31 protein-coding genes (1 of these 31 running past the window's edge) are annotated in these 57,671 nt (G+C 48.2%); 23 read left to right on the top strand and 8 right to left on the bottom strand.

Features of this window, described 5'->3' with window-relative positions; genetic code table 11:
* A protein-coding gene (locus IM638_20065) for a pseudouridine synthase (GenBank protein ID MCA6365339.1) crosses the window boundary here: on the bottom strand, positions 1-537 show its 5' portion. The gene continues 36 nt to the left of window position 1, outside the view; only the first 537 of its 573 coding nucleotides appear in the window; the start codon lies at positions 535-537; the stop codon falls past the left edge of the window.
* 36 nt (positions 538-573) lie between these two features.
* On the opposite strand from IM638_20065, the gene IM638_20060 reads away from it, so the two are divergent.
* A complete protein-coding gene (locus IM638_20060; protein MCA6365338.1) occupies positions 574-948 on the top strand; it encodes a hypothetical protein in 375 nt (124 codons plus the stop codon).
* A gap of 229 nt (positions 949-1,177) precedes the next feature.
* Positions 1,178-2,674 (top strand): T9SS type A sorting domain-containing protein, encoded by a 1,497-nt coding sequence (locus IM638_20055; GenBank protein ID MCA6365337.1) that lies wholly within the window; start codon positions 1,178-1,180, stop codon positions 2,672-2,674.
* An 81-nt stretch (positions 2,675-2,755) separates the two neighbouring features.
* Here IM638_20055 and IM638_20050 read toward each other — a convergent pair whose 3' ends face one another.
* Positions 2,756-4,030 (bottom strand): tetratricopeptide repeat protein, encoded by a 1,275-nt coding sequence (locus IM638_20050; protein ID MCA6365336.1) that lies wholly within the window; start codon positions 4,028-4,030, stop codon positions 2,756-2,758.
* Between the two features lie 138 nt (positions 4,031-4,168).
* A complete protein-coding gene (gene gyrA / locus IM638_20045; GenBank protein MCA6365335.1) occupies positions 4,169-6,793 on the bottom strand; it encodes a DNA gyrase subunit A in 2,625 nt (874 codons plus the stop codon).
* A 598-nt stretch (positions 6,794-7,391) separates the two neighbouring features.
* On the opposite strand from gyrA, the gene IM638_20040 reads away from it, so the two are divergent.
* From IM638_20040 to IM638_19970, 15 genes are all read left to right on the top strand, one after another.
* On the top strand, positions 7,392-9,947 hold the full coding sequence (locus IM638_20040; protein ID MCA6365334.1) for an ATP-dependent Clp protease ATP-binding subunit: 2,556 nt from the start codon (positions 7,392-7,394) through the stop codon (positions 9,945-9,947).
* A gap of 298 nt (positions 9,948-10,245) precedes the next feature.
* A complete protein-coding gene (locus IM638_20035; protein ID MCA6365333.1) occupies positions 10,246-12,567 on the top strand; it encodes a T9SS type A sorting domain-containing protein in 2,322 nt (773 codons plus the stop codon).
* A 201-nt stretch (positions 12,568-12,768) separates the two neighbouring features.
* Positions 12,769-14,883 (top strand): T9SS type A sorting domain-containing protein, encoded by a 2,115-nt coding sequence (locus IM638_20030; protein MCA6365332.1) that lies wholly within the window; start codon positions 12,769-12,771, stop codon positions 14,881-14,883.
* A gap of 580 nt (positions 14,884-15,463) precedes the next feature.
* Positions 15,464-17,368: an NAD-binding protein gene (locus tag IM638_20025; protein MCA6365331.1), complete on the top strand. Its 1,905-nt coding sequence runs from the start codon at positions 15,464-15,466 to the stop codon at positions 17,366-17,368.
* A 191-nt stretch (positions 17,369-17,559) separates the two neighbouring features.
* The gene (locus IM638_20020; GenBank protein MCA6365330.1) at positions 17,560-20,769 is read left to right on the top strand and encodes a hypothetical protein; all 3,210 of its coding nucleotides are present in this window, start codon (positions 17,560-17,562) and stop codon (positions 20,767-20,769) included.
* A 72-nt stretch (positions 20,770-20,841) separates the two neighbouring features.
* Positions 20,842-21,930, top strand: coding sequence for a hypothetical protein (locus IM638_20015; protein MCA6365329.1), 1,089 nt, complete (start codon positions 20,842-20,844; stop codon positions 21,928-21,930).
* Positions 21,931-22,000: 70 nt separating this feature from the next.
* On the top strand, positions 22,001-22,360 hold the full coding sequence (locus IM638_20010; protein ID MCA6365328.1) for an S-adenosylmethionine decarboxylase: 360 nt from the start codon (positions 22,001-22,003) through the stop codon (positions 22,358-22,360).
* Between the two features lie 3 nt (positions 22,361-22,363).
* Positions 22,364-24,256, top strand: coding sequence for a DUF4178 domain-containing protein (locus tag IM638_20005; protein ID MCA6365327.1), 1,893 nt, complete (start codon positions 22,364-22,366; stop codon positions 24,254-24,256).
* 10 nt (positions 24,257-24,266) lie between these two features.
* Positions 24,267-24,455, top strand: coding sequence for a hypothetical protein (locus IM638_20000; GenBank protein ID MCA6365326.1), 189 nt, complete (start codon positions 24,267-24,269; stop codon positions 24,453-24,455).
* Positions 24,456-24,464: 9 nt separating this feature from the next.
* Positions 24,465-24,686 (top strand): DUF350 domain-containing protein, encoded by a 222-nt coding sequence (locus tag IM638_19995; GenBank protein ID MCA6365325.1) that lies wholly within the window; start codon positions 24,465-24,467, stop codon positions 24,684-24,686.
* Between the two features lie 6 nt (positions 24,687-24,692).
* A complete protein-coding gene (locus IM638_19990) occupies positions 24,693-26,189 on the top strand; it encodes a polyamine aminopropyltransferase (GenBank protein ID MCA6365324.1) in 1,497 nt (498 codons plus the stop codon).
* Between the two features lie 14 nt (positions 26,190-26,203).
* The gene (locus tag IM638_19985) at positions 26,204-27,817 is read left to right on the top strand and encodes an FAD-dependent oxidoreductase (protein ID MCA6365323.1); all 1,614 of its coding nucleotides are present in this window, start codon (positions 26,204-26,206) and stop codon (positions 27,815-27,817) included.
* Positions 27,810-28,877, top strand: a complete 1,068-nt coding sequence (locus tag IM638_19980) for a hypothetical protein (GenBank protein ID MCA6365322.1) — start codon at positions 27,810-27,812, stop codon at positions 28,875-28,877. The genes IM638_19985 and IM638_19980 overlap by 8 nt, the downstream gene beginning before the upstream one ends.
* Positions 28,878-29,037: 160 nt before the next feature.
* The gene (locus IM638_19975) at positions 29,038-32,487 is read left to right on the top strand and encodes a M4 family metallopeptidase (protein MCA6365321.1); all 3,450 of its coding nucleotides are present in this window, start codon (positions 29,038-29,040) and stop codon (positions 32,485-32,487) included.
* A 71-nt stretch (positions 32,488-32,558) separates the two neighbouring features.
* Positions 32,559-34,022: a hypothetical protein gene (locus tag IM638_19970; protein ID MCA6365320.1), complete on the top strand. Its 1,464-nt coding sequence runs from the start codon at positions 32,559-32,561 to the stop codon at positions 34,020-34,022.
* A 56-nt stretch (positions 34,023-34,078) separates the two neighbouring features.
* Here IM638_19970 and IM638_19965 read toward each other — a convergent pair whose 3' ends face one another.
* The gene (locus IM638_19965) at positions 34,079-39,265 is read right to left on the bottom strand and encodes a T9SS type A sorting domain-containing protein (protein MCA6365319.1); all 5,187 of its coding nucleotides are present in this window, start codon (positions 39,263-39,265) and stop codon (positions 34,079-34,081) included.
* A gap of 264 nt (positions 39,266-39,529) precedes the next feature.
* On the opposite strand from IM638_19965, the gene IM638_19960 reads away from it, so the two are divergent.
* Positions 39,530-40,360, top strand: coding sequence for a universal stress protein (locus IM638_19960; protein MCA6365318.1), 831 nt, complete (start codon positions 39,530-39,532; stop codon positions 40,358-40,360).
* Positions 40,361-40,389: 29 nt separating this feature from the next.
* Here the strand turns inward: IM638_19960 and IM638_19955 are convergent, their stop codons facing one another.
* From IM638_19955 to IM638_19940, 4 genes are all read right to left on the bottom strand, one after another.
* The gene (locus IM638_19955) at positions 40,390-41,316 is read right to left on the bottom strand and encodes an energy transducer TonB (protein MCA6365317.1); all 927 of its coding nucleotides are present in this window, start codon (positions 41,314-41,316) and stop codon (positions 40,390-40,392) included.
* Between the two features lie 309 nt (positions 41,317-41,625).
* Positions 41,626-42,555, bottom strand: coding sequence for a TonB family protein (locus IM638_19950; GenBank protein ID MCA6365316.1), 930 nt, complete (start codon positions 42,553-42,555; stop codon positions 41,626-41,628).
* A 65-nt stretch (positions 42,556-42,620) separates the two neighbouring features.
* On the bottom strand, positions 42,621-44,657 hold the full coding sequence (locus tag IM638_19945) for a fibronectin type III domain-containing protein (protein MCA6365315.1): 2,037 nt from the start codon (positions 44,655-44,657) through the stop codon (positions 42,621-42,623).
* A gap of 2 nt (positions 44,658-44,659) precedes the next feature.
* Complete coding sequence (locus tag IM638_19940) at positions 44,660-47,467, bottom strand: hypothetical protein (protein MCA6365314.1); 2,808 nt, start codon at positions 47,465-47,467, stop codon at positions 44,660-44,662.
* Positions 47,468-47,679: 212 nt separating this feature from the next.
* Between IM638_19940 and IM638_19935 the strand changes: the two genes are divergently transcribed.
* The 5 genes from IM638_19935 to IM638_19915 all read left to right on the top strand — a co-directional run.
* Positions 47,680-51,021: a T9SS type A sorting domain-containing protein gene (locus IM638_19935; protein MCA6365313.1), complete on the top strand. Its 3,342-nt coding sequence runs from the start codon at positions 47,680-47,682 to the stop codon at positions 51,019-51,021.
* Between the two features lie 8 nt (positions 51,022-51,029).
* Positions 51,030-52,796, top strand: coding sequence for a hypothetical protein (locus IM638_19930; protein ID MCA6365312.1), 1,767 nt, complete (start codon positions 51,030-51,032; stop codon positions 52,794-52,796).
* Between the two features lie 30 nt (positions 52,797-52,826).
* Positions 52,827-53,468, top strand: coding sequence for a hypothetical protein (locus tag IM638_19925; GenBank protein ID MCA6365311.1), 642 nt, complete (start codon positions 52,827-52,829; stop codon positions 53,466-53,468).
* Positions 53,469-53,481: 13 nt separating this feature from the next.
* Complete coding sequence (locus IM638_19920; protein ID MCA6365310.1) at positions 53,482-55,752, top strand: hypothetical protein; 2,271 nt, start codon at positions 53,482-53,484, stop codon at positions 55,750-55,752.
* Positions 55,749-57,671, top strand: a 1,923-nt coding sequence (locus tag IM638_19915; GenBank protein ID MCA6365309.1) for a hypothetical protein, incomplete at its 3' end; no start/stop codon positions are given. The genes IM638_19920 and IM638_19915, both read left to right, overlap by 4 nt.

Raw genomic sequence — 57,671 nt, 5'->3', positions numbered from 1 at the left:
CTCCCCAACCTTTAAATCACCCAACTCCAGTGCCCCGATTTTGCACCGCACCAGCCGTAAGGTCGGAAATCCAACGGCCGCCGTCATCCGCCGCACCTGCCGGTTTTTGCCTTCGGTGAGTGTAAGCTCAATCCATGAATCGGGCACCGTGAGGCGCATGCGGATGGGCGGATTGCGGGGCGGGAGCGAAGGCGGTTCGATTTTTCGGGCCTGCGCCGGCCGGGTGCGGAACGTTTTGCCATTTATCCGCAATTCAACTCCCGCACACAGTTTTTGCAAGGCCTCTTCAGTAACAATTCCCTCAACCTGAGCCCAATACGTGCGCGGATGGCCGTTTTCAGGATCAAGCAGACGCTGGTTCAGGCGTTTATCGTTGGTAAGCAACAATAAACCTTCACTATCCAGGTCGAGCCGGCCAACCGGGTACACATCCGGAGGTAAACTCAGAACAGTTCCCAAACCGGGATTTTGCCCTTCGTTTGAAAATTGCGACAAAATGCCATACGGTTTATGAAAAATATAGTACTGAAGCGGCATGGTTGTAAAGGTAACAAATGCATATTTTAGTAAACGATGGGATACACAAAGCTGGATGTGCTATACAAGATCCAAATTGAATTTCCGCATGAAGTAAAATGCTGTAAAATAGCTGTTTTTCAGATTTATAAAGATCAGCTGTGTAGTCAGATTTGTGAACGATTTAATTTATTTACCAGTCTGGGCAAGCATCAACAAGCACACGTGCTTTCTGAAATCCTGATTAAACTAAATTCTTTTTCACCAATTGTATTTGTGGCAAATGCTAATCCGGTTAATCTGGATTTATCCGGTTACGTTTTTTATGTGTCGGCTGATTTAAATGAGTTGGTTTTCGAGTCGTGGAAGCCAGAGCAGCACTATATTGATTGGATTCAGCAAACAAGTACAAACAGCCCCGGACTTAGTTAATCATCATGTCGTCAATTTGGATTAACAGATTCAATTTGCCTATAATTAATATTATGTTAAATTGTAAATTACTGATAAAGTACATTTTATGCGAATTTCAAATGGCTGCCTACGAATACAAATTCTTCCCGGACGAATATACATCCTCCCCCTTCTCAGAACACAAGGCTTATACCTTCATCCATGTAATTCAGTATTCAATAATGTTACCCTAAAACAAAATGTACTTATGAAAACAAAAAAACAAGTAGTCATAGCACTCATGCTGGCAGTTTCCGCTACACTGTCGGCTCAGTTTAATCAGTTCAGATTTTACTATGCCAACGTGCCTCAAACACCAGCGGCTACCATTACGGCCAGTTCAATTACCATCCCTTACAAACTTCAGGTTACAAACCAGAATGTGCAGTCGCCTATGATTGCTTCCGGAGGTATTATTGGCGTTCATGTGTTTTTGACCAATGCCAACGGAAATTATCATGTGGGTGAATTCCACCATGCCTACAACTATAATTTCTCGACCTATGGTTTCACTCCTGCGGGTTATCCGTCAACACTTTCATACATTCCTGCGAATACGGCTACATTCCCCAACTCGTATGGAACTACCACCCAAACGGCAACCATTCCCATTAGTACGGCCTGCATTCCCAATGGTACCTACACCGTAAGGCTTGAAATTAACCATATCGGTTTATCCTGTGAAGTGCCCGACGGGGCTACTCCGGTTTCCTTTATTGTGAACGGCTCAACCAGCAATCCTGCAGCAGTTGCTTTTCCTTCAAATCAGTACGATGTGTATGCAGGTAAATTCGGTGGCGGCAACCTGGGAAGTGTAACAATTTCGGGCAGTTCATCAACTTTTGCACCAACCGCAAGCACCACACTCGGTTCATGCACGGCTTTTGGTTCGGTTACTGTAACTGCTGCCGGCGGTACAGCACCGTATGTACTTCAGTACCGAAAGGTTACTTCAAACAACAACCTGGGAGCCATCACTACAGTTAACGCATCAACCTCACCCATAACCGTTAACGGTATTTCCCCGGGCAATTATGACTTTTACCTTACCGATGCCAACGGTTGCAAATGGTATAAGCAGGTTGTTATGGCCGCATCTCCGGCCCCAGCAATCACCATTACACCTGGTGCTCAAACTCTTTCAGTTGGCACGTGTGTAGGCTTTAACGCCACAGCAAGTTCAGGTACAGGTTACACGTATGACTGGAAGAGATCACACGCCACAGAATCGCCCAATACGGTAGCTACTACTGCTTACACCTGCCAGACACTTCCACTGCCCGGTGGATCAACCCGCTATCGTCCTGTAAATTATCAGGTTACAATGACAAATGCCTATTGCAGCGGTTCGGCTACACGCACCATGCAGGTGGATAGCTGGTATATAAACACCTCAGGCAATGGTTGTTGCGCACCCGCTTCGCGCGCGGGCGAATTTGGCCAAAATGAGCAGACAGCTGCAACTGTGAGCGTTTTCCCAAATCCTGCTTCCAACCTGCTAAATGTGACTTTTGACCCTGCCGGACATACAAACATCATTGTTGAAATTATGGATGTAAACGGCAAAGTGGTTCAAAGCCAAGTGGTAACCGACGGCATAAACAAGGCCGAGCTTGATGTTAGCAGCCTGGCTAAAGGTATTTATGTGGTACGCGTAATCAGTACCGAAGGCCTGCTCGACAGCCAGTCGTTTGTTCGCGAATAATTGTATTAACTTACTGAATTACACAAAAAAGTAAAGCCGGGAAAAATTATCCCGGCTTTACTTTTTTGTATTGTGAACGGCTTACTTGCCGCCCATCGCTTTAATCTCGTCGCTGATGGCTTTGTATTTATCATTATCGCCCATCTGGCCGTAGCATGCTTTCAGTGCTTTCAGTGTGTTAAGGTCTTTGGGATTCAGCTCCTTGGCTTTTTCAAGATACTTGGCAGCTTCGGGCAGCGGCTTTTCCCACATGGTGTTGTACTTGGCGGCGTCTTTCAGGTTCGATGTTGAACGTGTATAGTATTCAACCGACTGGTTGTAGTACAGCACGCCGAGGTTGTAATAAGCATCCGTAAGTTTGGGATCAATTTCGATGGCTTTTTTGTAATGCAGGGCCGCATTATCAATCAGTTCTTCGTAATTGGCGGGTTTCGGGAGCGATTTTCCTTCGGCATCTGTGGGATTTGCCATACGGTCGTACACGTTACCCACCACAAACTCAAGCTGAGCATCATTCGGGCGTTGCTTTACGAGGGTATTGAGCTGGTCAATGGCTTCGGCTGATTTGCCGGCCTGCATCTTGATGTTTACACTTTCGGTAAGCAGATCAGGATCTTGCGGATAAATCTTCAGACCTTCTTCAATGGTACGTTTGTAAGCAGTACTGTCTTTCTGCTCAAGGTAAACGCGGCCAAGCATCATCCAGGTATTGCCTTTGCCATATTTTACGTCGGCCAGCTTTTTGTAATAGTTGGCGGCTTCGGTGTACATTTTGGCATTGTAGGCAGATACGGCTGCATTACTCATCATGTTTGAGTCCACCTTATTCATGGCGGCACCCACATTCACCGCACGGTCGAATGCCGGATAGGCATCGGTATAGTTCTTCTGGCCGTACATGGCAATTCCGTAATTCTGCACACGGAAATTGCAATCGCTCAGCCCCTTCATAATTCCGTCGGTATTGGCCTTTTTCACGTCCAGTTTATTAGCCTTGAGGTAAGCGTCGGTAGCAGTATTCAGGTTGGCTACCGGAGTTGTCACATAGGCCATCGACTGTTTTTTACCATTATCGGACACATCTTTAATGCCGGCAAGTGCGGTATTGTACTCACGCTGATAAAGGGCAAGATACACATCGCCCACATATACCCAGGTAGCCGCATCGTCTTTGGTATCAGGGTGTACGCTGGCCTCATCAATATTTTGCTTGGCCTTGTTCAGGTAATCCGGGTCGTTGCTGCGGCGATATTCGTTCATGGCACTCCAGGCTGATGTACGCTTGGATTTCTGAGCCATGAGCGGAAGCCCGGCGCCCATTACTACTGCAACTGTTAGAAGAACGATCTTTTTCATATCGGTTCGTATCGTTTGTTTTGAAATTGCTTTCTGTGTTGTTCCCTTTGGTCTCGGCAAGCTCAACCGCCGGGCTTTGTTATTTTCCTCTGGTTTCAATACCCGTATTGCTGCGGGAATCGATCCATAAGTGTTCAATTATTGTTCGTCGCCTTCCTTTTCAACATCCGTGCCATTTTCCTCGTCGGTTTCCGGCTCGGCTTCATCAGCGTCGTCAGGTACATCAGCCATGGAAGTGTCCACGGTACCGTCAACCTGTGCGTGTTCTTCTTCCGGATCGCTTTCTACCACGGTCACCGCTGCAATATCATCATCGCCCTGCAGGTTGATGAGTCGGACGCCCTGTGTGGCGCGGCCCATTACACGTAAATCGGCAACTGAAAGGCGAATCAAAATGCCGTTTGTGGTAATAATCATCAGGTCGTTTTCGTCGGTTACGGCTTTGATAGCCACCAGATTACCGGTTTTTTCGGTTATGTTGATGGTTTTCACGCCTTTACCGCCACGACTGGTGATGCGATAGATAGCCTCGCCGCTTTCATCATCAACCGACGAACGCTTGCCGTAGCCTTTTTCCGACACCACGAGGATTTGCGGACGATTTTCGCGCGGAATGGCAATCATGCCTACCACTTCGTTGGTATCATTCACCAGATTCATGGCACGTACCCCCGAAGCATTACGCCCCATAGCGCGGAACTTAATTACCTTCTCCCCGTCTTTTTCAACCGACTGCTGGAAGCGAACCACGCGACCTTGCTTTGAGGCTACCATGATCTGGTCCTCGTCGGTTACCAGAATGGCTTCGAGCAGCATATCGCCATCGCGCACCGTAATGGCGTTTATACCGTTGGCACGCGGACGGGAATACGCCTCAAGGCGGGTTTTCTTGATGATACCTTTTCGGGTAACCATCACAATGGAGGTGTTATTAATGTATTCGGCGTCGCTCAGTGTTTTCACATTAATGTAAGCGCGCACTTTGTCGCCCGGAGGCAGGTTAATCATATTCTGAATGGCGCGGCCTTTTGAGGTTTTGTCGCCCTCCGGCACTTCGTAGGCGCGCATCCAGTAGCAACGTCCCTGTTCAGTGAAGAACAGCAGGTAGTTGTGTGTGGTGGCGGTAAAGAGGTGTTCTACATAATCCTCATCACGCTTACCGGATCCGCGCGAACCGCGTCCGCCACGGTTTTGTGCGCGGTACTCGCTCAGCAGCGTGCGCTTGATGTAGCCGAGGCGCGAAATGGTAATTACCACATCCTCATCGGCAATCAGGTCTTCAATGCGTTGCTCGTCGGCAGCGTAAATAATATTGGTGCGGCGCTCATCGCCGTATTTGTCTTTTACCTCATTCAATTCATCCTTAATAATCTGCATACGCATGCCCTCGTCGTTGAGGATATTATTAAGGTGTGTAATGAGGCGCATAAGTTCTTCGTACTCCTCGCGGATCTTCTCGCGTTCCATGCCGGTAAGCACGCGCAAGCGGAGTTCGAGGATAGCCCCGGCCTGAATTTCACTCAGTCCAAAACGGCTCATCAACTCCTGTTTGGCATCGTTCGGAGTTGATGATTCGCGGATAATGCGGATCACCTCATCCAGATTGTCGAGTGCAATGAGGTAGCCGGCCAGAATGTGAGCACGTTTCTCGGCTTGTTCAAGTTCGTATTTGGTGCGGCGCACCACCACTTCGTGACGGAATTCCACAAAATGGCGGATCAGGTCGCGGAGATTGAGCATTTCCGGACGGCCGTTTACCAGTGCAATGTTGTTTACACTGAACGAGGTTTGCAGCGCCGTGTATTTGTAGAGATTGTTGAGGACAACATTCGCAACTGCATCACGCTTAAGCTCATATACAATGCGCATACCGTCGCGGTCACTCTCATCGCGGATGTCGCTTATGCCCTCAAGCTTCTTCTCATTAATCAGATCGGCGGTGGCTTTAATCATCTGCCACTTGTTGATCTGATAGGGGATTTCGTTCACAATAATGCGCTCGCGCCCGCTGTCAACCGTTTCAATATTGGCTTTGGCGCGAATCACCACGCGGCCCCGGCCGGTTTCAAACGCTTCTTTCACGCCTGAGTAGCCGTAAATGGTACCGCCGGTGGGGAAATCGGGCGCTTTTACAAACTTCATCAGGCCTTCCACGTCAATCTGCCGGTTGTCGATGTAGGCAATGGTAGCATCCACCACTTCCGTAAGGTTATGGGGCGGCATATTGGTGGCCATACCCACGGCAATACCGGCGGCGCCGTTTACCAGCAGGTTCGGAATGCGCGAAGGCATTACGGTAGGCTCTTCCAGCGAATCGTCGAAGTTGGGGCGGAAATCAACCGTATTTTTGTCGATATCAGCAATTACTTCTTCAGCTATTTTGCGAAGACGGGCTTCGGTATAACGCATAGCGGCCGGCGGATCACCGTCAACCGAACCAAAATTCCCCTGGCCGTCCACAAGCGGATAGCGCAAGCTCCATTCCTGCGCCATACGCACCATGGTGTCATACACAGAACCATCGCCGTGAGGGTGATATTTACCCAGCACCTCACCCACAATACGGGCCGATTTTTTGTACGGACGGTTTGAAAGTACGCCCAGCTCAAGCATACCGTAAAGCACACGGCGGTGAACCGGTTTAAGACCGTCGCGTACATCGGGCAGTGCGCGCGATACAATTACGGACATCGAATAGTCGATGTACGCGGTCTTCATTTCATCTTCAATGTTGATCGGAATAATTTTTTCGCCTTCAGCCATAGTATGTGTTGGTTGTGCTGCAGTGATTACATGGATTTAACCACCGGTTTACACAGCTCATTTTTAAGGTGCCCGAAATTACTCAAAATACCCCAAACGGCGTGCAGGAAAAAGTGCGACTTATGAACACTTCCGGTGCTTTGGGGGTATTGTTTAAACTGTTGGTTATCAATACTTTTTAAAACGAAATTGTGTATTTGGTTTTCGTTATTCACTATTCAAACTCACCTGCCATCCGGCAGGGCGATTTACTGACAGAACGTCACCCCTGCCCTTTTTCCACAAAAACACTTCAAATGCCCTGTTTTCAGCCGTTTGGGGGCTTGCCGGTGAACAAACGCAGAAATTTAATTCACCCCCATTCTGTCAGTCGGGGCATAGTTGCATGTTATTTGATAAGCTATCTACACCGGCGGCAAGTTGAAAACCGCCGGATGTAAACTGAATTATCAACAAAGTGCGTGTAATAAAAACGAACGGACCATTTGTTGCGTAAATAGCAATGTCTGCTACATTTGGAAAAGTTCCGCTGAGAAACAGTAACTTTATCGTAAACGGACAACAACTACGCGCTATCAACTATTGACGGACGAAACGTATGGATGCAAAATTTTCACCCCGTGTTAAGGATGTAATCACTTTTAGCCGAGAAGAAGCACTTCGGCTTGGGCATGATTATATCGGCACCGAGCATTTGCTGCTTGGCATAATCCGCGAAGGCGAAGGCAGTGCAGTACGCCTGCTGAAAGGCCTGAGTGTTAACCCTGCCGAACTGCGCCGCGAAATTGAAGGGCTCACTGCCGGTGTGGCCCGCAAAAGCAATAACAATCTGGGCAATATTCCGCTGGTGAAACAGGCCGAACGTGCCCTGAAAATCACCTATCTTGAAGCCAAGATTTTTAAAAGCAGCGTAATCGGCACCGAACACCTGCTGCTGTCTATCCTGAAAGACGAAGACAGTGTGGCCACTAAAGCACTGCATAAATTTGGTATTGATTACGACTCCGTGAAAAACGAACTCGAAAACGGAGTGCCTGGTGCTTCCGAAGAAAGCGGAACCAGCTCGCCCCGCTCTGAATTCCCTGGCAGTGCCGGCGACGATGACGGCGACGACGACAGCACCTTTGGCAGCAGTCAGAAAAAGATTTCTGATTCGAAATCCAAAACACCGGTGCTCGATAACTTTGGCCGCGACCTCACCAAGTCGGCCGAAGAAGGCAAACTGGATCCGATTGTGGGACGCGAAAAGGAAATTGAGCGCGTGTCGCAGATCCTATCCCGCCGCAAAAAGAACAACCCGATTCTCATTGGTGAACCCGGCGTAGGTAAATCGGCCATTGCCGAAGGTCTGGCGCTGCGCATCATTCAGAAAAAAGTATCGCGCGTGCTTTTCAACAAACGTGTGGTTGCGCTTGATCTTGCTGCGCTTGTGGCTGGCACCAAATACCGCGGCCAGTTTGAGGAGCGTATGAAAGCGGTAATGAATGAGCTTGAGAAATCGCCCGATGTAATTTTGTTCATCGACGAAATTCACACCATCATTGGTGCCGGCGGTGCAAGCGGTTCGCTTGATGCATCCAACATGTTTAAACCCGCCCTTGCACGTGGCGAAATCCAATGCATCGGCGCCACCACACTCGACGAATACCGTCAATACATTGAAAAGGACGGCGCCCTCGAACGTCGCTTCCAGAAAGTAATGGTTGAGCCCACCTCGATCGACGAAACCATTCAGATATTAAATAATATCAAAGCGAAGTACGAGGATCACCACAACGTAAACTACACCGAAGAAGCCATTAAGGCCTGCGTTACACTTACTTCGCGCTACATCACCGACCGCCATCTGCCCGATAAGGCTATTGATGCTCTTGACGAAGCCGGTTCGCGTGTGCATATTACCAATATCAAAGTACCCCAGCAGATACTTGATATTGAAGGTGAAATTGAGCAGGTGAAGGAAGAAAAAAACCAGGTAGTGCGCAGCCAGCGTTACGAAGAAGCTGCACGCCTGCGCGATAAAGAACGCCAGCTTAACGAACAGCTTGAAGCGGCAAAGAAAAAATGGGAAGACGACAGCAAGAGCCAGCGCGAAACGGTAAACGAGGAAAATGTAGCCGAGGTTGTTTCCATGATGACCGGCATCCCCGTTCAGCGCGTGTCGCAAAACGAAAGCTCGAAGCTGGCTGTAATGTTTGATCAGCTTAAAGGTAAAGTAATCGGTCAGGAAGAAGCCATCAAGAAGGTTGTTAAAGCCATTCAGCGCAACCGTGCCGGCTTAAAAGATCCGAACAAACCAATCGGCTCGTTCATCTTCCTCGGCCCTACCGGTGTGGGTAAAACACAACTTGCCAAAATCCTGGCCAAGTATCTGTTCGACAACGAGGATGCACTCATCCGTATTGATATGAGTGAATACATGGAGAAGTTTGCCGTATCGCGCCTTGTGGGGGCTCCTCCCGGCTACGTGGGATATGAGGAAGGCGGACAGCTCACTGAAAAAGTACGTCGCAAGCCTTACTCGGTTGTGTTGCTCGACGAAATAGAGAAGGCACACCCCGATGTATTTAACCTGCTGCTTCAAACGCTTGACGACGGACAGCTTACCGATAGTTTGGGGCGTAAGGTGGATTTCAAAAACACCATCATCATTATGACCTCCAACATAGGTTCACGCCAGCTGAAGGATTTTGGCCAGGGTGTGGGCTTTGGAACAAGCGCCAAGCAGGAACAGGCCGACGATCATGCAAAAGGTGTTATTGAAAATGCACTCAAAAAAGCTTTTGCGCCCGAATTCCTGAACCGTATCGACGATGTGGTGCTCTTCAACTCACTCGGTCGTGATGAAATACACCGCATTATTGATATTGAACTCGAAAAACTCGATAAGCGCATTGCAGCACTCGGTTATACCATAGAGATTACGGAGAAAGCCAAAGACTACATTGTAGAAAAAGGCTACGACGCAAGTTTCGGTGCCCGCCCGCTCAAACGCGCCATTCAGAAATATATCGAAGATCCGCTGGCCGAAGAAATCATTAAATCAGGCGTTTCAGAAGGTGATTCGGTGATGATTGACCTGAATGACGAGACAAAGGAGATTTCGATTGCGGTAAATAAACCCAAATCGAAAAAGAAACCGAAAGAAGAATAATTTTCAGGTTTTTGAATGAATTGTTTACTGCAGAGGCTGGTCCGGAGAGGATCGGTCTCTGTTGGTTTTTATACCTATTCTAGTTTATCGGGGAAAAGCGGGAAGAGGAGTAATATTCAGATTATAAAGCAAACGTTTTAGCAGTTTCAGAAATAAACCCGTTTTTATTCACATGCCAACACCTTGCTGGTGAGGGTAATTACCCCATAAGTACAATAGAATTAGTTAGGGTCTGCCTTACTTCGTATTCTAAAATATTATACTTTCGGTGCATTAACCACCTTGCCAATTAAACTCCATGAAAAAACAACTACTTAGTATCGGGTTGGCGACCGGGCTTAGTCTTTCGCTTTTTGCGCAGACTTCCTCAACCCAGACCTTCAGCTTCACCGGAGGCATGCAAACCTTTACGGTGCCTTGCGGAGTAACTTCCGTATTTATTCAAACCTGGGGAGCCCAAGGCGGCAGCGGCGCACTTGGCGGCAACAACGTGGCTGGCGGCGCTGGCGGTCTTGGCGGCTATGCCGAAGGCTTCCGCGCGGTGAGTCCCGGCGATGTGCTCAATATTTTTGTGGGCGGACAAGGCACCACCCCCGCAGGCGGCTTTAATGGCGGCGGCAGTGGCGGCGCACAAAATGCCGGCGGCGGCGGCGGCGCATCGGATGTACGCGCAGGCGGAACAGCCGAATCCAACCGTGTTATCACAGCCGGTGGCGGCGGCGGCGGCGGACGTGGCGGCTGTCACGAAGGATCGGCCAACGGCGGAATTGGCGGAAACGGCGGCAGCGGCGGCGGCGGTGTGGGTTTTGACGGCAACGACTCGCCCCAGTCATCGGGCTTCGCCGGTGGTGGCAAAGGCGGCAATTTCGGCAACATACAGGGTGCTGCAGGCCCGGCCGGTGTAGGTTGCAGCGGATTCCTCGGTCAGCCCGGAATAGCTGCTACTACTGGTACAGGCGCTAACGGCGGCGGCGGACAAACCTGCTGCTGCTCCTCATCCAACTCGGTTGTAGGCGGCGGCGGTGGCGGCGGCGGACAACTTGGCGGCGGCGGTGGCGGCGGTGGTTCGGCCGGAACCACAGGCTGTGCAGGCAACTCAAAAGGTGCCGGCGGCGGCGGCGGCGGAGGTTCTTCCTTTATCGGCGGCGTAACCAGCGGTGTGGTGACAAACGGCATCAGAACCGGAAACGGTCAGGTTAGTATTACCTGGAATCTTCCCATCCCTTCTTCACACACCATTACCGGATCAACCACCCTTTGTGTGGGAGCAATAACCACATTTACCTCTTCTATCGATCTAAATTCAAATATCTACAACTGGACTGCACCTGCAGGCCTTACCTTATCGAGCGGTCAGGGAACAAACATAATTACTGTTCAGGCCAATGCTGCCGGAAGTTATTGGGTGGGTGTTCAGGGAATCAACACGGTTTGCTCATTAAGCGGCCCCATCGATTCGGTTCAGATTACTGTGAATGCGTTACCTAACGTAACAGCCTCTGGTACCGATGCCTGTTTGGGCGGAAGCAATTCACTCACCGCAAGCGGCGCAGCTACGTACATCTGGCAACCGGGTAACTTATCGGGCGCAACGGTGAGTGTAACCAATTCCTCCACCACAAGCTATACCGTTACCGGAATCGATGCCAACGCCTGCTCCAATACTGCAATCGTTTCGGCCGTGGTAAATCCCCTGCCCAACGTAACCAGCAATATACCCGCTATTACTATTTGTGCCGGCGATAGCCTGACTCTTGCCGGTCAGGGTGCCTCCACCTATGTGTGGACGGGTAGCATTACCAACAACGTTCCGTTCTTCCCCACAGCTACAACCACATACACAGTTACCGGAACTGATTCTTTGGGCTGTTCAGACACGGCCACTTCAACGGTTATCGTAAACCTGCTGCCGGTTATTACGGCTACCGGGCCTGCTACAATTTGTGCAGGCACTCCGGCTGCGCTTACTGCGGCAGGGGCTGTTTCGTATGTATGGCAACCGGGCAACATAACGGGAGCAACCATAACAGTAACTCCTTCTGCCACCTCCACCTACACAGTTACCGGCACCGATGCCAACGGCTGCACCAACACCTCAAACGTAACCATTAACGTGAATGCGCTCCCGCAGGTAAGCATTTCGGCGCTCACTGCACGTTGTATCGACGACGGTTCATTTACACTCACCAACGGACAGCCCTCAGGCGGCACATACAGCGGCCCCGGTGTGAGCGGCAATGTATTCAGCCCTGGCAGCGCCGGTGTGGGTACACATACCATCACCTACAGCTTTACCGATGCCAATGGTTGCATTAACACGGCTTCTACCAATATTGTGGTGAATGCCTGTGTGGGAATCTATGAGGGCACACCCTTTGCCAGCGTGGTGTATCTGCCCAATCCGGCAACAGAAGTGCTTACCATCCGTTGGGACAACACCCAACTGAATGCCCGAGTAATCGAGGTGTATGACATCAGCGGCCGCATTGTAATGACACAGCGTTTAAACGGCAGCAATTCAGCCGAATTCAACGTGATTGAACTTCCTGCCGGCAACTATAGTTTTTCACTTATTACCGATGCGGGCGAAAAAGCCACGTTTAAATTCGTAAAACAGTAATTCAATCAGAAGTATCTGAAAATGAGGCTGCCAAGTTTGGCAGCCTCATTTGTTTTGTAGCTGCAATACTGGTATTCATCTATATTTTTTGCAGTTTTATAAGAAAGAATTATCACAAAATCAGCATAAACACTTGGCATTCCCGGTCATTTTAATCTATTTTTACGGCGTCAAATTTATCCCCCTATTAATTCTAAAACCATGAGAAAACTAATACTCAGTTTAAGTCTGTTGCTGGGACTCAGCACTTTTGCGCAGGCTCAAACATCAAACTTCAACTTTACGGGAGGCATCCAGACCTTTACGGTGCCCTGCGGTGTTACTTCTGTATTTATCCAAACCTGGGGTGCCCAGGGCGCTGCCGGCGCAAACGGTAATTCTAATCTCGGCCCGGTAGTTGGCGGCGGCGGTGGTTTGGGTGGTTATGCCGAAGGCTGGCTTGCCGTAACACCCGGCGATGTGCTTAATATTTTTGTGGGTGGCCAGGGATCTACTCCCGCAGGCGGATTTAACGGTGGCGCCAACGGCGGTTCGCAGAATGCGGGCGGCGGCGGTGGCGCAACGGATGTGCGCGTAGGTGGTACTGCCGAAGCTAACCGTGTAATCACAGCCGGTGGCGGTGGTGGCGGTGGCCGTGGCGGCTGCGAAGGATCACAAGGTCCTGCCGGTGTAGGTGGTACTGGTGGTGCTGGCGGCGGCGGTCAGGGTGCTAATGGTGTTGCATCACCCACATCTGGAGGTAGTGCCGGTGGTGGTTTTGGAGGCAACTTTGGTGCCGTGCAGGGTGCTTCTGGCGGTGCCGGTGTAGGTTGTTCAGGCTTCCTGGGTTCGCCCGGAGCAACGGCAACCACAGGCTCAGGCGGTACTGGCGGTGCCGGACAAAGCTGCTGCTGCTTTAGCTTTAGTTCTATTCCCGGCGGCGGCGGCGGCGGCGGTGGCCAGCTTGGCGGCGGTGGCGGTGGCGGCGGTTCAGCCGGAACCTCAGGCTGCTCTGGAAATGATAAAGGCGGTGGAGCCGGCGGCGGCGGCGGTTCAAGCTACGTAGGTGGCGTAACCAGCGGCGCGGTTAACCCCGGCATCTGGCTCGGCGATGGTCAGTGCACCATTTCATGGACGGTTCCCATTCCCCCTACACATACTATCACCGGCCCCTCACTTTCTTGCATTGGTGCTTTTGACACACTTACAATTGCTACCGACCCCTTCTCTACATTCTACACCTGGACAGTTCCTGCCGGTTTCAACTTTGTGTCTGGTCAAAACACCAACAGCATTGTAGTAGCGGCAGTATCACCCGGTCTGCACACCATTTATGTATATGGTGTAAACGGCAACTGTAACCTTGTTGGCCCGACCGATTCAATCGTGATCAACGTTCCCGCTCCTCCGCAGGTAACGGCCAGCAACAACGGCCCTGTGTGTCTTGGCGATCAGGCCACACTCAATGCTACTGGATCTATTGGCGGTTCGTTTGAGTGGCTGCCCGGTAACCTGAGTGGTGATTCGGTAGTTGTTTCACCCACATCAACCACCACCTATTCTTGTGTAATTACCGATGCCAACGGTTGTACAAACCTTTCTACAACCACAGTAACCGTAAATACACTGCCCACCATTACCGCTTCCGGCGCCACAATTTGTGCCGGCGATTCAACCACGGTAAATGCTGCAGGCGGATCAACCTATTCATGGCAGCCCGGCAATTTAACAGGTTCATCGGTGCTTATTACACCTGCCACCACCACAACCTACACCGTAACCGGAACAGATGCTAACGGTTGTTCAAGCACCGCACAGGCTACTGTGACCGTGAATCAGCTTCCTGTTGTAACGCTTAGTGCACAAGGGTCACATTGTGTGGATGATGCTTCGTTTACCCTTACCGGTGCTTCACCCGCTGGCGGTGTATTCAACGGCCCCGGTGTGAGCGGCAACCAGTTCTCGCCCGGTACTGCAGGCGTAGGTTCGCATCCCGTAACCTATACCTTTATTGATGTAAACGGCTGCGTGAATTCAGCTACAACCAACGTTGTTGTAAACGGTTGCGTAAGTGTGGGCGAAAACCCTGCATTTGCCAGCGTAAGCTACCTGCCCAACCCGGCTACCGATGTGCTCATGGTACGTTGGGACAACGCCAAAGTAAGTGTAAACACCATTGAAGTGTATGATGTAAATGGTCGTTTAGTACTTACTCAGGCTACCGGCAGCAACAACCAGGCTCAGCTCAGCGTAACCGAGCTGCCTGCCGGCACCTACACCCTTACACTCATCAGCAGTGCAAGCGGTAAGTCGAACTACACCTTTGTAAAACAGTAAGTTTTACCGGTATCCGATTAAAACGGGCAGCCCAACCGGGCTGCCCGTTTTTTTATCACAAAAGAGCCGTGTTGAAAAATCCGGCCTCCTGATTTTGATGTAGTTTTATCACACCAAACCATACCCCCATTTCAAAGAAAAAGATCTTCTCACTCATTTCACTTGGCCTTTGGGCTGTTGGTGGCTACGCGCAAAATCCGGCCACGTTTACGTTTCCCTACACGGGGAGTTTTTCATCGCTCCCGGTTCCCTGCGGCGTTGATTCAGTATTTATCCGGGCCTGGGGCGCGCTGGGCGGCAACGGCGGATATGTAGAAGGCTGGTTGCATGTAACGCCCGGCGATTTACTGTTTGTAAATGTAGGCGGCGCGGGCACAGTGCCTGCCGGTAATTATTCACTTAACGTGAGTGATTTACAAAAACGCAGGGCGGCATACTCATTTGTAAAGAAATAGTTTTTCCAACCTAATATTTAAGAGGCAGCCTGAATACAAGGCTGCCTTTTTATTGATATACTCTGAAAATGTATTGCGTGTACGGCTTGTTTTTCAATATTTGTAATCCTATTCAACCAACGCCTATGCCACGCAAACCCTCTTTCCGCGAGAAACTTCAGTACAAATTCGAGAACACGCTTTCGGCCGGTTCCATTGCCATTATTACGTGGCTGGCCATAATTTCGTTTATTACTGTGGTGCTGGCTGCGGCCGTAATTCTTATTGCAGGCATTGACGCTACGCCCGACAGCGATGAGCATGTTTCTTTTATTGAAGCTGCATGGGGCAGTCTGATGCACGCCATGGATGCCGGCAATCTGGCCGGCGATTCGGGCTGGGCGTTGCGTATTGTGATGCTTTTAGTGACTATTGTAGGTATTTTCATTGTGTCGTCACTAATCGGGGCAATTACCTCCGGGCTTGAATCGCGCATTGAGGAAATGCGGAAAGGGCGTTCGAAAGTATTGGAACAGAATCATACTTTAATTCTCGGCTGGTCGCCTAAAATTTTCACGGTAATACACGAACTGCTTATTGCTAATGAAGAAAAAAGCCGTCCGCGTATTGTGATTCTGGCCGACAAGGACAAGGTGGAGATGGAAGACGAAATTAAAGCCCGTTTTCCGCAAACCGGTAAAACCCGGATCATCTGCCGTTCAGGCAGTCCGCTTGATCTTGACGATCTGGAGGTGGTAGCACCGCATGATGCGCGAGCAATTATTATTGTATCGCCTGATGATGTGGAAGGCCCTGATACGTATGTCATCAAATCAATACTGGCCATTACCAACAATCCCAAACGCCGCAAAGCGCCTTACCACATTGTAGCCGAACTGCGTGAGGAGAAAAACATGGAAGCTGCGCAATTAGTTGGAAACAAAGAGGCCGTGCTGGTGCTTTCGTCTGACCTGATTGCGCGTGTTACGGCGCAAACCTGCCGTCAATCAGGGCTTAGCGTAGTGTACACCGAGCTTCTTGATTTTGAGGGCGCCGAAATATATATGCGCGAGGAGCCGGGGCTTACCGGGAAAACTTACGCCACGGCGCTGCACGCATATCCCAATGCCGCAGTAATGGGCATTTTCCGGAAGGACAATGAGCTGTTGCTCAATCCGCCCGCAGGCACCGAACTTGAAGCGGGTGATTCACTGGTGTACATTGCCGAAAATGCCGCTGCAGCGGTGCTGAGTTCGCCTCCGGGTAAAGTGAACAATGCCGCCATTCAATTGCGCACACCGCAGGCGGCTGGCACCGAACGCACGCTGGTGCTGGGCTGGAACGAAAAGGCACCCTCAATTATCCGCGAGCTGGATACTTATGTAGCACCCGGTTCTGAAGTAACCATAGTGTGTACGGGCGATGAGGCCGAGCACGCCGCCGCAGAACTTGCGCCCAATTTAAACAGGCTCCGGCTCAGTTACCACAATGCCGATACTACGCAGCGCGCAGTGCTCGACAGTCTTCAGGTAGAAAGCTACAACCACATCATTCTGCTTTGCAACAGCCGCATTGATGTGCAGGAAGCCGATGCACAGGTGCTTATTGCCCTGCTCCATCTGCGCAGCATGGCCAGCCAGAAAAAACGCGATTTCAGTATTGTGAGTGAAATGCGCGACATCCGCAACCGCACGCTGGCCGATGTAGCCCGCGCCGATGATTTTATTGTGAGCGATAAGTTAGTGAGCCTGCTCCTTTCTCAGCTCTCAGAAAACAAACGTCTGGAACGCGTATTCAAAGACCTGTTCAGCGCCGAAGGCTCCGAAATATATCTTAAGCCGGTAAGCGACTACATCGAAACCGGCATTCCGGTTAATTTCCATACGCTTATTGATGCCGCACTTTCAAAAGGCGAAACTGCCATTGGCTATCGTATTGCCGCGCTGAGCGATGATGCCGAAAAAGCCTACGGTGTAAAGGTAAACCCTCACAAGGACGATGAAATAACTTATACCGAAGGCGACAAGGTGATTGTACTGGCTGAAAATTAGTAGTTTTTTAATTTATTAAATAATTCAATTGCTCTCAAATACCAAAACGCATCCTGCATTGTTTTTCAGCTCATTTGAATTTGCATTACATGTAATTATCTGAAAAATCGCCTTTCCTTGCATCTGAATCAACCAACATAAGTTTGTCTGGTTTCAGTAGATTTATATGTTCATGCGAATGCATTGTTAGTATGGGGAAAGTCCGTTTTTACACTTCGCGTAAATTCTGGAAGCGGTTGCTGCTTTCAGTGTTTCTTGTTCCTGTGCTTCTTTTTGCGATAGTGCTGGGTGTGGTGTACTGGAAACAGGATGAAATTACGAAGCGCCTTCTTGAAACACTGAATGAAGATATGAACGGCCAGATTACAGTGGCCGGTAGTCATATTGCGCCTTTTGCAAATTTCCCTTACATCTCAGTTGATCTCGAACAGGTAAAACTTTTCGCCACAAAAAACACTGCCGGAAAACCGGTGTGCGATTTGCGTGATGTATATGTGGGTTTTGATATCTGGTCGGTATTGAGCAGCGCGTTTGAAGTAAAGTCAATAAAGCTCAGCAGCGGGCATTTGCATCTTATTCAGCATAAAGACGGGAAATTGAATATCTCCGAGCTTTTTGCTTCGCGGAATGATTCAACCACGGATACGACTTCCATTGTTTCGTCACTTAAACTCAATTCGATTCTTCTCGATTCCATTCACATTACCAAGCTGAATGAAGAAAATGGTGTATTGCTTAGCAACCGTATTGATAAGGCTAAGGTAAAGGCAGAGCTGAATAACGATTTTTTTGATGTGGAACTCGAGTCGGCCATGTTGTTTACCCTTGTGCATAAAGGCGATACAAGCTTTTTGCACGATAAACATATCGAACTGAACGCGGGGTTGCACATTAACCACAAGACCGGAAAAATTACCCTCGATCCTTCGGATGTGAAAATTGAACGGGCGGTATTTTCAATGAAAGGCTCGGTAGATGTAAAAAAGGATATGTTTCTTGATTTGATGTTTTCAGGCAACAAACCCAATTTTGAATTGCTTCTGGCCTTTGCTCCTCCTGAGTTGACTCCTTTTTTTGAGCAGTATGACAACCGCGGACAGATTTATTTCGATTGCTCAATAAAAGGGCCGAGTATTAATGGTTTACAGCCAGCTATAAATGCCACATTTGGTTGTAAGCAGGCGTATTTCAACAATACTGAAACAAAGAAAAAGCTCGATCAGATGCAATTCAGGGGAACGTTTACCAATGGTGCTGCCCGAAATGCTTCTACCATGCAGTTTACCCTTCAGGACTTTTTTGCAAAGCCCGATGCCGGCAAGTTCAGCGGGAACCTAACGGTTACAAACTTCACGGCTCCTGACATTGATTTGAAGCTGAATTCGGATTTCAATCTTGAGTTTTTAGCACGGTTTCTGAATATTAAATCGCTCAGCGAACTGAAAGGTAGAATTGTACTTGATATGAGTTTTCACGATCTCATTGATCCGAATTTTCCAGAGCGCAGTATTGAGCGGTTAAATGAGTCGTATGCCACTACGCTGGAAGTAACAGACCTGAGCTTTCTCAGTTCTAAACTTCCTATTCCGCTGAATGATCTGGATATGAAAGTGCACATGGACGGGCATGCTGCCTTGATAGATTATTGCCGTCTGAAAATGGGTAACAGCGATCTTTCTTTATCAGGAAGTGTAAGCGATTTGCCTGCAATAATTCATCATACTTCGCGGGAAGTGGAATCTAAACTTGAGCTAAAAAGTAATGTACTCGATCTGAAACAGCTTACTAAAAGAGACAGCAGCAAGGGAAATCCGGTGGATGAAACGATTAAGAATCTGAGTATGAATCTACGGTTTGTGAGCTCGGCAAAGGCATTTACAGAATCGCAGCATTTGCCCACAGGCGAGTTTTATATTGAAAATCTTTTTGCCGACCTGCAGCATTTCCCGCATACGCTGCACGATTTTCATGCCGATCTGCTCATTGATACTGTCGATTTTAATGTAATCGACTTCAGCGGAATGATTGATGAAAGCGATTTTCATTTCAATGGTAAACTTTCGCATTACGATAAATGGTTTGTACCAAATCCTGCCGGTGATACCGAAGTAGAGTTTGATCTCACATCGAAATATTTACAACTAAGTGACTTTTTCACTTATAAGGGCAAGAACTATTTGCCCGATGACTGGGCAAAGGAAGAAGTAAAAACGTTCAAGCTTCACGGTCTGACCCGCATGCATTTCGAAAACGGCTGGAAGTTTGTGGATTGCCGGCTTGAGCATTTGCAGGGTGCTTTTTCTGCGCATCCAATTAAACTGAACAATGCTTCAGGACGTTTGCATTGGGAAAAAGATCAGTTTACCATTGAAAACTTTGCAGGTAAAATGGGGAAAACGGATTGGACGGTAAATGCAAGTTATTATTCGGGTAATGACAATTCAAACCGTAAAAGACGTGATAAGTTTTCATTGCAATCGTCGAATCTTGACTTTGATGAGTTGTTCAGCTATTCTGCCGGTAAGGATAAGAAAGATAATGCGAGTAAAGCTGCGCACGATAGCGTTTTTAACATTTATACCCTGCCGTTTCCCGACATGGAGGCTGACCTGCGGATTGGTCAGTTAAATTATCACAAGTATAAACTAAGCGGATTTACAGCCAAATTGCATACTACACCTGATCATAAACTGGAAATAGACACGTTGTACACCGGAATTGCCGGGGGGCAACTTAACCTGAGCGGCCGGTTTGATGGGAGCAATCCCTCACATATTTTGTTTTATCCGGCAATGCGTTTGCAACGGGTAAATCTTGATCAGCTGCTTTTTAAGTTCGATAATTTCGGGCAGGACTACATCCTTTCCGAAAACCTGCATGGCATTGTAAGCTGCCGGATTTCGGGTTATGTGAGGATGCACGCTGACTTAATTCCGATGCTCGAAGAATCGGATCTTAAAATTAATGCCGAAGTAATAAATGGCAGCCTGAATAATTATGCCCCCATGCTGGCACTCAGTAGTTATATGGGCGACAAAAACCTGAATGCCGTTCGGTTTGACACGCTCCGTAATGAATTTACATTCAAAAACGGCCTGCTGAAGATTCCGCAAATGACCATTAACTCTACCCTTGGCTTTCTGCTGCTTGAAGGCGAACAGCAGATAACAGGACAGGAACACATGCAGTTTCATTTCAGAATACCGCTTCAATTAGTTACAGGTGTGGCACGCAATAAACTTTTTGGACGCAGAAACAATACTTCCGGTGATCAGCAGGCGGATGAAATACAGTATATGGATGAAGATAAACAAACCCGTTTCATCCACCTTTCGCTCTCCGGTACTTCAGATAGTTTTACGATTAAACCGGTTAAACCGTCGAAAAAGAAAGTAATATAACTGCATTCAGATTGTTTAACACATTCTGTTTAGGTAAATTGCTTTTCCGATTCAATATCCTGAACTGATTGTATGAAAACGCATTTACTTACTCTACTTGCATTGTTAAATAGTATCGCTGCCTTTGCGGCAAAGCCAGATCCGTTTCCTGTCGGCTGGAGTGAACTTCGCGTAGGCCGTCACTACTCGGCTGTAAGCCATTTACTCCGCAAGTCAACCACCGAAGTCCCTCTGATCACCCAAGTTTCCTGGCATTATTACTACTATACACAGGGGCTTGCAATTGATAATTCAGCGCTTAAAAGACAGCAGTACACACTGAATCCCGATGGCGATTATAAATTTTACCTCGGTGTGCCGGTGCAGATGATTTATGTGGATTTTGATCAGAACGATCGTATTGCGGCAATCAGTTTATTTTTCCCGAACGATTTTTCGTGTAAACTAAATGAAGCCTTTTGTAAGGAAAATAAAGTAAAGGAAATACCTTGCCGAAATCAGCGCAGTGAAGCAAGTTATGTGTTTAACAAAGACAGTTTGCACTATGAGTTCTTTTCCAATCAGCTTATTGATAGTGTGTATATCGGCTACACGATTATTCGTTTTTCGGGCGGCCCGCAAACGATTGCTGATGAAGTGCGGCATGTGAAAAAACTTTCGGCTGGTACTATGCACTATACTTTTGATTTTAACGGATTCGGAGAATTTACAATTGGTAAAAGCCTGGATGAACTCAAGCCATTTCTGGAAAATGAACCCGGTTTCGATTACTACACACTGGCCGGCAATTATTCAACCGATGATTTCAATCGTGAATTGCCTCGTAATTGCTGGCATCCCCGCTACAATTATACGGGTTGGAAAAAATACGATTCGATAGATGTATTGGTGTTGGATTTGTTTTTTGATGGGAATAACAGGCTTAAGCGCATCAATATTGTGATGCGGGACACACCTGAGAATAGAAATTATCTGATGCAGAAAATGACAGATCAGTTTTCATCACCACATTTAGTTCAACGCACTACTGTTTCGGCAGATTACTGGCAAGGATCGTGGAATATTAAACGCCGGCAGATAAACCTGTCAGCCACATACCGAAGACCCGGAGCAAGGCAGGGCCCTCCGGCGGTGATTACGCTTTCCATTACGGAGCATTAGTGGCTGTATTCTTGCGAAATTCCAACTAATTGATGCGCGTAAGAATTCATTTTGTTTACATTTGCTCAGTATGAACACACAGTATAACCCCGGCCTTCATTATCTGGCTACGCTGCAAAGTAAAGACAGCGATTTGCTGAAAGATATGCAGTTGTTCAGGGAATGGCTGGATGCGCAAATTGTAACGCATCACCTTACACAAGTGGGCGATGTATGGCATCGTTTTCCCGATGCCGGTTTTACTGGTGCAGTAGCCTTAACCGAGTCGCATATTTCCATACACACCTGGCCGGAATACAATCTGGCTACGTTTGATGTGTTTTTATCCAACTTCAGCCGCCGGAATGATGCAGTTGTAGTACAGCTGGCGCAGGATATTGCGCGTTACTTTAAGGCTGAATTAAGTAATATTCACCAGATAGCACGCTGAAGAATGGGAGTTGCAATGCTTCAGCAATGTGTATCATGCGGCGTACAGATTAAGATGTATGCCGGCGATGAGGTAATGGTATGCCATGCCTGCAATAATTGTCAGCAATGGGATGCAGCCACATCTTCATACGTTGTTACAGGAAAAATGCCTCCGCTACCCAATGTGCTTGCCCGTTTGTGTGTGGGCAGCCTTGTTAATTATGAAGGCGAGCAGTTTGTAGTAAGTGGCGGAGTATATCAGAAGTATGACGAAGGATACAGTATGTTGTGGGCTGCACACAGCACGAGAGGCATAATCTGGATTGAAGAAGAAACCGGTGGCATCATGGTGTTTCATCCGGCAAAGGATATTTTAACGGACGAGCAGAAAAAGCGGATTGCTGTGGGTAAGCCTATTTTGGTTTTTCCCAACAAGGAATTATTTACGGTAACAGCAATTTTGAATGTGGATTCGCGAATTGTTACCGGAAGTATGCCGCTTGCCGGGCTGGATAAGCTGTTCATTACAATCTGGATGCAGAATGATGTGGGCGCTGTATTTAGAATGGCGGTGAATAAGGAACTTACCGGAGTCGCTTTCATCGGCAAAACGCTCAATGCTGAAAGCCGTGCCGTGTTTCTGAATAAAACACTTGCTGCAAACACAGCGGCGCCGCTGGTGGCCGAATATGCCTGTCCGGTTTGCCGCCACACCATCCCGTCATACACCGCGCAACAGCACTCGCATCTCAGCTGCAGCTCGTGCTTTAGTGTGCTGGCCGCTTCGCCACGCGGGGTTTCGGTAATTAAAAACAGGGGAAAGGCATTTCAAACAAGTGCTACGTTTAAACCTGGCGACAAAGGTATTGTTGAAAATGTGCATTGGACCATTACCGCCATTCACGAGAAACAGGAGGCCGGCACTTCTTATTACTGGCGCGAATACACGCTTTTTCATCCTGAATATCCGATACATTTCCTGAGTGAATTTGACGGACACTGGACTTTTCTTTCTCCTGTAGAAGGAATGCCCGTGAAGAATAATTTTGAACTGACGTATGAAAACCGTCGGTATGATCTTTTTCTGAAAGGAAATGCGGTGCTGCGCACAGCGGTTGGAGAACTTGCCGGCATTCCTAATTTCAAGAACCGGATCAGCACACAGGAATTTGTATCGCCTCCTTACCTGATGAGCAGCGAGTTTGATTTCAGCACGTTTGGCTGGTATAAGGGGCGCTATATATCACGGCAAGAGGTGGCCGCTGCGTTTGGTAAAAAAGAAACGGATATGCCTGTGCAGCATGGCATTGGTTCATCGCAGCCTGCGCCGGAGTGGCTTATTCCGCAGAAAAGATTGCTGGCATCCTTCCTCCTGCCCCTGCTTATTCTTACGTTGCTTCAGTTTGTACCGGGGCATAAAAGTGCTGTGGTGTACAGCAGCCGGCACACATTACCCGACACACTTACCACCTCTTTACCTGTTGTTACACCTCCATTTACGCTTGAAGACGGAAATAAAAACCTGGAGGTTGCCCTGAATAGCGATGTAACCAATAATTGGGCGGAGTCCTCTGTTGTACTTATTAATCAAAGCACATTGGTGGAATATGCCACCAGTGTTGGCTCGGAATTTTACACCGGCTTTGATGACGGAGGACATTGGGAAGAAGGCAGCCGAACCAATGAGGCGCTGCTTACGGCCATTCCCGAAGGGCGATACAGGGCAGAAATAACGTTAAACAGAGGCAAAACCAATGAAACGGGCAAAAACATAGAACTACTGTTTACGCGCGATGTGCCAACCGTGAGCAATTACTGGTGGACGGTGCTTGCAATTGCACTTTTACCGGCTTTACTCCTGCTGCGCCGTCACCTGTTCGAGAAACGCCGCTGGAGCAACAGCGATTATTCGTAATACGAATGCCATGAAAAAAATACCTGCGGGACTTTATATCTATTCGGCGCTTGTGCTGATTGTGCTGGGCACATTTGTGTATGCCCAGCGAAACGGCATATTGTATTACAACAGTTCCGACAATGAAAAATTTGATCCGAAAGGCAATCCTTACGGCTCAGGAAACCGGGGAAACACCTATTACCGTCATCATAAATAAACGAAAGTCATGAATGAGTTTCTTTCAACCAAACCGTTAATCAGTTCGCTGGTTTATTCCGTTATCGGAATAGCTGTGCTGGTATTTGCTTTCTGGGTTATTGACCGGCTAGTGGTACGGCATAACCTGTGGAAAGAAATTGTGGAAAAGCAGAATACGGCATTAGCTATTCTGGCTGCCGGTTTTATGCTTGCGCTGGGCTGGATTATTGCCGCAGCCATTCACGGATAACGGGCCATGCAATTACTGCTGCTGCTTGCCGTTTTTGTGGTAGCCACGTGCGGACTGGTGTATGAACTGGTTGCGGGCACGCTGGCAAGCTATCTGCTTGGCGATTCGGTTACACAATTCTCTACCATTATCGGTGTTTATCTTTTTGCGATGGGCATCGGCTCGTGGCTTTCACGCTATTTCGAGCGCAACCTGCTTGGCTGGTTTATCCAGATTGAAATTCTGGTTGGGTTGATTGGCGGCTTCAGTTCGGCGCTGCTGTTTTATCTTTTTCCGCATATCGAATCGTTCAGGCTGCTGCTTTATTTGCTGGTGGGGATTACCGGCACGCTGGTGGGGCTTGAAATACCGCTGCTGCTGCGCATATTAAAAGACCGCGTAGCGTTCCGCGATCTTGTGTCGAAAGTATTTACGTTTGATTATATCGGGGCGCTGCTGGCTTCGGTAATATTTCCGTTGCTCCTTGTGCCTTATCTCGGGCTCATCCGCACGTCGATGCTGTTTGGCCTTATGAATGCCGGTGTGGGGTTGTATCTTGTTTATGCATTTCGCGCCGAGCTCCCTACCAGACGTTATCTCGCCATATCGGGTATCACGTCAATACTGGCACTGGTGGCAGGCATGGTGTATGCCGACAGGATTATGGAACAAACCGAAGAAACCACCTATCAGGCCAATGTCGTGTATTCGGCTTCCACACCTTACCAGCGCATGGTACTCACCAAAAACGGCGATGAACTTCGTTTGTTTTTAAATGGCAACCTTCAATTCAGTTCAACTGATGAATACCGCTATCACGAAGCATTAGTCCACCCGGGAATGATTCAGGTAAACAATGCACAGCGCGTACTTGTGCTTGGCGGAGGCGATGGTTTGGCGGTGCGGGAATTGCTGAAATACCCGTCGGTAAAACAAATCGTACTGGTTGATCTTGATCCGCACATGACGGGGCTTTTCTCTTCGCACCAGCTGCTTACTTCGCTTAATCAACGCTCATTGCTTTCCAGTAAGGTAAACATTCAAAACACCGATGCCTTCCGCTGGTTGTCTGCAAACCGGCAACTTTTCGATTTTATTGTGGTTGATTTTCCCGACCCGTCCAATTACTCCGTAGGTAAACTCTACACCAAAACATTTTACGATATGCTTCGCCGCACACTTTCGCCCGGCGGCATGGCGGTAATACAATCAACCTCTCCTTTTTATGCTCCGCAATCGTTCTGGTGTATTCACCAAACCATTGAATCGTGCGGACTCACTGTAAAGCCTTATCATGCGCTGGTGCCGTCTTTCGGCGAATGGGGTTTTATGCTTGTTCAGCAGGAAAACAAGCCGTTGCGCACAACCGGTTTCCCACCGGGGCTTCGCTTTCTGGACGAACCCACATTTGCACAACTGTTTCATTTTCCCAAAGATATGGCCCGGCGTGAGGCAGAGGTGAACCGGCTTAACAATCAGGCACTGGTGCATTACTTTGAAAAAGAATGGAGCAGGGTAAATTAAACAAGCCATTCTCTGTGCAGCTCAGTCGCAGTGCGTTTCTACAGCGGCTTGTGCTGGCTGCGGGGGCATCACTCCTGCTTCCGCGTTGCCATACCCCGCACATCAATAAACCTGTACCCGGAAAGCTTACGGGAGCAGGCAGTGATCTGGGACACAAACTGCGTACCGGCAATTTTCCCGCTCATTCGCGCACCGAAAAAATAAGTACGCTTATTATTGGCGGCGGTGTGGCCGGGCTATCTGCCGCACGAAAGCTGAAGCAGGCCGGCATTCCGTTTCTGCTCATTGAACTGGAAACAGAAACCGGTGGTAATGCCAGAGGCGGAAGCAATCCGGTATCGGCATTTCCCTGGGGAGCGCATTACCTGCCCCTTCCCCACCCTTCGCTTACTGAACTGACAGCTCTGCTGCAGGAAAACGGCACGATTACCGGTTTTGATGCAAACGGGAAACCTTTGTACAATGAATTGCATCTGAGCTTTGAGCCACAGGAGCGGTTATTCATCAACAGCCGCTGGCAAAATGATTTAGTGCCGCACTATGGATTAACCGCAGAAACGGCAAAACAGATAACGCGTTTTCTGCAACAGATGGAGGTTTACCGCAAAGCCACCGGCAGCGATGGTAAACAGGCTTTCACCATTCCGCTCAACCGCAGCAGCGCCGACGAACAATATCGCAGTCTCGACAGGTTGTCGATGCAGCAATGGATGACCCGCCAAGGTTATACGGCTTCTGAGCTGCTGGAGTATGTGAATTATTGCTGCCGCGACGACTACGGCACTACACTTGAGGAAACATCGGCGTGGGCGGGCATACATTATTTTGCCTCGCGGCATGCCGAAGACGAACAAAATGAAGGCTCCGTAATTACGTTTCCTGAAGGCAATGCACGGCTGGCGAATACCCTGCGCGAGAAAATTGGTTCACATATCCGCACCCGGCAGGTGGCTTTTGCGGTAATGCCGGGCGAAAACGAATCGCTGGCAGATGTTTGGGATGCCGGAAGCGGCCTGACCACACGCTATGAAGCCCGGCAAATTATTCTTGCCGTACCCCAGTTTGTGGCTGCACGGCTTCTGAAAGGTAGTGCTACACGAAACCTTGCCGGATTCAGCTATTCGCCGTGGATGGTAGCCAATATTACGGCGAAGGAATTTTACAGCAATGGTGCTGTGCCTTTGAGCTGGGACAATGTGATTCACGGAGGCAGATCACTTGGCTATGTGAATGCCTGTCATCAGCAACTGCAAATGCCCGGCGATGAATTTGTATTTACGTTTTATCTGCCGCTCTCACACCTGCCGCCATCCGAAGCAAGAAAGGAAGCTAGCGAACTTACCCACGCGCAGTGGTGCGAACTGATCATTGCCGAACTTGAGCAGGCGCATCCCAATGCCCGCAGCTGCATCAGTAATATTGATGTATGGCTTTGGGGACATGCCATGATAAGACCATTGCCCGGCTTTGTGTGGAGCGAAAGCCGTATGCGCGCAGCTGAATCAATCGGCAACTGTATTCATTTTGCACATTCCGATCTGAGCGGTATTTCTATTTTCGAAGAAGCATTTTATGCGGGAATTGCTGCGGCTGAAAAAGTATGTGCCAATCTTTTGCCGCATGAATAAACAACCGTGGATACATTCGCCGCTGGCCGATGGTTTGTTTATTCTTTTCCCGCCGCTGCTGGGACTGCTGCTCATTATGCTGTTTCCGCAATGGTTTGGCGAACAGCAGCCGGTAAACACAGCGGCATGGATTGTACTTGTGTTGTGCATAGATGTGGCGCATGTGTACAGCACACTTTACCGCACGTATTTCGATAAAAGCCTGATGCGGGAGCGTAAATGGCTGCTGCTGGGAATTCCGGCTATATGTTATGTGGCTGGCGTATTGCTTTGCCTGATTGGTATGCAATGGTTCTGGCGTGTGGTGGCTTATGTGGCTGTGTTTCATTTTGTGCGCCAGCAATATGGCTTCATGCGCATTTACTCGCGCCGCGAGACCAAAAGCTGGAAAAGCCGTATTGATTCGGTGGTCATTTATGCCACCATGCTTTATCCGCTGCTGTGGTGGCATTTGCATCCCGGCCGCGATTTTCACTGGTTTGTAGCCGGCGATTTTGTGCAACCCCGTATTGCGGCTCATGGCATTGCGGTCGTGGCGGGAATTATCTATTTATTGTTGCTCGCCATTTGGTGTGCAAAAGAAATAACACAGTACATACAAACACGCAACTTCAATTTCCCGCGCGCTGCATTAATTGCAGGCACTGCCGCTTCGTGGTATTTTGGTATTGTCCACTATAACGGCGATATGACCTTTACGCTGCTCAATGTGATTTCGCATGGTATTCCGTATATGGCGCTCATTTGGTTTTACGGCAGGCGCACATACACGGCTGAACGCCAGCCGTGGTTACAAAAACTCTTCAGCGTGCGTATGCTGACAGTTTTTGCCGGTTTGCTGCTTGCATTTGCTTTTGCCGAAGAATGGCTTTGGGATATACTGGTGTGGCAGGAAAGGCCGGAAGTGTTTGGTGAATTGAATTTCAATTTCATTTCAGAAAACAGCGAGCTGCTTGCCCTTATTGTACCGCTGCTTGCTCTGCCACAACTTACACATTATGTGCTTGATGGCTTTATCTGGCGAATATCTCAAGACGAACGGGTAAAAAATGTGCTTTGAGGGCAACACAAGGCGCGAAAACTTCTCATCGCTTGCTGGTTTGAATTCCGGGAATCCAACGTGTTTTTTCACACCGAAACCCAATGCTTGTTCAGCAGGTAAAATAAATTAATTATCTTAAGACAAGAATCTCCCCGATCCTCTCACCAAACTCAACACCATGTTTAAAAAAATTAGCGCATTTGTACTCGCCTTTGCTGTAGCTGTGTCGGCCGGAGCTGCTGTTTATACAGGCGCCGATGCACAACGTGTAGTGCCGGGCACCAAAAAAGTAGTCATCAGCGATGAGCGGCAAACACTAGCTTTTGCCGTTTTTGAACAACCATTAACAATAAACACCGGCTTTGAAAACTGGCTTAAACAACTATTGAAGGCTGGAAACGAAACCCGCTTTGAACTATACGCTACTGAGAATGACAAATATGGTATGGTTCATTACCGCTACCGACAGTTGTATAACCATGTACAGGTTGAAGGGGGCGTGTATTACGTACATACACGAAACGGCAAAGTAGTTTCTGCCAACGGTGAATATTACAAAGGAATCAACGTATCAAACATGCTTCTGCTGAATAATGCACAGGCGCTTGATGCGGCTGTGAAAATTACGGGAGCCACAAAGTACAAGTGGGAAACCGGTGAACTGAAGCGCGATCAGGTAATAAAGGAAGCCGCACTGCGTGTGTGCAAAAATGATGCAGGGCAATGGTTTCTTACCTGGAAAGTGGATGTATTTGCGCACGAACCCATTGGCCGGAACTGGGTATTTGTAAATGCACAAACCGGCGCGCTGGTAGCCAAGCAGCTTCGCATGTATCATATTGACGTGAATGGTGTGGCGGTAACCGGGCACAATGGTGCGCAAACAATTGTTACCGACAGCATATCCCCCACTTCATACCGGCTTAAAGAAACCGGTCGTGGTGGTGGAATACATACCTATTCTCCTGGCCCTACAGATATTTTTGATACTGATAATTTCTGGCAGGCCAATGCCGCGCTTGATGAATTTGCAACCGACGGGCATTGGGGCACAGAAATGACGTATGACTTTTTTAATCAGCGTTACGGCCGTGTGGGACAAGATAATGCGGGTATGCCGGCACTGTGTCAGGTGCATGACGGTTTATATGTAAATGCCTACTGGAACGGCACAAACATGGCATACGGCGATGGCGACGGCGTGGACTATTTCCCGCTCACCTCACTTGAAATTGTTGGCCATGAATACACACACGGTGTAACTGAATTTTCAGCAGCACTGGTATATGCCGGTGAGTCGGGTGCGCTTAATGAATCGTTCAGCGATGTGTTTGGCGCTGCTATACGCTTTACTTACAATCCCACAGCCGGATCCTGGTTTATCGGCGATCAGATTGTGCGCCCCAATAGCAGCGGGCAGCCTTTCCGCAACATGGCAAACCCTAACCAGTTTCAGTGTGCGGATACTTATGGCGGACTCTGGTTCAACAACGGCGATATTGTTCATTACGACAGCGGAATTCAGAATTTCTGGTTTTACCTGCTTTGTCAGGGCGGTTCAGGCACCAACGACCTGAGCAATGCCTATAATGTAACCGCCATTGGCATGAGTGATGCCAGCGACATTACTTACCGCAACCTTACGGTGTATCTCACCCCGAACTCCACGTTTCTGGATGCGCGCGTAGGGGCAGAACAGGCTGCGGAAGATTTGTTCGGAGCCTGTTCGCCGCAGGTTATTCAAACTGCCAATGCGTGGTATGCAGTGGGCGTGGGCGGAATAAATACATACGTGGTAGCTGCTTCTGCAATTCCCTCACCGTTAATCAGCTGCTCGGTTCCGGCAAGTGTAACATTTAACAATACCTCTGCCAATGCCAACGTATTCAGCTGGGATTTTGGCGACAGCAGCCCCTTATCGACACAAAACTCGCCCACACACATTTACAATGCGGCGGGAACTTATAGTGTAACGCTTATTGCTTCTGGAACTGGCTTTTGTTCCGGCATAGATACGACCACATTTACAGTAACCGTAAACAATATTCCCGGACCTATTCCGTCGAGCTGTAACCCGGCTACACAAAACTTCTGCTGCAACCAGGGGATTACACAGGTACAGTTTAATACAATCAACTATTCATCAGCCAATGCCATTGATGGTTTCAGCGATTTTACCTGTGCCGATTCTACCTTGCTCATTGCAGGCGCTACTTACCCGATTACCATACACACGGATGCAAACGGACTTGCAGCGGAGTATGTGGCTGCATACATCGACTACAACAACGATGGGGCATTCCAGACTAACGAACGTATTTACAACACACCGGCCGGTCAACCTGCTTATGTGCATCAGGGAATTGTCAATACGTCGTTTGCGGCTACACTAAACACCCGTTTACGCATGCGTGTAATTTCCGATATTAACACCATTACATCAGGCTGCCACAGTCCGGTACGCGGACAGGTAGAAGATTACATGGTTTATTTTGTAGCGAATACACAGGCGCCCGTTTGCAATTTTACGGTAAACAACAACATCGTGATTGCCGGAGGAAATGCCAACTTCTTTGATCTTTCCAATTTCGCACCCACCTCGTGGAACTGGACATTTACAGGAGCCGCCACCACCTCGTCAACCAGCCAGAATCCTTCAGGTATTGTGTATAACACGGCCGGCATATATCCGGTAAAACTGGTTTGTGCAAATGCATTTGGCAGCGACAGTCTTACACAAATCCAATACATCACGGTTGTAAATGCGGCCAATATCTGCCAGAATCAGTCGCTAAGTACACTTTCCGGTATTTTGTACGATTCGGGTGGCCCTAACGGCGATTATTCCGACAACCAGAACTGTACGTTCACAATTACTCCAACCTGCGCCAATAACCTGACGATCACCATTGATTCAATGGATCTGGAAATTAACTATGATTATCTGTCGATTTACGACGGAACCAGTGCCAGCGCCCCACTCCTGTTTTTCGATGATCAGATGCCATCAAATCCTACGTTCAATTCGGCATCAGGTTCACTGTTTATTGTATTCTCATCTGATGGTTCGGTGACTTATCCCGGGTTTAAGCTCTCCTGGACATCCACCCAGCTTACTGTAGCTCCTTCGCCGGCATTCACCTATCTGCCTGCAGGGCCGCAAAATCTGGTGCCTGTAAACTTTACGGATAACAGCACCAACTCACCCACACAGTGGACATGGAATTTCGGCGACAACACGCCCTCATCGTCACTTCAAAATCCCACACACACCTATTCAGCACCGGGTACTTATACCGTTACGCTGCTGGCATGCAATTGTGTAGGTTGTGATCAGATTTCGCAAACAATTACAATTATGCCCAACGGCATCAGCGAAACGCAGTCAAGTTTGCTCAGTGTGTATCCCAACCCGTTTGCCAGCCAGCTCACTTTCGAACTGCCCGAAGCGATTGCCACCGATCAGATTCAGGTGCGTATTACCGATGCATCGGGCCGGCTGCTCAGTGAAATTCAGCCGCAGCAGCATCGTTTTGCGCTGCAAATGGAACTGGCGGCCGGTGTGTATTTTGCTGAAGTTTGGCAAAACGGCCGCCGGGTACAAACGGTAAAGCTGGTGAAGAATTAATTTATCCTGTCTTATCTGAAATAGCTGTTGTATGAAAATGCAACAGCTATTTTTGTTTTATATTGTTAGTCATGAATCAGTTCATACGCGACAGCTATCAGAAACTGAATGAGCACGAAAAAGCCCGGCTGAAACGCGAATTTGCTGATTCGCCTAAAATGTTACGACTTATTGAGCTTATAGCGAAGCGGGACAACAAGCTGCTGAATACTTACGAAGCCGTAAACTTTGTATATGCCCGCGAAAAGGAGAGTTTTGATGTATTACGCAATCGTTTTTTCAAACTAAGAAAAAAACTGGCCGAAACACTTGAGCAGGTCATAAAACCGGCAGGTGATACGGCTTCTGATTTGCTGCCGTACGAAGCCGAATATTACCGCTGCCGTCAGCTTTTGCTCGATGCACAGTTTAATATGGCCGATAAAAGGCTTGAGGTTTTATATAAAAATGCCTTTAACGATCAGGTACTTGAACTGCTTCCCGATGTGCTGCACCAGCGCATTTATATAGCCCACGTATTACACGATGTGGAGCGTATTGAGAAATTGCTCGTACAACATGCCGAGGCAACTGCGGCCTATGCAACCTTGCTGAAAATGCGCGAGCTGAACCGGAAAATTGCCCTGAGTGTGTTCGGACAGGACTTTGATCTGGATGCCATGTTTAATCAGATGAGTACGCTGGCACGCAGACACCGGCAGTTTCCACGGCTTCAGTTTTATTACCATTTTACCCGGTTTACCATTTCGGCCTCCACAAAAATGGTAAAAGATAAATCAGTTTACCATCACCTTACAGCTTGTCGCAAAATGCTTGCTGCACGCCCGGCCATGCCAGCGGCCATTTACGAACCGGGCGGCGATGTGGCTATCAGTTTTCAGCTTAAAGTGGCCGAAGCCATGTTGGCGTATCACAATAATAATGCGGAAGAGTCGTACAATCACATGAAGGTGCTCACTGAACTGATCAACACCTACCCTACCCTTCGTCATAAACGCAGTGAAGCAATTTATCTCAATCTGCTTTCTATTCAAATTGCTACTGCACGCTACTCCGAAGCACTTTCAAATTGCGACGACCTGCTACGCTTTCATAAGGAAAAGGGAATTCCAGACAAACATTCGCTGGTATGGATGAGCCGGCTGGAAGTATATTCCTATGCATGGCCCGAACTTAAAGCGCACGATACGGATACGCTGTTTAAAAAAAGTAAAGACTTTTTAAATGAGCTGAAAAAACAAAAAGACGCGCGCTATCATACCTATTATATCATGTTCATTCTCGCTCAGGTACTGATCGGTAACCGCAAAGCCGGGCTAAGGGCAGCAAATGATAAATTGGTAAGAAAACTTTATCAGGACTGGGGTTTTGGATTCTACAATGATTTTTTTGATACGTTGCGTAAAGGCTGGAAGCCGCAGGATGTGGAATTACTGCGCAACAATCTGCTAAAACTTTCCGACGGGTCCGTAGATGGCAGTTTGAATGCCACGTTGAATATTCTTCTCAAACAACTCAATTACATCAAACCCTGAAAAAGAGGCAATCTCAGTGCTTCCAAGATTGCCTCTTTGATTGTTGATTGTTCAGGTTATTGAATGACAACCTTCATTGTTTTTATTTCCAGACCGATACTTCGCAGTAAATAAACGCCGGTACTTATTTCACTTACGTCGAGTGTATGTGAGGAAAGTACGGTGAATGTACGAACCGTTCTTCCGCTCATATCGGTAAGTTCAAATTGCATGGGCGTATTGAGGCCTGTGGTAATGGTAAGTAAATTGTTGGCCGGATTGGGATAGATAGTAAATGTATCGACTTGCATAGCGTCCGAACCGGTGCAAATATCTACCCAAACAACTTGCGAAGCCGAATTGCTGCAGCCAAGCGAATCGGTATAGGTGTAGATAATGGTTTGCAGGCCTGCGCCTGCAGCCTGTGCGCTGAAATTATTTCCGCTAACGCCGTTGCCACTCCATACACCTCCGGCCGGGCTTGCGCCGCTAAGAGTAAATTGTGTCTGGCTGATGCAGAACGTGTCTTGTGTAAGCAGCACGCTAACCTGCGGGAGTGTATTTACAGTTACGTTTACCGTTACTGAAGTATCGGCGCACGAACCGTTTGATGCAATTACATAATAGCTGCCGGCGCTGCTTACTGTAATTGCGCTGCTGGAAGAACCAGTACTCCACAAATAGCTGCTGCCTCCCTGCGCAGTGAGTGTAACGGTATTGCCCTGACAGAACGTAAGCGGCCCTGAGCTGCTGAGTGATGCCACAGGCGGAGCTACCACGTTTACAGTAACCGGCTGCGATGCGGCGCTGCAGCCAAATGCATCGGTGGCAGACACGGTAAAGGTGCCCGACTGGTTTACGGTTATACTTTGCGAGGTTGCACTATTGCTCCACAGCCACGACGAGGCGTTGCCGGCAGTAAGCGTAACCGAACCGCCTGTGCAGAATGTGAGCGGACCCGATGCAGTAACTACAGGCACAGCAGGCACAACCACATTTACAAGCGAGGTATCGGTTAATGTAACCGTGCCGCAACCCGGCTGCGTAGCCTGAATGGTAATCACATTATTACCCGCAGCCAGCGAACCAACCGGAATACTGATGGAAAGTGCCGAGCCTGTGCCCGTAACCGCATTGCCCACAGCCGCGCTGCCCGCAAATGTCTGATACGATACACCCGCCTGCGACGACTGCAGGTTGACAACTGCACTTGAAGTACTGTTACACACTGTGGCACCGGTAGAAATGTAACTGGTGTTCACCGGCTGATTGAATGTGGCAATTACTGCCGCGCGTGGCCCCTGACAACCCGCAGCACTGATTATTGATACATAAAATGTATCGGTAGCGGTGAGGTTGTTGATGGTGTAGCTTGAATCGTTGTCGAGCACGGTGGTGCTGGTGGGCGAACTGTACCACGCATAACCGCTGCCGCCAGTGGCTGTGAGTGTGGCGTTGCCGCTGCCGCACACGGTTGCACCTTGTACAGCGGGCGCACCGGGAAGCGGATTGATAACCACCTGCTGCAATTGCGGCGATGATACACATCCGTTGGGATTGGTAATCACCAGCGAGTAGGTTCCGGCCAGCGCGGTAGTTGCATTGGGCATTGCAGCCGGCACAGCCTGTGTAGATGAAAAGCTGTTGGGGCCGCTCCACTGGTAAGCAGCGCCCGCAATTACCGGCGACGAAAGCTGAAGCGTACCACCTTCGCAAAGCGGATCGTTGGCAAAGGCCACACTGCCGTTGTTGTAAAGCGCCATAATTTCGTCGGCGTTCAGTGCACGGTTATATACAATTACATCATCAAACTTCCCAAGCCAGTTTGCATTACCCAGTCCATTGCTTTGCTCACCGATTTTTACATCTACTGCGGTGTTGGTAATGCCGTTCGGATCGTTAAGTGTGCCGGTGAGTACACCGTTCTGGTAGATGCGCAACTGATTGCCGCCATACACGCACACAATGTGATGCCATTCGTTATAAGGTACATCCGTATTACTGTTTAAAAATGTATTTGCCGAAACCCGCCAGCGTACACGGTTTTCCTGTCTTTGTGCGGATAAACTGTAGTAATTATCTACAGCCATGTACAGGCCGCCAAAGGAATTATATTTATTGAGCAGCGGGCTGTAGAGCCCCCAGTTGCCGGGTTGCTGATTGACCCAGATGGAAATAGTAACCTGATTGTTGAGCGCATTGAATTCCGAACCGAGCGGATTATTCATATACAGGTGTCCCGAACCTGTAGTTTGAATGGCTGAGTTGGGCTGATTGTTCCGGTCTGTGGTGTAGCCGACAGTTGACCAGAACAACATATCGTTTCCGCTGCCACTCGAATCGGCCAGGTTGTTGTCGAAATCCAGACGCATAATCTGTCCGCTGTACAAATCAACCGCAGGAGCTGTGGCGTAGTTTACGGTAGCAGTTACCGCAGTACGTCCGCTTTCGCAGGTGCCGTTAAAAACAGACACATAGTAAACCGTGGTTGTATAAATGAACGGAGTGGTGAAATTTTGTCCGGTAAACAAAACGGGGCCTCCGGTAGCGGCGGTGTACCAGCGATATACAGAGCCAACACCCGCTCCTGAAGCAGAAATTGTGACTGTACCCGGATCGCAGCGCGAGGCACCGATGCCGGTGGGTACAAACGATGCGTTAAGCAGCGAAACCTGCACCTGCGGTAATGCAGATACACAACCTGTAGCAGGATTGGTGGCTACAAGCTGAAAGTTGGTATTTGCGGTGATGGTGCCGGTGGTAAAGAAAAGCGTATCGCCATTGCCCGTTTGTGCGGCGCCCACGTTGGTAGCGGCGGGCAACAGTTGCAGCTGATACGAAATGCCGGGCTGTGAGTTAAGCAGGACAATCTGAGCAGTAGTGTTGGGACAAGTACTTGCCGGATTGCTCTGATAAGCCAGTGCGAAGGGCTGTTCGCCGGTAAGCAGCTGTACTTCGCCTGCTGTTAAGGCGCGGTTGTAAATGCGCAGATCATCGTAAATGGCATTGGCGTACGCATCGCCGGCCCAGGGTGAGCGGCCTATATAATTGATCGTACGTACTACGTTTGCCGGTGTTGAAATGGCTCCGCTGGCCACTGCCACGCCGTTTAAGTAAATTGTGGCAGTGCCGTTACTCCATGTGGCAGTAATATGTTGCCAGCGGTTGGCTGCGGGCGCATTGGGAACCGTTAATGTAGGGCCGTTTGTAGCACCTACGTTCACTACAAGTGCCTGAAGGCTGGAGTTTCCGTTGGTGAGTGCCAGCAATACATTGTTTGACGGAGTTCCGTTCGAAAAATCGATTATACGCGACCAGTTGGCGTATGTACGTGCATAAAACCAACAGCTTATTGAAAATGAACTTCCCGTAAAATATGTGCCATCCGGTACATCAATATAATCATTCACACCATCAAAACTTAATGCACTGTTGGGGTTTCCGAAACGATCGGCAGCAGGAAGCGCACCTCCGAAAATTGTACCATTGTTATTGTTTCCGCTCACATCGTTGGCATTGCCGTTCATCGGATAGTGCAACACCAATCCGGTACTTAGTGATACGGGCAGGGATTGAGTCTGACCGATGTTTAGCGGTTGTGGAAGCACAGTAGTAGTAGTGGTAAATGAACTGCTGCATCCGTTTGCCGAAATGGTTACGGTATATGTGCCCGAAGCAGCAAGCGTAACGTTGGCTATTTGCGGATTTTGTTGTGTGGACGTAAAGCCATTGGGACCACTCCACGAGTAAGCCGCTCCGGCCACGTTCATGGCAGTGAGCGTAAGTGTGCTGCCTGCGCAGATTTGTGCGGGTGAGGATACCGGACGAAGTTCGAGATAGAAGTTAAAAGAAGCCGATCCGTTTACATCATTCCAGAATCCGGCAGAATTCATTGTGCCGAAATCTTCGTTACCCGAGTTGTTGGGTTCGCCAGAATTCCAGTTGGTATAGGTTACCGGTATGCCGTTTACCCATTGGAAGTTACCTTCCGTAACCTGATCGGTGAAGCCAATGTGGCAGACATTGCCGTTCAGGTTCCGGGTAAGGTAAATATTGGTTGTGGCATCGGGAATTACGGCAAGATGCCCGCCCAGCGCTGCGCAGTTGGTCTGAGCCGTTCCCCATGTCTGTGTACCGGAATAGTGAAAATAAAAATGCCTGTTACCCAGCGAGCCGGCATATCGATAGTTGGCCGAAGGAGGTACGTTGCCAATCGTACCGTTAATTGTTAGCGTCGCCGCTGAAGCCGGGCTGGTAGTTAGCGGCATACTGCTGCGTAATCTGATCTTGTATTGTGTACCCGAAGGAACACCAGCCGGAATGCGATAGCGAAGTTGACCGGTTGCACTCTGGCTGGCTACACTACCCAACTCGGCAACTGAGTTGAATGTACCGGCAATATCAGAAAGTTCAAGTGTGTAAGCATTTCCGGGGAAAATAGTTCCGTTAAAAGTGTAGTTCACCGTAATTGAATCGCCGGCACAAATTGTGGCCGGTGAAACTCCGGTCACGGCCATTGATACAGGATTAGGTTGTGCAAGTTCAGTAATTTCCTGTTGGTTCAGTACCCGGTTGTACACCCGAAAATCGTCCACCGACCCATTCATCGGATACCAGTTGTAACCAAAACGGCCTATCGTCAACTGCCGGCCGTTCATGGTTGCAAAATTGGGAGCACCGGCAACTGTAGCTACAAGTACACCGTTAATATACATGCGTTGTTCGGTGGCATCCATAATGTAGCAGTAATGCACCCAATTGTTAATTGTATAGGATGGTGTAATAGCCGAAATGTTGGTCATGCTTACATTCCCCACAAAAGTGGTAAGATTGGAGCCCGACAGGCTTGCCATGGCATGAAGGCCATTGCCCTGATCGCCTTCTTTCGAAAACAAGCAGTGATTTCCTCCGGCCACAGGGTTTCCGAAACCGTTTGACGCCACATTGCTGCTAAGCCGGAACCAGCATGAAAAAGAAGCTGCAGTGGTAAACTGAAGTGTAGGGCTGTTATTTATTTGCACCCGCCCCTGATTGCTGGTGCCTCCCATACTAATTGCACCAAATGCATTTCCATTACGGTCCTGAATGTACCAGGTGTTGTTGAAAGCTGTACCATTGTTATTATTGCCACTGAAATCGGCAGTAGAATTATCAAACGGATAGTAGGCTACCAGTCCGGATGTTAAATTTACCTGTGCCATTAAGGAGCTGCCGAAAAACACAAGCAGCATCAGCAAATTGAGTTTACGAATTACGTTTTCCATAGTTTTCTGATTTGTTGCATCAGCAATACAAACTTATGGCCATCACCTGTTTTCAACTTTGGCATCTGATTAAATTAGAGCTGCAATGAAGTAGAATTAACACACATTAATCCGGCTTTAACCCTTGTATAATCTAAGCTTTGACGTATTTATGCTGTGAACTCACAGGAATACAAAATCAACTGCCCAAAATCACTAACCGCGCTGATAAACATCATGTATCATGGCTGGCAGGCTGATTAACTTTCGGAAAAAGCCAACGTCATGAAAACCATTCTCGCACCTACCGATTTTTCTCCTGCCGCTGCTGCCGCCATCAACTATGCGGCCGAGCTTTCGTATCGTACCGGAAGCCGGCTGGTGCTGATGCATGTGTTTCACATTCCTATTCCTACGTCTGAATTCCCGGTAGCTATGCCTTCGGTGGATGAGCTGGAAGAAGGTTATAAAAAACGGCTTGAGCAGGAAGCCAACCGGCTGCAAGGCAAGTATCACAATGCGTTGAATGTATCAGTAATTGTGCGCTGCGGCATGGCGGTAGATGAAATTGCCGGTGTGGCCGAAGCGGAAAAGGCCGGACTTGTGGTGGCCGGTATGCAGGGCGGCGGCTTTGTACAACGCCGTCTCATGGGCAGTGTAACCACCATGCTCATGCACAAGTTGAATTGTCCGGTGCTGAGCGTGGATGCCGAGCAACAGTTTTTGGTGCCCGATAAAATTGCTGTGGCTTGCGATTTGGGCTACCTATCCAATACCAATGTACTGCAGCCTCTTCTTGAACTTCGCCGATTGTTCAACTCGCACCTGTTGCTGCTGCACATTACAGATAGTCCCGAACAAGCCGAACACGCCGGTGAAGCCGCAGAAAAACTCAAACTCGAGCTAAAACTCGGCAGTGTACCCCATAGCTGGCACACACTCAGCAGCGAAGATTTTGCAATTGCGTTAAACGCTTTTGTAGCTTCCGAACAGGCTGGCTGGGTAGTGATGATGCCGCGCAAACACAATTGGCTCGACCGCCTGCTCAACGAATCGCATACTACGGAAATGGCCTACAAAAGCCATGTGCCGCTGCTTGCCGTGCATGCGGAGTGAAGCAAAATCGGCCAGAATCTCTTGTCGCGTTATTTTAATACATATCTTATAGGCAATATCATTTTCACTTTAATTGGCTTCCCGTTTAAAACCGCCGGTGTAAATGGAGGAAACAAACTAACAATGCGCAATGATTCACCGGCGAGATCAGGTGCCTTTTTTTCCAATGCACTGCTGGTACTGATTACCTCTTCATTGGAAATACTTCCATCTTCATTGATAATAAAACTAATGTAAATTGTCCCTTGTCTTCCGGTTTCCCGTGCCGAAAGTGGATATACTAGATTATTTTGAATCAACGCCATCATTTCACTTTGTCCACCTCGGAATACTGGTAATTCAGCACCGGAATCTTTCGCTTCATTTGTTGAATAAACCTGAACACTATCACCAGAATTTTTGGTTTTATTGAAATCAGCAAAAGCTTGTTGATTCATATAATATATTCCAATATATTTCTGTGAATCATTAAAGTAACGTCTGTAATCGGAGGGAGGCGGTTTAATATTTGTAAATTTCATTAATGGCGATGAGGTTTCTATCTTACCCTTTTTGATAGTAATAGTTGCAATCTGTTTTTTTTTCCAGTTAAACAAACGCCATTCACCTTCCGGCACATTATTTACATAATTAATTACACCCAGCGTATCCGCATTCAAAGGAGTGAAATGTACAACCAGTCCATTTATTTTGCCTTTTGAATAGGTATATATTGACTGAGGTTTACCGTTTTGCTGATAATGTGTTTCTGTGCCATCTTTTTTGCCCGCCAAATAAAACGTTGATATTTTTTTAATTCCGGTCTTGCAATCAGTGGCTATCCACTCGCCAGTTTTTTGTCCATTTTCCTTTTCGCCATTCCAGCAAAGATCATCATCGTCTTTCCTGTTATTTGCAAACAGTGAAGTGGAATTTATCAGTAAAATTATATTGAGGAATAATTGTACTTTTTTCATTGATAAACAGGGTTAATTATGTACGCGATAAAGATAGATTAAATCAGTAATATTTTCAGTAATTAATATATATGTTGTACACCATCGACACACATTACGGTGAAAATAAAGCACACAAAGCTTGCACAGTATTTTCAGGTATCGGTTATACGGCCGTTGCTGGTTTTTTCTTTCCACAGCAACCCTTTCGATTCGGTGTTTGATAAATCTTCTGTATGCTGAACATCTTTGTTAATACAAAACAGCAGCACAGTAAAAAAGATTACTACTTTACACATTTACAAATTGAATTTATCATTGTGCTGCTACTTACTTCCCAGCGGGTGAAGGGCCTTGCAATTTGAAACGCACCGGCAGCGTCATTTTGGCGGCAACCGGTTTCCCTTTTTCCAATGCCGGTTTCCAGTCGGGCATTTGCTCTACCACGCGAACTGCTTCTTCCGCAAGTTCGGGCGCTCCCTCCACGCCCTTTACTATTTGCACATTGGTCACCTTCCCTGTTTTTGTAATCAGGAATTCCACATAAACCGTTCCTTGTTTCCCATCTGTTTTTGCCTTTGCAGGATAAATGATATTTGTTCTGAGATAATTCATCAGTTCATTCATTCCACCCGGAAATTCAGGCATCACTTCGGCTATGTTGTAAACAGAATCGGGCGGGGCCTGTGCATTGTTATTTTCCTTAAGCGACTGACTGACTATCTCAGTTTCAGCCTCCATAATCCTTGCTGTCAATGCTGCATAATCACGATAATTGCGCGGGGGCTCATGCCGTGTAAATTTATCCACTTCAGGAAAAGCCGATTTAATTTTCCCCATCTCCCACTCCACAAAGCGCATGGTGCGTCCGTTGGTGTCACAAATACGCCATTGTCCGTGAATAACTCCGTTGGAATAATTCACGCAACCCAGCGTATCGCCCGTATTGCCATAAAAATAGACAGTAGTGCCGTTTAACTTATTTTCACTGTACTGATAAATTGCCGTTTTCTTTCCCTTCGTATTGCAATGTCGTTCTTCCCCCTGTTTTTTACCACTACTGAAATTGGTAATAATCAGTAATCGTTTAGTGCGGCAATCTCTTGCAGTCCATTCTCCATCCATTTTTCCACTTTGCACTTTCCCTTTCCAGCATAAACCAATTGAATCGGTAAATGACGAATCGGCTGTTATTTGTGCATTGATTGAAAATGCACAAAACAACACTATCGGAGTAAGCAGAAGATGTTTGATCAGCATTGGGGTTGAATAAAGGGTTGCAGGAAGAGTTTATTTGCAAAAATAGGAAAAGAATATTTCCCTCATCAATACGTCACCACCCTCACCGGCGAAAGCTCCGTTTCTGCTCCGCTTTTGTAAATCGCTTTTATGCGGTATTGATACGTATTTCCCGGCGAAACACGGCTATCGGTAAACGTTGCAGAATTACCGGGTAGTGTTTCGAAAGTGCGCATAGGCTGGTTTTCTGTGGCGCGGTAAATAATGTAACGGTCCACTTCTTCGGCCGGAGCTGCCCAGGAAATAGTCACCTGCTTATTTTCTGTATCAAGTTTTACGTTTACATCTTTCAATGCCACGCGGATGCGTGGGCGAAAAATAACCTGCGGAGAAGCAGATGTACTTTTGTTCCCGCTACTGTCGGTGCAAATGAGCTGATAGATGTAGTCAGCACCGGCGGGGGCTTGTGTGTCGGTAAAATGCGTGGTGGTGTCAGTAGCCCGGAAGGTACTTACAAGCACCGATTGTTTGCCGGCGGCAGTGCGCAGAAGTTTGACCTCGCTTACATCACTGCTGCTGCTGCGTATCCAGCGCAGCACGATAGCCGAATCATTATGAACGGCGCTGATAAACACGGGTGCCACGGGCGCCACTTTATCGGGGCGTTTCAGGCGTGCAGGCTTTGCATCGGGCGAATTATTGTACACGCGATCCACGGCACGCACGGTATAAAATACATCGCGCGTGAGGGTTTGCGTGGCCACACTGTCGCGAAAACGGGTTGCAGCAATTAGTGTATCGGTTATTTCAACAAACTCCTCATTAAGACTGTTGCAGCGGAATACACGATAGCCGCGCAGGTCGGTGGCATTTACGGCGTTCCATTTCAGTTGCACCACGCCATTGCTGTCAATTATCCCCGTTACATTTTCGGGAGCCGCAGGCGGCACTTCATCGGCCAGTTGCAGCAGGGCGGGATAAGAAAAGGCGGTGTCGCCATCATTGCTGATGGCGGCAACCACGTAGTAGTTTGTGAACTCCGGTGCGGCATCGGTAAACAGTGTGGTGACAGGTGGTAAAGCGGCGGCATTTTTGACCGGTGCAAACGGGCCGCCTGCATTGCCGCCCCGCAAAACGGTAAAGTGTTTTAGCTGTTGTGTATTGAGGGCAGACGGTATTTTCCAGCGCAGTTGTGCCGTTTTATTATCGGCGCTGAAGCAGGAATCTATTTCGGGGTAAGCAGTCCATTCCTCTTTTCCACGCACGCGCACAGCAGCCGACGGCGCGCCCTCGAATCCGAAATACGACCAGCCGCGCACCCTGTACCAGTAAGGCTTTCCGTTTTGCGGCAGCGAGTCCTTGTAATACAATTCCGTTTTATTTTGCTCGGCATCCGATACGGCAAACACCAGCAGGTTTTTATTCATCCGCTCAAAGCGCACACTGTCTGCCGAACGTTCAATGATGTATCCGGCAAACGCATTACGTGTGGCTGCTGCATCAAAACTGAGCATTGCAAAACGGTTACCACCACGTATAGCTGGTTTGGCTACAGCAGGAGCCACATTCGTTTTCGGGTCGGCTTTGCCCATGCCCGGTTTCAAGGCCGGCGAGTTATTTACATACACCAGATACACATACACTTCGCCGCGCTGCACGTTTGCATCTTTAACCATTAACCCATGCGCAGCCGCAACATCCGGCGAATAGTCGCAGGCTTTCATGGCATAGCCGAAGCTAATTTCCTGAGCCGTTTTGCGTTTGGCCGCATCCGCAGGCAAGGGTTTTGAGGCATAAATTTCGTCGTACACAAGTGCAGCTAAAGGCTCGCGCTGTTTCAGTGTATTCCATGCGGCATCGGCTTTGGCTAAGGGTTTCAGCGGCTGGGTTGTCAGTACGGTTCCTTTGCCTGCGGCATTAGCCCCTAAATCCATATACGCATCAAGCGTAAATCGTTCTACGATATATCCCTGCTGAATTCCCGTTTTCCAAACCTCATAACTGGCCGGCACCCAGCGTATGTAAGCGGTGTCTTTGTAAACAGCTGCACGCACAAACACATCCTGCGCACTAAGCAGCCTGAACAGGCCAAGCGCCAGTAAAAGAAGAAAATACTTTTTCATACTCAATTGGTAATGGCGCATTGGTTACCCAGTTCAAATGCAAAGGTTTGTTGTCCTTTAATCAATCCTCCGAGAATATCATATTGAACCCCCATGCTGCCCGCTACCCAGTTTGGATTAGGGAGTTTGGCCTGCAACACCGCCGCAGCGGAAAGATTGAGGATAACCACATCGAAATTATTCCCTCGCGCGCCCACAGCGCCTTGCAGGTAGGCGTAAATCTGCCCCTGTGCATACCAGCCTTTTATGCCCGCGGGCGTTGTGCTGTTTACGCAATGGGCATTTGGGCCATAGTTGAGTACCATAATATCCATTCCTGCACCCGCAGCAAACAAGTAATATATTTCAAAATTATTGATACCAATATCGCCTTCAAAACCGGTGTTAAATGCAGCACCAAACGCAAAGCCCGAACAGTTCGCTAAGGCCTGCTGGTTGCGCTGGTTGGCCACATTGCTGTTGCCGAGAATGGAAGTTACATTTGACGGCGGCGGTGGCATGGGGTCGAGTTGTTTGCCAGCTTCTATGTAGGCTGTAAACGTGGCGATATTGGCTACACTAAGCGTTACACGGTTTTGCGGACGGCCCACATACACATACCAGAGATTGGGCTCGAAATGAATTACCGCCTGTCCGCTGCCGGTGAGCGAAGGCAGATTGATATTCATGCCAATGAGTGTATGGAACGTACTGTTCTGAAAATCGTAATTCATAATCATGGCACCACGTATCGGCGCTGCGTTTGCTGCCGGGCCCTGACGCTGGCTCACCTCAATCATACAATATAAATCGCCGGTGAGGCGGATAAAGTTTATGCCGCCGCTTGCATTGAACTGCATTTCAAAAGCCACATCGCCATTGGCCGGGCGCGGCGAACCTGAAGTTCCCACGGTGATGCCCGCTTTAAGTCCCAACCCCGCACTCTGATCAGGAATATAATTCAAGGCGTTGCCAAATGCCCCGGTGTAAAGTAAATTTTCGAGTGGCTGTCCGGGAGGCTGTCGCATATGATAATACACGCCGCCCATGAAACGATAAAATGAAAGTCCGGTTGAGCCAATAGGCATTTCAACCGGAATAGCCGCATCTACATAGAAATAGCGGTAGTTTGATACATTTCCAAACCATACACTGGCCGAGGCTGATGCACTCATGGGTTCGCACCTGAACTGAATACTTCCGAAAAATCCATTGCCGTAAACCGGGTCATTGTCTTTAAATTGAATCAATCCGTTAAGACCAAATGGCCCTGAATTATAGCTGAGATTTATATTGTTTACGGTAACCTTGTCAAACTCCCACTTCCATTTCTGACTGCCTTGCCCGGCGGCAGGATCGGCCACCTGCATGGATTTTGATTGAATGAGGAAACTCCCCCCTGCGCCTAACGAAAGATTGCTGCTGCTGTCGGTGAAGTTTAATCCCACAGTAAATGTGAGTGCCGGCGAAGAGCTGCTTTGCACGATACCAATATTATTGATGGTCATGCGAAAGCCGGCGAGCTTTGTATTATTCGGATCACCTGAAACAAGCGCGAACGTTCCGCCCCGCAATACAGGTGCATCGGCCGCAATGAGCAGTTGCTGAAACGCTAATTGCGGAGCTTTGGCATTAGCGTGATCGATTGAAATTTTACCGTTGAGTTCGGCCGAGGGTTTTAGTTTTTTATTGATGCTGGCTACGGTAATGCGCGAAGTATTGTACAATTCAAAACGTGCCGAAAACACATCAGCCTTGTAGTTGGCCGCCGGCGAAATGGTAAACGCATAATCGAGATCGCCGGTTTGCAAATTCTGCGACAATGCAGCGGCGTATGAAAGCGAATCGTTTTCGCTGACCGGCAGCTTTACATGGCCGCTCATGCCGGCGCCGTTAACATGGTTGGAAACGATATTTACATTAAGCTGATTGACCGAGAAGCCCCAGCCGCTCATGCTTCCGCTTTTGGTGCTGAACAAATTCTGCCCCTGAAAAAAGCCCGATAAACCACTATTATCAATGAGCAGATTGGTGGCTGAAATTATTGGCGGCTGGCCGTTTCGGGCCAATTGCGGGGGCAGTTTTACGCTGAACTGCTGCATGTAAAATCCTTTCCATGCAAGCGGATCGGGCATATTGGAAAGGTTGTACCCCTGCGGAAAAGCCATGCCGGGTGCGTTGGTTACTTCGCTGAAATCAGCAGTAGCATTGGTTACGGTAAATACCACATCATTCACCCCGCGTACGCAAAACGGAGCAATGCTGGTTTGCATAATCATATTTTGTACGTCGCTGGTGTGTATCTGCACCATGGCGCGCACCACACTATCGGGCTGCGGAGCCGATGGATCGGGATAAATCATACCCGGATCAAATTCAAAGTAGCCACGCAGATTTACAGCCTGAAAGCCGTTACAGTCCCACTCCACATAATTATAGCCATCGGGCTTGAGTACCAGTTGCACCTTAGGCCCGATGTTGATGCGGTGCTCACTTACGAGCATAAGCTTGGTGTTGGGCCCGGCCACTACACCTTTGGGGTTAAAGGCAATGTTTTTGGCTGCAAAGCAGATTTTGTTTGTAGCACCCGGAAAGGTAAGCGCCATATAGGCCGAAAAGGTAGCTATGCCCGGCCTGAATGTGCTGCTGTCTATAGCAATTACATATTCCTGCCCGCCAATGGTTTTATGAATACCAAAAGGTAAGGCCGCCATACTATCAGGATCCATCTGACTCAAAAGCCTGTTTTGCGACGTTACTTTATTCAGCAGCGACAACACATAACTCTGCTGCGCATCTGCAACTGGCGCAGTTTGCGACCAAACCGGCATTTGGACGGACAGGAGAAATAAAAGAAGCAGTATTCTTTGAGGGGCGTACATATTTTATGGTCAGGGTTTTCTACGGTTCCAAAATACACGACTTTTTCAAATCATGTATTTGTGTGCGAAAAAAGAATATTTTTAGGAACCTTCTACGGGTATTCCCGTAAAAAGTTCACACCCGGTTAACCTGAACCCTAAAATACGTTTTCGCCCCCGTTATGCTTCGCATACCCTTTTTTCTGTTGATGTGGTTGTTGCCGTTTGCGGCAATGGCCCAATTCATTACACCGCTTGACGTTACCACAAACTACAATCCATCACCCGTTTCTGGCTGGAATGTTACCGCTACGTGTGAAGACACTATTCGCAATGTATTGTTTACTGCACGGTATCAACCGTCATCTGCCAATGGTTGGGACATCCGAAAAACAAACCTTACAACCGGCGTCACCACTACGTTATTAGTGAACACCATTTCCAGCAACGTCCCGATTCCGACACCTAAAATTGCCTTTAAAACCAATCGCTTATACTTTTCTCAGAAAACCCCTTCACTAAACAATCAACGTATAACTTGTATTGATACAGCTGGCAATGTTATCTGGTTTCGCGACTTCCTTGAAAATTCCACAGACAGCATTTTTGACTATTCTTTATCACATACAGGCGATACTTTATTTGTAGCAGGCTCTTTTTCTATTTCTACTCCTATTAGTATTAGCTTTTTAGCGGCATTTAATGCGAATACCGGACAGTTGTTAACCGGCTGGACACATTCAATCGGAGCTTCTGCAGGTAATTTTGTACGTACTGTTTTAGTAGAAGGAGGCTCGTTGTATGTGGGAGGCGATTTTTTGGACGGGAGTGCACAGCATCTTACAAAATATACGCTCACGTCTTCGGGGCCGGTGCGTGTTCTGACCTGGAACCCGAATCCGAATGCGGCCGTTTATGACATTGCCAGTATAAACGGAAACTTCATTGCTGTGGGTGGTGAGTTTACTGCTTTTTCAGTAACAACAACCCGTAATTACTTTGCCTATCTTAACAAGAATACGGGTGCGCTGCTTAGTACATCGTTGCTCTTTAATGCTCCTGTAAGAAAAATTGAAACCTATCCCGGTAATGTTTCCACTACCCCATTCGTATTTATTGCCGGCGATTTTACAGCAATTAATACAACCTCACGAAATCATTTTGTGGGTTACACCTATCCCGCTTCATTATTGACTTGGGATCCTGGTATTGCTAATTACAATAGTGAAATCAGACTCGTCCGCTTTCGAAATCACCTGTATATTTCTGCGGCAAAAAGAAATATACTACCCAGCCCTTACAAGGTCTATTGCCTTGCTGCGCCACAACCTTCTCTAATCAGCTATTCATCTACTGCCTTCTGCCGGGGAGGAAATCCCATTACCGCAAGTGTTTCTCCCGTGCAATATGCTACATCCTACAACTGGAGCTATTCGGGCAGCGGCGTTACACTTGTGCCTTCGGGTAATGCTGTGCAATTAATTTTCGGATTGAATGCAACCGGCGGCACACTTACGGTTAGTGCGCAATCAGATTGTGGTTTACAATCTGCACTCAGAAGTTCTGTCATTACATTACTCCCCTCACCCACTGTAAACGCCGGCCTCAACGACTCGCTTACCTGTATTCACACATCCGTACTGCTCAATGGTTTCAGTACAACGCCCGGAGCAACGTTAGTATGGACGTTTCCCAACAGCATGCAATTTCCGGACTCTGTTATTACCTCTGATCCCGGACAATACATACTCACAGCCACATCACCCAATCAGTGCATGTGGAGGGATACCATGCAGGTAATTGTAGATACTGTCCGGCCTGCATTACAGCCATTTGGTTTTGTTCAGGATCTCACCTGCTCCGCAGACTCGGTAATATTGGACGCCGCCACGCTTTACCCGGCCGATTCGCTTCGCTGGACGTCCATTCAGGGCGTATTCCCCAATCCGTTTGCAGCCACCGTGTCGGGCAATTACCTTTTAACCATCCACAGCCGTCGCAATGGTTGCGAAAACAGCGACACTATTTTCGTAAACGAAAACATCACACCGCCCCCTGTATTGCTCCCTGCGAGTATAGACACACTCACCTGCCTGCAAACAAGTGTGCAGCTTAATTCGCCACCGGTTACCGGCGGGGTGCAGGTCTGGAACCTTGTGGGCGATACGGTTTTTGTAAACAACCCGGCCACTGTTTCCGTGCCCGGCAACTACATACTCACCACCACAAGCCTCATAAACGGCTGCCTGTCGCAGGGCGTGGTAAATGTAAATCAGTTCATTACTCCGCCCAACGTAACGGTGCCCGCTAATGTACCGGTTTTAAACTGCTCGTTCGACAGTGTGAGCATTGACGGAAGCTCGGCCAATATTGGCGCAGGATTATGGTGGACAGGCCCAGGCAATTTCTCCTCTGCCGATCCGGCTGTGGTGACGCAGCAGGGCGTGTATGTACTTACAGTTACACACCCTCAGAACGGATGTACGCGCAGCGATTCAATTACAGTAAACTATGTAAATACGCTTACTGTAATTGCCAATACCGATACCACGATTTGTCCCGGCTCAGGCGCAGTGCTTACGGCTTCGCCGGTGGGAGGTACGCCGGGGTTCAGTATCAGCTGGGACAATAACGGAGGAAGCGGATCGCCGGTAACTGTTTATCCGGCCGATTCACTTACTTACATAGTAACGATCAACGACAATGCCGGCTGCGTGGGTACCGATACCGTGCGTGTACACGTACCCGATGTGCTTAGCGATTCAACCCTCAGCTTTCAGCCCTGCGATCCGCTGCAACCTACCGGACAGGTACAGGTGTATGCCTGGGGCGGTGTGCCTCCGTATCAGTTTTCTATTGATGGTGGCAGTACGTTTCAGAATTCAGGTGTGTTTGGTAATCTTGGTTACGGAAACTATTCATTTATTATCCGTGATACGCTGGGCTGCACACGTTCAACATCTGCCGTAATTGATACCAACAGCCTCTCGCCTGCTCCCGACTTCCTTCTTTCTACCAATCCCGATATGGGTGATACGGTGGTTATTGTGGACATCAGCAACCCGCGTCCTGATTCGGTAAACTGGATTTTTCCGCCTTCGGTAACTGTGATTGACAGCAATCAGTTTGCCCCCGTTATTTTGTATGGCGATACCGGTATAATTTCCATTACCATGCAGGCCTACTATGGAAGCTGCGAAGTAAATTACGTGCGTAATGTGATCATCGGTCCGTTTGTACCCGGAGGCGCTACTCCATGGAACAACAATGGAATTGATACACTTATTGTATATCCCAACCCCAACAACGGCACATTCACCGTTGATCTGGAACTGCATGCCGAGCAAACATTCATTATTCAGGTATTTGATGCCAGCGGGATTGAACGTTTCCGTATGCCGCCGCTCACCACAAACAGCTGGACAGGCAGCATTACCATACCGGCGGCACTGCCCGGCAACTATCAGTTGCGTGTTACTGCTGAGTTCGACAGCGAATCGCGGATAATTATTGTTACACAGTAAGTGCGGTTATGAAAAAGAACTTACTCTCCGCATTCATGTGCTTATCTGTTGCAGCCATTCATGCACAGAATCTCGAAAAAATCGGGCAGAAAGATATGGTTACCATAAGCGGCGGACTTAATTTTTCGTCGGTTTTGTACGATGCGCAGGGATTTGAAGCACGCCGCGATCCGTTTACCTGGTTTTTCAGTGGCAACCTCAATGTGACCATTCTTGATGTGAGTTTGCCGTTTACTTACAGCTACAGCAACCAGCGCGGTACATTTACACAGCCGTTTAATATGCAGGCGGTGCATCCGAAATGGAAATGGATTCAGGGGCATGCAGGTACTACGGCCATGAACTTTTCCAATTACACACTGGCCGGGCATGTATTTACCGGCGGCGGTGTGGAACTAACTCCTGCGGGCTGGTATGCAGGTGCCATGTATGGAAGATTGCGCAAAGCCATTGCTTTCGATCCGGCAATGACAAGTACCGACCAGATGAGCTTTCGCCGCATGGGCTGGGGTGTAAAAGCCGGTTTCGATAAGGACGGCCATGCGATAGGCATAACTTATTTTACAGCGAAAGACGAAGAAAACTCGCTGCTGTTTCTGCCACCCGGGGCGGCCATTGCGCCCATGCAAAACACGGCGTTAAGCATTAGCGGCAAAACCAAACTCAGCACCTGGCTAAGTGTTTCGGCCGAACTGGCCGTATCAGGCCTTACGCGAAACACCAACGCCGAAACCGAAACAACCGATTTTAACGGCTGGCAGAAATGGCTGCTGCCCACACGCACCACCACACAGTTTTTCAGGGCATGGAATGCGGCTATTACGTTTACGCAAAAGAATTTCTCGGTAGCGTTAAAACACGAACACGTTGACCCCGACTACCAAACACTGGGCGCATACTTCTTCAACAACGATCTGGAGAATTATACAGTTGCACCCTCGTTTAAGCTTTGGAAAGGCAAACTGAATATTGGTTTAAACACCGGCTTTCAGCGCAACAACCTCGACAAAACCCGCCAGAGTACCACGCAGCGTTGGGTAGGTTCGGTAAACGTGAGTGCCATGCCCGGAAAAAACTGGACACTTAATGCCTCGTATTCCAACTTTACGGCGTTCACCAATCAACGCCCGCAGGCCGATCCGTTTTGGGTACCCACTGCGGCAGATACATTAAACTTCTATCAGCTTTCGCAGCAGGCATCGGCATTGGTATCCAAAAGTTTTGGTGAAAAATCGAAGTGGAAAAAAAATGTGGCAGTGAATGCCATGTATCAGGTTACAGGCCAGCAGCAATCAGGCTCGGTGCTGCCTTCCACTACTATTATTAATGGTAATGTATCGTTTGGCGTACAACATGCGCCCAGCAAAACAACTGTATCGCTGGTGGCCAACGGCAATCAGTCGAGTACGCCGTTCAGCATTCTTACCCCGCTTGGCGAGGTTTCAGGTACTATTGTAACACAGCAATATGGTCCGGGGCTGAATGTGTCGCGCAGTTTTGCGGGTGGCACAGTGCGGGTAGCTGCGGGCAGTTCGTATAACCGTGCGGTTACTGCGGGTGTGCTTACCGGAAATGTAATAAGTTCGAGGGCGCAGATTAGCTGGTCGCCCAAAACAGGAACTCAAAAACAAGGCGCATCAAAATCTGTGAAAGCAAAGCTGGGTAAACCTTCGCTGCAGTTCAGTCCCATTTTTGTGCAGCGCCTTCCCGCCTCCACTGCCATGCGTAAAACAAGCGAGTTAACGGCAACTGTAAATCTGAATTACACGTTTTAATTCTCTAAACAATCAATAAAATTCATCTAAATGAAAAAGACACTCTTCATTCTTCTAGGAGCAATGAGTACACTTGTAATGTCGGCTCAACAAAACCTAACCTATGACTATGAAGTACCTGAGTTTCAGGAAAAGGGAGAAATAATCACTGCTAATGGTGATACAGTAAGGGGCACTATCAAATTTTCTGTTAACTGGCACAGGTATGTATATATCTGGACCGGAAAATTTGAAGGAAAGGGAAAGAAGTACACTCCCGGACAAGTAAAATCTATTTACCTGAGTCTGAGTAATCGTTTTTTTGAGGCTGATATTCCAGTTGGAGAAACGGACGGTAAGGATTCTACCTTCTATGAACTCACCAACCGTGGTAATACTAAAATGAAAATATATGCATGGTTTTCATCGCCGGGAGTAATGGTTGGCGGAAAATTACAAGGTTCAACTTCTTATCATGTGAAAATGGTTGGGAAGCCAGGTGTTTATTCACTTAGCGATAAAGTTATGCGGCCATTTAATGAAAAAATGGCTGAATTAGTTGCTGACTGTCCCGAGTTGTCGCTCAAAATAAAAAATGGAGAAAAAGGATATAAAATCCCCACACTTACAAACAATGATTTTAGAAAACAAGTACTTGATAAAATAGCTCAGGAATATATTATTTGCAAATAATTAAAACGCAGTAATGCTCAACTTTAAATTATCTAAACTCCTCATCGCTCTCATTCGGCGTATTTCAAATACGTTGAATGGGAGCTTATTGGTATTATTTATTTTATTCTTTCACATTTCCGCACACGCCCAAACCTACCCCGTACAGCTCAACGTACAACTTCAACCACCCTTTTCGGGCTACCTGCCCGACTATACCACACCCGGCAGTGAGCAACTGAAAATCTTTGTGCTCTTCACCGATTTCACCCGCCCGAGCTACGACATTAAACTCAAATTCCGTTTGCAGGGGCAAGGCATTACCATTGAAAACCCAGCATACTTTTATGCCGGGCCGTTTACCGTTGAGCCCGGCGTGCCGCTGCAACTTTCGGGCACCGACCTTGCCCAATTAATGGCGCAGCAAAATCTGGTGTACAGCGGCATTACCACCCAGCAATACAACCAGCGCCGCGTGCTGCCCGAAGGCTTTTACACCGTGTGCGTAACGGCCTACGATTACCTCAATCCCACGCCCATACAGGTTTCTAACGAAGCCTGCACACAGGCGTGGATGATTATCAGCGATCCGCCGTTGCTGAATTTACCGCTCTGCGGCAGCACCGTGCCCGAAATTCAGCCCCAGCAAATTACGTTTTCGTGGACACCGCTCAACATGGGCGGGCCTTCTTCGGCACTGGGCACCGAGTATGTGCTGCGCCTCTGGGAAGTACGCCCGGCGGGCAATCCGGCCGGTAACGTGATTCTCTCTTCGCCGCCGGTTGATTCGATAATAACCACGCTTACGGTAGCAAATTACACGCAGCTCAACTACCCGCTTATTGACGGCATGGAATACGTGTGGACGGTGCAGGCGCGCGACATTGGCGGGCGCGAGCTTTTTCGCAACCGGGGCATGAGTGCGCCCTGTACGTTTACGTGGGGCAATACCTTCGGCGCATCGGCCGCAAGCATCAACCTCAATCTGGCCGCGCAGGTCATAAACCACCGTCAGGCGCGGCTTACGTGGGACAGTGTGGCACTCTTCAGCAGCTACCGCGCAGAATACCGCGCACAGAATTACAGTCCGCAATGGTACAACGCCGCCGGCACGCCCACCGTGGCCGACAATGCCCTGCGCGTATATGACCTCACGCCGCAGCGCACCTACGAAGCGCGTGTGCAGGGCATTATGCCCAACGGCCAGCCCGGCGCATGGAGCGATATTGTAACCTTTACAACACCCGCCGAAGCCATTATTGCCTGCGGACAAACTTCGCCTGCGCCTTCGATGCAGAATTTCAAACCGCTCACCGCCGCCAGCATCGGTATGACGTGGCAGATTGGTCAGTTTGAAATGCTGGTTACGCAGTTGCAAAGCATCAGCAATGCGCAGGGCTATTATTCGGGGCTTGGCAAGATTAAGATGTTTGGGGTGGTTGGTGTGGCGTGCTCGTTTCAAGCGATAAGGATGAATGAGGAGTTGCAGATGGTGGCGGGTGAAGTGCATGCGTTGACGGATGGGATTGATAACTGGCTGGCGCAGGGGAATGCAGGTAATTATCAATATGACACCAGTTATTTTTTTACGGGTGTTATAGACAGTATTTATATAAATGGTTCTGGGCAGGTTGTGATTGTGGATGTAAACGGGAATACCTCAGTTGTAAATATTGATTTGAATGGAGGAGTATTGTTTACCGATGCGAATGGTAACCAATGGGTGGTGGATCAGAGTGGCAATGTAACTATTGTTGACGATGGTGTGTTTTTGCCACCGTCAGATCTGGAGCCACTTACCGCACAGGAAAGAGCCATACTTAAAAGGGCGTTGGATACACTAAAAACAGATTACCCGCAAACCTTACTGAATCAACAGCTGTTGGCTTACAACAATGCGAAAAATTCGCTTACACAACAAATGCAGAATCAGCGTCAGAATATTTCGCCCGGCTCACCCGTAATTCCCGAAAAAGATAAGCAACGCATGGGATTTGTTGAAATGCCAGCTGCGGCACCGGCATCTACAGACCAGACGGGTCAAAGTAATTTAAATTATAAAAATACAGAGTATGCCTACAATACAGGGCAAATCATCTTTGTGTTGTATTCTGCACAGTTAAGTAATCAAGAACTTGATATAATAGGTTCATACCTGCTTATCGGATCGGTTCCGTTCCGTACATTCGTTGCACAGCAGATTGCGCAATCGCAAACCGAATCTCAAATTGTAAATGCAGTAGCGCAGCAGGGTATTGTTCCCCTTGCTCAGCGTATTGCCCAGCAAAAAATGGAACAAAAATGAAACCTGTTTTTGTATTTCTGCTTCTCTTTGTTGCAGGACGGCTTGCTGCTTTCTTGCCCGACAGTACTTACCGCGAATTGGTGAGAAAAGGTAGTGGTGATCTGGCTCAAACATTCTGCGCCAACTCTACCCATATTGCTAAAGGAGAAACCAATAAACTTGATTTTGTTGTTAACATACAAGTTCCGGGTAGCGATCCAGACCGTATGTTAAGCACGGAAGTAAATGGGAAACAACCGCTTTTAACGGCTGCTCTAATGACCGCCAATGAAGCGGAATGGAACAGTAAATTGCAAGCTATTTATACATCAACCGGTGTTGAGTTTTACCTGCTTCTTATTAATGGTTACGATATAATGATGAAGGCCACATTAGAAAAGGGCCAAACTCTTCCTGTATCATCATTATTTAAACCGGGTACTTTTTTCGATCAGAATTCAAATATTCAATCGCTGCTCGATGAGAATTTCAAGGTTGTGAATGATATTGTTTCGGCCAGTGCAATTACACAAAATAACCGAAGCGTTTGTTTATTTGGTTATACGCAGTTTTATGGTGCTTTTTGGAAAAATCAGGCTAACTATGGTAAGTATGGGGGCTGGTACATCAAAAACTGTGATCCGGCGAATACATCCACACCAGAATTACTCGAAAACTTTGCCGATTTATTAGTTCTTGATTTAGAAACCCGATACAGGTTTGTGAGGCCGGGTGGAAATTTTGTGGAGTATGTGGAAGAAGTAATCAACGCTGCAGAGAAAACGGCGCCCATTGCCAAGAAAAAGAGCCGCCTGTATTATACGTTTAATGAAGATACAGTGATGGATATTCTTCGGGCTTTTACAATAGCGAATTATTATGAGGCATTGAGTGTTCAGGAGCGGCTTCATGTAGCAGGCGTACTACTGATTGATAATTCATTGTTTGATGCGGAAGAAGAATTTCTGACTGCGATAATCAGGCATACCCCCGAAAATCAGGTGCTTTCTTTATTAAGTGGTTTCGAAAACCAAAGCCCGCTCAACTTACGTCCCGAATATACCGGATTGAAAACCAATACGGTCTCATTAATATACCGGTTGATGTATAATACCGATGATGAGACTTTTCTTTGGGGCGACGATAATTATACTGATCTCATCGTTACACTCACCAAACTAGAACTAAGTTCGGCCGAAGCCATAAATTACTACTGGGAAGACGGCAACGACAGTGAGCAATTCAAGCGCATGATAAACTGGGGTACGCCCGGTACGCCCAAAGTAGGCGATGCACAGTTTGAGGCGGAATTGCTAACAAACGGACGCATTAGGGTGGATAAATCGGTAGCCGACAGTATAATTACCTATCCGGTTTATGCAAGTGGTGGCTCATCGGGCGGAGGAACAGGTTATACTGTACATTATGACGATGCTTCTTACCCGGCTTATGAATTGAATGCGTTTGATATTGTGGTCTTTACGCATTTCAGCAGGCTTACCATGCTTGATGCGGCTGGTGTAAGTAACGGACAGCCATCGTTATGTCCGGCTTTGTTTCTCAAATATGCTACGGTAAAAGGCAATGAGCAGGCCATGAAATTTGTGGCAATGGTGGCACTTGATGTATTAACCATTGCTACCGGGCCGCTGGCCTTTATATCCGCCATAAATGCCACACGCTACGCGCTGGCGGCTTATGAACTTTTTGTGTTTGTAGGTTCATCGGCCAATCTGGCGGTTAATGTGCAGGGAATTCAGGATCCGCAAACTATGCAGGTGGTGGGTGTATTCAATATTATTGTGGCTACCTGCGGACTTACCAATCTGGCAGTAAGGGGGGCACTATTTTCTCACGACTGGCACAGTGCGGCAAAAGTGGGGGCCATAAATTCAATTACTCAAAATTCGGCCGATGATTTTATACGGTTGTTTGATGAG

Source organism: Bacteroidota bacterium, assembly GCA_020402865.1.
Taxonomy (GTDB): domain Bacteria; phylum Bacteroidota; class Bacteroidia; order Palsa-965; family Palsa-965.
Note: the sequence above shows the minus strand (reverse complement) of the source record. Positions and strands in the feature narration are given on the sequence as shown.

Bases quoted from the DNA above. Each gene is read 5' to 3' on its own strand.
- IM638_19970 (MCA6365320.1), top strand. From the start codon at position 32,559: ATGAATCAGTTCATACGCGACAGCTATCAGAAACTGAATGAGCACGAA.
- IM638_19930 (MCA6365312.1), top strand. From the start codon at position 51,030: ATGAAAAAGAACTTACTCTCCGCATTCATGTGCTTATCTGTTGCAGCC.
- IM638_20025 (MCA6365331.1), top strand. From the start codon at position 15,464: ATGCCACGCAAACCCTCTTTCCGCGAGAAACTTCAGTACAAATTCGAG.
- IM638_20040 (MCA6365334.1), top strand. From the start codon at position 7,392: ATGGATGCAAAATTTTCACCCCGTGTTAAGGATGTAATCACTTTTAGC.
- IM638_19960 (MCA6365318.1), top strand. From the start codon at position 39,530: ATGAAAACCATTCTCGCACCTACCGATTTTTCTCCTGCCGCTGCTGCC.
- IM638_19935 (MCA6365313.1), top strand. From the start codon at position 47,680: ATGCTTCGCATACCCTTTTTTCTGTTGATGTGGTTGTTGCCGTTTGCG.
- IM638_20005 (MCA6365327.1), top strand. From the start codon at position 22,364: ATGGGAGTTGCAATGCTTCAGCAATGTGTATCATGCGGCGTACAGATT.
- IM638_20015 (MCA6365329.1), top strand. From the start codon at position 20,842: ATGAAAACGCATTTACTTACTCTACTTGCATTGTTAAATAGTATCGCT.
- IM638_19940 (MCA6365314.1), bottom strand. From the start codon at position 47,467: ATGCCGGTTTGGTCGCAAACTGCGCCAGTTGCAGATGCGCAGCAGAGT.
- IM638_19995 (MCA6365325.1), top strand. From the start codon at position 24,465: ATGAATGAGTTTCTTTCAACCAAACCGTTAATCAGTTCGCTGGTTTAT.
- IM638_19980 (MCA6365322.1), top strand. From the start codon at position 27,810: ATGAATAAACAACCGTGGATACATTCGCCGCTGGCCGATGGTTTGTTT.
- gyrA (MCA6365335.1), bottom strand. From the start codon at position 6,793: ATGGCTGAAGGCGAAAAAATTATTCCGATCAACATTGAAGATGAAATG.
- IM638_19955 (MCA6365317.1), bottom strand. From the start codon at position 41,316: ATGAAAAAAGTACAATTATTCCTCAATATAATTTTACTGATAAATTCC.
- IM638_20055 (MCA6365337.1), top strand. From the start codon at position 1,178: ATGAAAACAAAAAAACAAGTAGTCATAGCACTCATGCTGGCAGTTTCC.
- IM638_19920 (MCA6365310.1), top strand. From the start codon at position 53,482: ATGCTCAACTTTAAATTATCTAAACTCCTCATCGCTCTCATTCGGCGT.
- IM638_20050 (MCA6365336.1), bottom strand. From the start codon at position 4,030: ATGAAAAAGATCGTTCTTCTAACAGTTGCAGTAGTAATGGGCGCCGGG.
- IM638_19925 (MCA6365311.1), top strand. From the start codon at position 52,827: ATGAAAAAGACACTCTTCATTCTTCTAGGAGCAATGAGTACACTTGTA.
- IM638_19950 (MCA6365316.1), bottom strand. From the start codon at position 42,555: ATGCTGATCAAACATCTTCTGCTTACTCCGATAGTGTTGTTTTGTGCA.
- IM638_20000 (MCA6365326.1), top strand. From the start codon at position 24,267: ATGAAAAAAATACCTGCGGGACTTTATATCTATTCGGCGCTTGTGCTG.
- IM638_19945 (MCA6365315.1), bottom strand. From the start codon at position 44,657: ATGAAAAAGTATTTTCTTCTTTTACTGGCGCTTGGCCTGTTCAGGCTG.
- IM638_20030 (MCA6365332.1), top strand. From the start codon at position 12,769: ATGAGAAAACTAATACTCAGTTTAAGTCTGTTGCTGGGACTCAGCACT.
- IM638_19965 (MCA6365319.1), bottom strand. From the start codon at position 39,265: ATGGAAAACGTAATTCGTAAACTCAATTTGCTGATGCTGCTTGTGTTT.
- IM638_20020 (MCA6365330.1), top strand. From the start codon at position 17,560: ATGGGGAAAGTCCGTTTTTACACTTCGCGTAAATTCTGGAAGCGGTTG.
- IM638_20060 (MCA6365338.1), top strand. From the start codon at position 574: ATGGGATACACAAAGCTGGATGTGCTATACAAGATCCAAATTGAATTT.
- IM638_20010 (MCA6365328.1), top strand. From the start codon at position 22,001: ATGAACACACAGTATAACCCCGGCCTTCATTATCTGGCTACGCTGCAA.
- IM638_19975 (MCA6365321.1), top strand. From the start codon at position 29,038: ATGTTTAAAAAAATTAGCGCATTTGTACTCGCCTTTGCTGTAGCTGTG.
- IM638_19990 (MCA6365324.1), top strand. From the start codon at position 24,693: ATGCAATTACTGCTGCTGCTTGCCGTTTTTGTGGTAGCCACGTGCGGA.
- IM638_20035 (MCA6365333.1), top strand. From the start codon at position 10,246: ATGAAAAAACAACTACTTAGTATCGGGTTGGCGACCGGGCTTAGTCTT.